This window comes from Pseudomonas rhizozeae (assembly GCF_031583775.1).
GTDB lineage: Bacteria > Pseudomonadota > Gammaproteobacteria > Pseudomonadales > Pseudomonadaceae > Aquipseudomonas.
In genome coordinates, this window is sequence record NZ_JAVLSB010000043.1 from 171372 (window position 1) to 227290 (window position 55919).

A 55919-nucleotide genomic window follows, 5' to 3' on the forward strand; every position below is an offset into this window, starting at 1 on the left:
TCCAGTTGCCCGAAAGACGCCGTCGCGCGCAAGACGATGTCATCGAAGGCAGCGCGGTGCAGGCCCTCGAGGTATTCGGTCCAGGACTGCTGCTGAGTGATCCAGTGCGCGAGCGCCTGGGTATGCTCCAGCTTGACCACCTCGGCGTAGACCCAATCGAGGGTCTGTGGCAGCACCTCCACGCCTAACTGAAAATTCACGTCCCGCGGCTGCGCGGGCAGATTCAGCCGTTCCGCCAGCCCGACTCGGTAGGCCAGGCTGATTTCCATCGCCTGTTCCAGGGTGACGGGGCCCGTCCGCGCGCGGGTGATGATGTTGGCCAGGGCCAGGCGCTCCACTTCCTGCAACCGGAATAGGCCTCGCAACAATTGCGTCAACTCGCCCTCTTGGCTCACCGTCGCGGCCCTGGCCACCGTCATCGCCCGATAACAAAGCACCCGGACATGCAGATCGCTGAACAACAGCGATGAACCGTCGGCGCTGACCTGGCCTATATTGGCCATGCGGAACAGGGTGGCGCGCAACGCGCTGTTTTCCGCTGCCGCTTCGATCACGTCCCACACGCGCCGACTGAGCGAGCGGTACACCAGGCGAAAATCCGCGGTGTAGCGCAGACGGGCGAGCAACAGAAAAAACGGCCGCGAGTCGGGGTACGCGTACAACGCGCTCCACAGCGTTCGCTTGACCATCATGTCGATATCGCTGGCACCGGTCAGCCAGGTCGAACTCATGGCCGTGTCCATTAGCACGTCCTGCACGACGTCTATTCGCCCCAGCACGCTCAACCCCAGGCTGATATCACTGAGTTGCTGGTAATCGGCAACCCGACGCTGGGCGTTGGCGGACAGCGGATTGCCGAACAGGTCCGTGCCTTTGTTCAACAGGAGGGCGGCGGAGAAAACGTCCTCCGGAATGTCGGTGATGCGGTTATCGCGCAAATCCAGCACGCGCAAGCGAGGCAGACCACTTGCGCCTTTGGGCCACTCACTGATTGCAGTGCCCCGCAGTTCCAGGCGTTCCAATAGCTGCATCTGCGCTACATCGGGCGTGCGGCCCAAGGATGGATTGGCACTTAAATTGATCTGTTTCAATCGAGTCAGCCCCGCCAGCTCGACAACGGCTGCCGCGCTCAGTTGAATCTGGTTTTCGCTCAGGTCCAGTACTTCCAGACGCGACATCGCACCGATGGCATGTTGCAGGCGGGTCAGCCGGTTGCCCACCAGGGACAGGCGGCGCAGAAACTTGAAGTTGTGCAGGAAGGTATTCAGACCGGCGCTGGCGCCCACCCGGTCCATGACCAGCGTTCCGACGTGGCTGAAATCACCGGTGATCATCGGCAAATCGCCAAGTTGTAGCGGCGGCAACGCCAGCTCGTACAAGCGGCCATCGAGGGTCAGGGTGCTGGCCGTTTCACGACGCCAGCAGCGAATGATTTCCTGTGCCGCACGGGTCTTCGCCAGTACGGAGACTTTGAGCCGTGGTCCGTCCTCCGTTTGCGTCCAGGTGTCGCGGTTGATCCAGTTCTGCAGCACTTGCCTGATCGTCAGGAATTCAAGGCGCATGGCTTCGAGCTTACGCAGGGCCAGCACGTCCACCGGGTCGAGACTGGCCAGAAACAGGTCGATCTGTTGCAGCGAATGGGTGGGAAACAACTCCTGGGCGCGCCGGACCAGCGCCGCAGGCCGGACCACGGGTGTCGACGGCTGTGAGGGCATATTGCCGGAAGCGGTGCCCAACAGCACATCCGCCAGGCGCATGGGTGACACGTAGCCGGGGTGAACGCTGTGCATGCCGAGGATCTGTTCCGCGTGCGGCCGACGCGCCAGGGCCAACGCGGTGATCTTCTCTCGCAGGGCCGCCCCTTGATCCTCGACCGCCACCTCGAGCGCCTCGCGACGGGCAAGCGACAGGCCTTCCCACAGCGCCTGGAAATAATGAGCGCGAGTGCGCCCCGGCAAATAGCTCAATAAATTGGACTCGGCGTCGCGGGCTTCATAGCGGTCAGGATGGGCGCTGACGCGCAAATGTTGCGAGTAGCTTTCCAGGCCGATACTCGCCAGTTCGTCGCTGTAAAACGCGAATTCGAGCATTTGCACATAGAGGTCGCCTTTCCAGCCCGGCAGGTGTTTGAGGGCGCTGAACACCAGGCGATCGGTGTCGATCCCGCCCACTGCGTCCAGGTAGAGGCCTTCATAGGCTCTGCTGACCTGAACCACTTGCTCGAAGCGCCGCGCTTCTTCCGCGAGGCGCAACGGCACATTGCCCGCATCCAGTTCCGCCAGCTCGCTGCCGTCGGCGTAGTGGATCAGTTCGTCGATGACGCTGATCGGCAGTTGCGCGAAGCGGTCGCGCAAAGGCGTCGCCCTCGCTTCGTCGAGCGGGGTGTTACGCTGGTAGATCCACTGGAATAACTTACCCCGTTGGCGATCGGCCTGCTCCGCCAGTTTCGCGACCAGGGCGCTGGCCTGCTCGCTGGCGACCTTGCTGGTTATATCCAGCAAGCGTTCACGCTCCCGGTCGTCCAGGCCAGACAGTGCATCCGCGTACCACTGCCCGCTCAGCAACCGATCTTGCGTCAGCTTTAGAGTTTTCGCGGACCCAGGGTCGGCATCCTCCGCCAGGTAACGATTGATTTGCCCGCCAACGGGGTCGGTGACCTGAATCGCCGTTTGCGGCGGCCAGGCAGTCAGGCTCGTCAGCAAGCGCAGTTGCAGATCAGCGTCAGCTGTCGCGGCGGATGACGGCGCCTGCAACTGCGCGATGAAGTCAGTCACGCTCTGGTCGGTGTCGAACCGGCGCACGGTATCGAGCAGCAGAGCAGGCGGGGCCGTGCGATCGATCAGCACGCGGCGCATCAGATCCTCGTTGATGCCGGTTACGGAGAGAATCTGCATAGCCCTGGCATCCGGGATGTCCCGCTCGGCGTAGCCCAACCGCCGGAACAGCTGCAGCCGAGTCCATTCGCCGGGCAACTCGGAATCATGCCGCCAGGCGCCGAGGTTGTTGGTTTCAAGTCGCGGCGAATAGCTATCGGTGAGCTTCGAACCTTCGATCTCCCACACACCGGTATCCGCTACCGGCCGCACCGCGTAGAGGTCTTTATCCAGAGCCAGGTAAGCCTGATCTTCAAACCAGTGCAGGCCCTTCTCGTCTGCCTTGAGCCAAGTAGGTAGCGTCACGCTCTGCCGATACGGCGCCAGATCGGGTTTCCACAAACGCTGCGTGTCGCTCGACCATTGGACCTGGCGCAGGCTTTCGACGAATGTACTGGTGCGGACGGTCTTGAACGCCGCCCTGGCGGCGCTTACACCAGCGGACAACGCTGCCATGGTGATGAGGTTTTCCACGGTATCGAAGAAATAATCCGTCGCTTGCTCCTGCTCACCCGCCGACCAACTCTCCAGGCCGTGGTAGACGCCCAGCAACAATTCGCCGGCGGCCACCGCCATCAGCACCTCCCCCACCACCGGAATGAAGGACACGCCGAACAGCACCAGATCCAGGCCCATGGTTTTGTAGGTTTCCATCCGGGCCAAGCGGCTTTTCTCGTCCTCGTCGTCGGTGGGCACCACCAGCAGACGCGCATCCGCCATGACCTGCGCGACACGTTGCCGGTACAGTTCGACAAAGGGATCGCCCGCCACCGCGCGCGCAGTGACGGGCAACAGCGTCGCTTGCGATGGCAGCAACCAGCCGGTGGGCGGCCGGACCCCGCGGGTCGCGAGCGCCGAGTGAAATCCGGCGCGATTGCTTAGCAAAACAAAGCGCAGCAAAAAGATCTCGAAGGTTTTGTCATCCAGGCGCGTGTACAAATCGAACTGCAATGCCGTCAGGTTTGGATAGGCCTTGAGGGGCTGCTCCGGCGCTCCGGGCAGGTAAAGCACGCAAGGGTTATCGGTGAATTCATCGTTACTTACCGCGACGATCAGCAGCGCACCGTGCAAGCTGTGACCGAACACATCGATCTGTTTGCAGGCGATCGGTTTGTTGTCGAGTTTGATCGACGACCCATTGCCGACCAGCTCGCCGAGCATGCGAAATACATCCGCATTAATGTCGTTCTTCATCAGTGCCAAATGCCGGTCGACGTCCAGGCAACTGCGCGTATGCGCGGTAGTCTTCAAAAGCAATTGCCCGGTGGGAACGTTCGGCTCGAAGACGCTGTTGAGATGAGTCTGATAGTGCTTGCCCAAATCCAGCGTGCGGCACAAGTGCGCAAACTCGTGGGGTTGAATGGCCAAGATTTTATTGGCCTTGCCATTCATTCGTTCAGGCTGATAGATGATCGATTGTTCATGATAATTACCGGGCAGCGTTTCACTGGCTTCGAAGTTATCGCAGGCCGCAATCAATAAGTCCCGATCAATCGGCAATACCAGTTTTTTGCGCAAACCGAACAGGCTGGACGTAGAACGAATATGCTGAAACACCACGCCGCGGATATCCAAGGACTCGCCGAGTTTTTTCGCCAGCGCTTCGGACAATAACGGAGTGCAGAATTGCTGTGGGCTTTTGAGTGCGGACAGCGCCTTCGACGCGGCCACGCGGGTGACCTGACTGGCGACAATGCGTGCATGCAGCGCGGTGCGCAGGCTGGTACTGGCTTGGCTGAGCCAGGCTGGTAGGAGCCTGGCCTTGAAGAATTCAAAGAACACACCCTGTTGTTCCGGGGTCATGCTGATGGTGGCTTGATCCGACGCAGTGACTGATGAAGTTGCAGTTGACCTTATTGTTAAATCTGCAGACATAAGTGAATTAACTCTATTAACGATTCGAACTTAAAGCCTAGCGTCGCCCCTTAAAAATTAAAGTCCGAAAACTGAATGGGTATTCCGGACAAATGATTAATTATTCAAACTTAAGATATACATATATACCGCACAGCGCACTCAGCAATCGGGTAAGCGGAGTTTCCAACAAACAGTTGCCCACAAAAAAAGCCCGGTCACTTAACGTGGCCGGGCCTTGATGCAAAGAGGAAAATTTTTACCAGAAGCGTTGCTGGGTCAACCGGCTCCACCAACTCAGCAGCACGCGATCCACCGAGCCACTGGCGGCCATGCCGATACGTTCTTGCAAGCTTTTGCGTTCGGCGTAGTGCAAGTGATACAGCTCAGCGCCCTTGGCGCGTTCGGCGAGGTATTCATCACTGGTCTTGAGTTCGTCCACCAGTTGCTTGTCCAGCGCCGCCAGGCCCAGCCAGATCTCACCGGTGGCTACTTCGTCGATGGCCAGTTGCGGCCGGTAGCGGGCGACGAAGTTCTTGAACAGCTCGTGGGTGATGTCCAGGTCTTCCTGGAATTTCTCCCGGCCCTTCTCGGTGTTTTCGCCAAACACCGTCAAGGTGCGTTTGTACTCGCCTGCGGTCAGCACTTCGAAGTCGATGTCGTGCTTTTTCAGCAGGCGATTGACGTTCGGCAGTTGAGCCACAACGCCGATTGAGCCGAGGATGGCGAACGGCGCGCTGATAATCTTTTCACCGATGCACGCCATCATGTAGCCGCCACTGGCCGCCACTTTATCGATGCACACGGTCAACGGCACGCCAGCCTGGCGAATCCGCGCCAATTGCGACGAGGCCAGGCCATAGCTGTGAACCATGCCGCCGCCACTTTCGAGGCGCAGCACCACTTCGTCCTTGGGCGTGGCCAGGGTCAGCAGCGCGGTGATTTCGTGGCGCAGGCTCTCAGTGGCCGAGGCTTTGATATCACCGTCGAAATCCAGCACGAACACCCGGGATTTGCTCGGCGGCTGCTTCTTCTGTTTTTTCTCGGCCTTGGCCGTGGATTTGCGCAAGGCCTTGAGCTGATCCTTGTCGAGCAAGGTTTGTTCGAGGCGCTCGCGCAGGCCTTTGTAGAAATCATTGAGTTTGCTGACTTGCAGTTGACCGGCCGACTTGCGCCGACCTTTGCTGCGCAGCGCCGCGAAACTGGCGAGCACCACCAGGATGGCGACCACCAGCGTGACGGTCTTGGCCAGGAAGCTGGCATATTCGGACAGAAACTCCACAGGGACTCCTTACGTGCAGTGCGCCCGTTATAGCCCGGGCGCGGAATGCCTCCAGCATACCCATGCGCCCGCCTCGGGGCCAGCCGTGAAACCTGCGGCAACGACTGCGTATCGGACGGTTCAAACAAGCGTATGTTTTTTCATTGACAGCTAACCGGCATCCTCATAACCTCGCCGAACCTTCAACGTACCGGGATGACGCGGACGTGGGCAGCATTTATCTGATTCGACATGGCCAGGCCTCCTTCGGTGCAGACGACTATGACGTCCTGTCGACCACCGGCGTGCGTCAGGCGCAAGTGCTCGGCCAGCACCTTGCCGAGCTGGGTCTGAGTTTCGATCGCTGCCTCTCCGGGGACCTGCGCCGTCAGCAGGACACCGCGAGCAACGCGCTGGCGCAGTTCGCCCGCGTGGGCTTGCCGAGCCCTGTTGTTGAAACCGACGCAGCCTTCAACGAATTCGATGCCGACGCGGTGATCCGCGCGCTGTTGCCCGACCTGCTGCCGGAAGAACCCCAAGCGCTGCACATCCTGCGCAATGCGGCGCAGAATCGCGGCGAGTTCCAGCGCATTTTCGTGCTGATCATCGACCGCTGGCTGAGCGGCCACTACGATCCGCCGGGCCTGGAAAGCTGGCTGGGTTTTGTCGAGCGCGTCCAGGGTGGCTTGCAGCGCATCCTCGAACAGGCTGATAACACTCAGAAAATCGCCGTGTTCACCTCCGGCGGCACCATCACCGCCCTGCTCCACCTGATTACCCAGATGCCTGCGCGACAGGCCTTTGAACTGAACTGGCAAATCGTCAACACCTCGCTCAACCAATTCAAGTTCCGTGGTCGCGAGGTGGCCCTGGCTTCCTTCAACAGTCATGCACACCTGCAACTGCTGAAAGACCCGGACCTCATCACTTTCCGCTGAGTCCGGTCGCTGTGACCCTTGTTGTATCAACCCCGAAAAGGATCGAACCATGACCTCCGTAGCCGACGCCGTACAAGCAATGAAAGCCAAGTTCAACCCAGCCGCCGCTGCCGGCCTGGACCTGGTTTTCGGTTTCCGCATCGACGAGACCAAGAATTTCTCGCTGATCGTCAAGGACAGCACCTGCGAGCTGCAAGAAGGCGAGAACCCGGACGCCCAGGTGACCCTGGTGATGGACGGCGAAACCCTGGAAGGCATCGTCAGCGGCGAGACCGACGGCATGCAGGCGTTCATGGGAGGCAAACTGCGCGCTGAAGGCGACATGATGCTGGCGATGAAACTGTCCGAGCTGTTCCCGAGCTGATAGGCGGCTCCCAAGCCGGGAGCTTGTTCAGCCCTTAGCGAAACCCGCCCTCGTGGCGGGTTTTGTGTTTTAGCCTGCTGGCTAGGCCACGCCAATCACGCCCTGGCCATGCAACTGCTGCAACAGCGCCAGGCCGTTGTCGATAAAATCGCCGACATCCGCCATCCCCGCCTCTACCGCCAATGCCTGCAATTGTTGCAGACCTGTCAGCTGTGGCGCCTCTTCGAGACGCTGCAGCAGGCGCCAGGCCAGCGGGCTGAGTTCCGAGAAGCGCACCTCGAAATCCGCCGAGCGCCGCACCAGCAACAGGGTTGGCTGCGCCGGTGGTGTGTCGGCCTGGTAATCCGGGCCAACGTGTTGCACCGGCCAGCTGTACGCCAACGGCCAGGCCAGGGGCGAAACCCGCAAGGGACGGTCAGGCAGCAGCGTGGCATCGCTGTGGGGCAGCGGTTCGGCGCTGGATTGCTGCAAGGCCATCTCCACCCACTCGTAGTGCGCCAGTTCGACCATGAACGCCGGCCACTGGCCCTCGCTCAAGGCTGCGGGCTCGCTGGCAAGGAAGCCGACAAACTCTTCGGCAATCTCCCCAAACTTGGGCGTCTGCGCCCGATGGTCACGCAGAAATATCCGTAGCAGGGTGCGCCAGCGCTGATCGCCCAAGGTTCGTACCAACACCGGAAACGTGCCACTGAGCAAGGTCAGCAAGTTGTTGAACACCAGGTCGCGGTAGACCTTGACCCGCGCCGCGTTCATCGACTCGGGCGGTGCGCAGTGTTCGGGGTCACGCAGATAGCGGGTCAGTTCGTGCTGCTGTTGTTGCAGGCTCAGTTCGGGCTTAGCCATGGGCCACCGCCTCGCGCACGATCGACGCCTCGTGTTGCAGACGACGGATGGTGTTGAGCTCCGCCACCAGTTCCGAGAACGCCGGGAAATTGAAGTCGCGTTCCAGCAGGGTCGGCTGCGCGCCAAAGCGGTCGTAAGCGTCCGCCAGCAGCGCCCACACCGCCGGTTTGACCGAGGCACCGTGGGTGTCGATTTTCAGGTTGTCGGATTCGTCGAAGTGCCCGGCAATGTGCATCTGCACCACCCGCCCCGGCACAATGCCAGCGAGGAAACGGTGCGGATCGAAGCCATGGTTGATCGAGTTGACGTACACATTGTTGACGTCCAGCAGCAAGTCGCAATCGGCCTCGGCGAGCACCGCGTTGGTGAAGGCCAACTCGTCCATGTCCTGGCGCGGGGCGGCGTAATAAGAGACGTTTTCCACCGCCATGCGCCGGCCGAGGATGTCCTGGGCCTGGCGAATCCGTGCGGCAACGTGATGCACCGCTTCTTCGGTGAATGGCAACGGCAGCAAGTCGTAGAGGTGGCCGTCGTCGCTGCAATAGCTCAAGTGCTCGCTGTACAGCGGCACCTGGTGGTGATCGAGAAACCCTCGCACTTCCTGCAGGAACGCCGTGTCCAGCGGCGCCGAACCACCGAGCGACAGTGACAGGCCGTGGCACGACAAGGGATAGCGCTCGGCCAGTTCAGCCAGGGCCGCGCCATGGGCGCCGCCGATGTTGATCCAGTTTTCCGGGGCAACTTCAAGGAAATCGAACTGGCCCGGCGGCGCGGCGCGCAGGGCGGCGAGCAGGCCGCGACGCAGGCCAATCCCGGCGGCCATGGCAACTGAAACGTGGGAAGTGTTCATCATCGGTGTCCTCATCCAGGGTTTGCGCGGGTTCATATCGATGAGCCCAGTTAACCGGACGGCTGTATCGCGGATGTGTGCGGTATTGCGCTGAATGACAGCGGGTTGTATCGCCAACGGGCCTGTACACATTCCGGTACAAACCCGCCGTCCCAAGGCTTACAAGTCGTATTGCTCTCGCACCAGTTGGCCGATGCCCATGCGGTCGAGCACGTCCATCGGGCACAGGAAAGTCACGCGAATGGTGCCCGGCAAGCGGCTGATGTCGATCGAGCCGTTGATGGTCGCGCGGTTCAGCACCTCGTCGTAGGGCAAACCGGTGACTGCAGCGGCGCGTTGCAAGCCGTTCTCCACCGCGACGTTGAGGTTTTCACCGCTGCCGATGAAAGTAATCGGCCCGGTCTCCTCGACCTCATGCTGGCCCCAGCGTGCTCCCAGCGCCTTTACCTGCTGGCGTTGCTCGGCGTTCATCGGCCGCGCCATCGGTGGCAGGTCGTCGAGATTTTGCAGGAGGATCGGGCCTTCGATGGTCAGGTGTTTGATCACCTGCACCGTGACTTCGGTTTCCCCGGAACAATCGGTGGCATGCCCGGCGATTTCACCGTTGCCCTGCTGAGCGTGCATGTCGCCCATGTAGACCCCGGCGCCCGGTACTTTGACCGGACAGATCAACACGCAGCCCTCGCGGATAGAATTGGTGTCCATGTGGCCGTCGGTCTTGGCGGCGTGCAGTTCTTCACGGCTCATGCCGAAACGGTGCGGCGCGTCGATCAGGTATTGGCCGAAGTCGGCGCAGTTGTGCGAGTCCGGCAAGTCGCGGGACGGCGTGGTGCCGATGTTGCCGAGGAACGGTCGCATATGCGCGGCGACGCCCGGTATGTCGGCGCGGGCCAGGGACAGGATCGAGTGTTGAGCGGCGAATTCTGGCAACGCGGACATTTCCGGAGCCTGGCCGGCCAAGCGATTGGCGACATCCTGATTGACGGTGAGGCTGACCTGATTTTCGGCGTCGAACACGATCACGTAGCCGTGGCTGAAGCGAAACGCGCTGACTTCGGCGCCGCAGTGGTTGCAGCGGATAGCGTCTTCGCCGATGCCTTCGACGTGACTGGCAGGGTGTTCAGTGCCGCATTTGCCGCAGAACTTGGCGACAAACGGATCGCCGTGATAACGCCCTTCAACGAAGCTCATCACCCCCGACGACGTGGCCTGGGACGTCACACGCATGCGCTGGATCTTGATCGCCACGGCGTCGCCAACCTCCGCCCCGGCAATCGCCACCGGTTGCGTTACTTCATGGCCGCCCTCGAACGCCGGCGTAATCATCGGCCCCCAGCAGCCCGGCGGCGTGCCGGTGATCAGGGTGCCGCCGTCGGCCAGCGGGCCAAGCATCGCCTGGCTCGGGCCGATCAGGCCGTTGGTGTATTGGTTGACGCGCAGGCGTTCGACGGGCGTGGTCTCGAGGTTCGATTCAGGCAGAAGCGTGCTCATGGTGTCCCCTTTGTCCGCATCAGGTACGGACCGTTGTCAGGCGTGAACCAGCCGCCTGGTGCGACGGCCGAAAAATGGGCCGCCGGTACGGCGTTTGGTTGGCAGTCCGGCGGTGCTCACAGTGGAGCGCAGCTTTGTATCTGCTCTGTGTACGGCGATGCCCGGAATGCGAGGCACTGTATCGGCGGGAGGGCTTGATACATTGCGATACACGGCAGGACTTCCCTGCTACACCGGCCCAGCGTTAAACGCACTGCGACAAGTGCTAACCTGCGTCACTCCTGATCCGTGAGGCGGTGCCCTATGCTCGACAGCCTGATAGCCGAACACCTCGACCGTCTCGTGCAGACCATGGCCGAACGCAACTTCGCCGTATTGACCGGTGCCGGCATCAGTACACCGTCGGGCATTCCGGATTACCGCGACAATGAGGGCGTGCGTCGAGGTCGGCAGCCGATGATGTATCAGGAGTTCCTCGCCGCGCCCGAAGCCCGGCGCCGTTACTGGGCGCGGGCGATGCTCGGCTGGCCGCGAGTGCGCCAGGCGCGGCCGAATGTGGCGCATGAGGCCTTGGCGCACTTGCAGGGCCAACAGCGGATCAGCGCGCTGCTGACCCAGAACGTCGACACCTTGCACGACCAGGCCGGCAGCCACGGGGTGATCGAATTGCACGGCAGCCTGCACCGCGTACTGTGCCTGGACTGCGGCCGCAACAGCGAGCGCGACCGGATTCAGCAGTTGATGGAGGCGCAGAATCCCGACTTGGCGGGTGTGGATGCGGTGCAGGCGCCGGACGGCGATACCCTGCTCGATCCGGCGTTCGAAGCGCGTTTCCAGGTGCCGCACTGCCCGTATTGCGACGGTGAGCGGCTGAAACCGGACGTGGTGTTCTTCGGCGAAAACGTTGCACCGGCTACCGCCGTCCAGGCCATGACCGCGGTTGAACAGGCGGATGGCTTGCTGGTGGTGGGATCGTCGCTGATGGCCTACTCGGCGTTTCGTCTGTGCCGGGCGACCGTGGATCAGGGCAAACCGCTGATCGCCATCAACCTCGGCAAGACCCGGGCGGATGAGATTCTGGATCTGAAGATCGAGGGGTCGTGCGAGCAGTTACTGCCGCTGCTGGCGCGGCGATTGATGAACTAAGGCACAACCCCACCCCACTGTGGCGAGCGAGCTTGCTCGCGCAGCGCTGCGAAGCAGCCCCAATCCCGGCCAACCCGGTTCGACTGACAGAGCGCAAGGGGGGGTGTTAAGGCTGACGGATGGGTCGGACGAGTTCAGGACAACCGTGCGCCGTAGTTTTCAGCCTTGAGAATATCGAACAACGCCTGCGCCGCCGCCGACAGTTCGTGGCCGGGTTTGGTCAACACGCCGATGGCCCGCTCCACCACCGGTTCGTTCAAGGTCAGGCAGCGGGCGCCGAGTTCGCGCATTTGCCCGGCGCACAGGGCCGGCACCGCGCTAACGCCCAGGCCGCTGGCGACCATGCGTCCCACCGTGGCCAACTGATGGCTTTCGAAGGCCACCGGCAGTTCCATCTGCCGTGCCTGCAAATGTTCTTCGAGCATCACCCGCACGGTCGAGGGCCGTTGCAGGGTGATAAACGGCTCGGCCAGCAGGGTTTTCCAGTCGATCGACGGCCGATCGATCCACGGCGAATCCATCGGCACCACCGCAACGAATCGGTCCTTATAAAGCGGGGCAAAGTGCAGCGATGAACTTTGCATCGGCTCGAACGCCACCCCCAGCTCCACTTGATTGTCGCGGACCATTTCCAGCACCTGTTCGTTGATCACGTCGTTCACCGTGACGTTGACTTTGGGGTAACGAGCGCGGAAAGTTTTCAGGATCGGCGGCAGCAGATTGCCGGCAAACGAGGGCATCGCGGCCAGGGTCACGCGACCGCGCTGCAGGGTGAATCGCTGGCGCATCTCATCTTCGGCGTTGTCCCAGTCGGCAATCAGCCGCCGGGCCAGGGGCAGCAGCGTTTCGCCTTCCGGGGTCAGCGCGACGTTGCGAGTATTGCGGCTGAACAAGCGCCCGCCCAGGCCTTCTTCCAGGGCCTTGATGGTCAGGCTCAGGGCCGATTGCGACAGATGCAAACGCTCGCACGCCACGGCAAAACTCAGGCTCTGTGCCACGGCGAGAAAAGCGCGGATCTGTTTGATCGTCATGTCGCTAGGCTCCAGGGATGGCCGGTAAACGTACGTGGCACACTGCAAAGCGCAATGCATTGGTGAGTTTTATCAATTAATACTGAGCAAAAATCAACTTAACAAATCAATCTTGCGGCGAGACACTCCAGACATACGGCTAGCCAGCCGCCCACAAAGAATAAAAGAGGTGCACATGGCAGGTTTCGATAAGCGCGTGAGCTCCTACGAGGAAGCTCTCGCAGGTCTGACAGACGGCATGACGGTCATCGCAGGCGGTTTCGGCCTGTGCGGCATTCCCGAGAACCTGATCGCCGAGATCAAGCGCAAGGGCACCCGTGACCTGACCGTGGTCTCGAACAATTGCGGCGTCGACGGTTTCGGCCTCGGCGTGTTGCTGGTCGATCGGCAGATCAGCAAAGTGGTGGCGTCCTACGTCGGCGAGAACAAGCTGTTCGAAGAGCAACTGCTCAAAGGTGAAATCGAAGTCGTCCTCACGCCGCAAGGCACCCTGGCCGAGAAAATGCGTGCCGGCGGCGCGGGCATCCCGGCATTCTTCACCGCGACCGGTGTCGGCACCCCGGTTGCCGACGGCAAGGAAGTGCGTGAATTCAATGGTCGCAAGTACCTGATGGAAGAGTCCATCACCGGTGACTTCGCCATCGTCAAAGGCTGGAAAGCCGATCATTTCGGCAACGTCATCTACCGCCACACCGCCCAGAACTTCAATCCGCTGGCCGCCACCGCTGGCAAGATCACCGTGGTCGAAGTCGAAGAAATTGTCGAACCCGGCGAGCTGGACCCGGCGCAGATCCACACCCCTGGCATCTACGTCGACCGGATCATCTGCGGCACGTTCGAGAAGCGCATCGAACAGCGCACCGTGCGTAAGTGATCCCCTGCCCTCGGCCCGAATAAAAAGGAACAACGACAATGGCACTTTCCCGCGAACAAATGGCTCAGCGCGTCGCCCGCGAAATGCAAGACGGCTTTTATGTGAACCTGGGCATCGGCATTCCGACCCTGGTCGCCAACTACATCCCCGAAGGCATGGAAGTCATGCTGCAGTCGGAAAACGGCTTGCTCGGCATGGGGCCGTTCCCCACGGAAGAAACCATCGACGCCGACATGATCAACGCCGGCAAGCAAACCGTCACCGCGCGCATCGGCGCCTCGATCTTTCACTCCGCTGAATCCTTCGCCATGATCCGTGGCGGCCATGTTGACCTGACTGTGCTCGGCGCCTTCGAGGTGGACGTGCAAGGCAACATCGCCTCGTGGATGATCCCCGGCAAACTGGTCAAGGGCATGGGCGGCGCGATGGACCTGGTGGCCGGCGCGGACAACATCATCGTGATCATGACCCATGCGTCCAAGGACGGTGAGTCCAAGTTGCTGTCGCAGTGCAGCCTGCCGCTGACCGGCGCGGGTTGCATCAAGCGGGTGCTGACAGACCTCGCCTACCTGGAAATCGAAAACGGCGCCTTCGTCCTCAAAGAACGCGCGCCGGGCGTGAGCGTCGAGGAAATCGTCGCCAAGACCGCCGGCAAACTGATCGTGCCCGAGCACGTCCCTGAAATGCAGTTCGCTGCTCAGTGAGGAATCATTCCATGCAAGAAGTCGTCATTGTTGCCGCCACCCGCACCGCCATCGGCAGTTTCCAGGGTGCGCTGGCCAGTGTGTCCGCCGTCGACCTGGGCGCTGCGGTGATCCGCCAGTTGCTGGCGCAAACCGGTCTCGACCCGGCCGAAGTCGATGAAGTGATCATGGGCCAGGTGCTGACCGCCGGCGCCGGCCAGAACCCGGCGCGCCAGGCCTCGATCAAGGCTGGCCTGCCGTTCGCCGTACCGGCCATGACCCTGAACAAGGTCTGCGGCTCGGGCCTCAAGGCTTTGCACCTGGGCGCCCAGGCGATCCGCTGCGGCGATGCCGAAGTGATCATCGCCGGCGGCCAGGAAAACATGAGCCTGGCCAACTACGTCATGCCCGGTGCGCGTACCGGCCTGCGCATGGGGCACGCACAAATCGTCGACACCATGATCAGCGATGGCCTGTGGGATGCGTTCAACGATTACCACATGGGCATCACCGCAGAAAACCTGGCAGAGAAGTACAGCATCAGCCGTGAACAGCAAGACGCGTTCGCCGCCGCTTCGCAACAGAAAGCCAGCGCCGCCATCGAAGCCGGACGGTTTGTCGACGAAATCACGCCGATCCTTATTCCGCAACGCAAGGGCGACCCGCTGTCCTTCGCCACCGACGAGCAACCACGGGCCGGCACCACCGCCGAATCTCTGGGCAAGCTCAAACCGGCCTTCAAGAAGGACGGTTCGGTGACCGCCGGTAACGCGTCTTCGCTGAACGACGGTGCCGCCGCTGTGATCCTGATGAGCGCCGACAAAGCCAAGGCGCTCGGCCTGCCGGTGCTGGCGAAAATCGCTGCCTACTCCAACGCGGGCGTTGACCCGGCGATCATGGGCATTGGCCCGGTATCGGCCACTCGTCGCTGCCTGAGCAAGGCCGGTTGGACCATCGACCAACTCGACCTGATCGAAGCCAACGAAGCCTTCGCCGCGCAATCCCTGGCGGTGGCCAAGGACCTGGAATGGGACTTGGACAAGGTCAACGTCAACGGCGGTGCCATCGCCTTGGGCCACCCGATCGGTGCATCGGGCTGCCGGGTGCTGGTGACCTTGCTGCACGAGATGATCAAGCGCGATGCCAAAAAAGGCCTGGCGACGCTGTGCATCGGCGGCGGCCAGGGCGTCGCACTGGCGCTGGAACGGGCCTGAGGTTAGACGTCTCCCACAGGTTTGATTTGTAGTGGACACAGGATCTGTTTACGCCGCAGTTCCAATGTGCGAGCGAGCCTGCTCGCGAATGCGGTTGTTCATGCGCCATTGATGGTGAATGTACTGGCCCCTTCGCGAGCAGGCTCGCTCCCACAGGGCTTGGGGGCGGATGCAATCACCATCAACACCGTAAATCCCTGTGGGAGCTGGCTCGCCAGCGATGGCGTCCTGTCGGGCGCCAGCGCTTTACCGCGCCAGGCTGACGATCGGCGCGGCCTGGCCGTGGCGTCGTAGCCAGTGCTCCAGCGCGGCGCGGTACGGACAGCCCGGGGGCCACATCAACACCACGTAGTGCTGAACCTCGGCCAGCAAGGGGTGAGTGCCGGGGTGTCCAGTGTGCTGGCCCAGACCACGCCGTTGTTCACTGCGGTGCTAGCGCGGTGTCTGTTCAAGGATCAGATCAGTGCCTGGCGCTGGGGCTGCATTGTGGTTGGCTTGCTCGGCGTGGCGATTGTGGTGGTCGGCGCGACGGTGGTGCTGGTCAGCGTACTGGCGCTGAACCTGGAGCGCCGGCGCGTGCTGAATGCGCCGCCCCTTCGGATGTGATGAGCAGTAGCGCCGGGCCACAGGATGGAATAAAACAGCCCCGTCACGTGTTGTATCGATTCTGACCCTGATGTTTGCCCGGAGCCGTCGCGCATGTCTGCCGTCCCCCATCTGTTTTCCCTGGTCGCCTCCACCGTCGGGCAACCGGCCGCCGAATGGTTGCAACGCCATGTTGACGTGCCGCGAGGCCTCGATGATTTTGCCTGGAGCGACACCGCGATCCACCGCGCCTGGCTCGCCGAAGCCTTGGGCCTGTGCCTGTTCCACAGCCTGGTGCGAGCAGTGCCGGATGGCCGGCGTTATGTCGAGGAGCAAGCTGCCGCAGGTCGTAAGGTGGTGTTCGATCACGGCGCGTTTCGCACCGTCGACTGGCACGAAACCGGCGAGTTGCCGCGCGGCCGCCAGGCCTTCACGCGAATCCTGGAACCCTTGGGTTTCAGCGACGTGCGCACCTATGCGCTGACCAAATTGCACGTCACCGGCTGGGCGTTCCGCCAGATGGATCTACCGGAGGACATCGCGCAATTCTTCGTCGCCGAATTTCATCCGGGGCGGCTCAGCGAAACCTTTCAAGTCACCGTCAGCCGCGTACTGGCGTCGAGTCGCGATCCGCTGGACAGCACGCATTTGAGCATCCTCAGACGCCTGCGCAGCACCCGCCATTGCAGCCTCGAAGAAGCCACTCAGTTGCTGCCCGTTCTATGCCGCGCCTTCGCCCGCCAGCATGGCGTCGTCAGCGAGGCTGACTACCGACAGTTGTTGAGTGAAAGTGAATCGATGGCGTGGATCGCCACGGAAGGCAACAGCTTCAATCACCTCACCGATCGGGTGGATGATTTGCAGGCGGTGGTCGAGGAACAGATCCGCCTGGAGCGGCCGATCAAGGACAGCATCGAAGTGTCGACTTCGGGCCGGGTCATGCAGACAGCCTACCGTTCCTGCACCGTTACTCGGGATCTGCTCGATGATCAGGGCAAACTGCGACCGCACCAAGTGCCCGGTTCATTCGTTGAGTTCATTACCCGTAAGGTCGATCCGGAAACAGGCACGCTGGACCTGAATTTCGACAGCAATAATGCCCAGGGGATTATCAGGATGACGGAGACCAAGGGCTGAGTTTTCTGAGCCCGAAGTCTTTCGGTGGATGAGCCATTGTTTTCGCGAGCAGGCTCGCTGCCACGAGGATTCGCAAATACTGAGTACTCCTTCGAAACCTGTGGGAGCGAGCAGTGAGGGCCTGACAGTCGACACCTTCGTCAACTGCCAAGCCCTCATCAGAAACAAACCGCCCCACATTTTTTAACGCATATCATCAGACAGGGGCGTTTCCTCATCCGCCGTCGGCACGTCCTCGTCCGCCGCCGGATCCTTCCAGTCTTCCGGACGATCATCATCAGCCTCGGCATTCGCCGGGTCGCGCGACGGATCCATGCCCGGTGGTGCATCGTGGTTCAGGCTGGGTTCGTCCGTGCCAGGCATCGGCCGGGTTGGATCGAGTTGTTCGTTTCCGCCCTGGAATTGTGTGTCATTAGCCATGATGCACCTCGGTGGGTAAGGTCCAGATTATCTGGTCCGTATACCTTGGAAGCTGGGGTGCGGTGGGCGTGCTGTCGATTGGACGGACGGTCGCGCTTAGTGATCAGCGGCGAGAAAGCGGTCGCGGCTGTTGGTCAGGTGCAGCCACATGGCGGCGCGAGCGGCGTCCGGGTCCTGACGCTTGATGGCGTTGAGGATCGCTTCATGTTCCAGATTGGCCAGTTGCCCGAGCTTGCTCAAATCGGCTGCTCCGCGCTCGGCAGCGTTAAGACGAGTGCGCGGAATCATGGCATTGCCCAAGTGCTGCATGATCTCGGTGAAGCAGACATTGCCGGTGGCTTCGGCAATTAACAGATGGAAGCGCCGATCGGCCTCGACGCAACTGTCGTTGTTAGCCAGCAGCCGTTGGTAGTCATCCAGTGCTTCGCGCATCTGCGTCACTTGCTCTTCGCTGCGACGGCTGGCGGCGAGCGCGGCGGCCTGGGTTTCCAGGCCCAGGCGCAACTCCAGAATACTGCGCACCCCCAGCGCGGTATCGACATTCAACCGCAGGCCGTTCTCCGGGCCGCGCTCCAATACGAAAGTGCCGATGCCATGCCGGGTTTCTACCAGGCCGGACGCTTGCAACTTCGACAGTGCCTCCCGCACCACGGTGCGACTGACCCCGTGCTCCTGAACGATGGCGTTCTCGGACGGCAGTTTTTCTCCCGGCATCATCTGCCCGAGCAGGATGCTCTGGGTCAGCTTCTCCACCAGATCATGGGCCAGGCTGTGGGTGCGCTTGCGAGCGGGGGCGTCGAGGTCGTCTTGCATGGTGTCTTCCGTCACGGGGGCTTGCGGATCGTAGCACTGCGCTGGCGCAACACGTGATCAGAAATGAGACGTCTGTTCCGCTTAGCTTGTATTACAACCTTTCAACTTTAACGTCTGAACCCACATCTACAAACGCTCAGCATGCAGCTTCATTCGCATTTTTTACCGGGTCATCACTCACACTGAAAAACAAGAAATCCCTGTTTTTACTGGATTTTTATTCTGATACGGCCTTGTGAACTCAGAGCAAAATCAAATCCCATCAAATCAAACCACTTGTACGACGAAAAAATCTAGTTGTATGATGTCTATCAACATCGGAATACAAAGTTACACCCCGCATAAAAATAACGAGTGGGAGAAAACCAAGTGAAGACGTCCGTATCCGGAATAACCGAGGGTGCCGATCCGGCACTGCAATCGGCGATATCCAAAGTAAAACGCCATGTCCTGCCGCTGTTCGTCATCATGTTCATCGTCAATTACATTGACCGGGTCAACATCGGCTTCGTGCGTTCGCACATGGAGCACGACCTGGGCATCGGTGCCGCCGCCTACGGCCTCGGGGCCGGGCTGTTTTTCATCGGTTATGCGCTGTTCGAAGTCCCGTCCAACATCCTTCTGCAAAAAGTCGGCGCACGCATCTGGCTGACCCGCATCATGCTGACCTGGGGCCTGGTTGCTGCCGGCATGGCCTTCATCCAGAACGAAACCCACTTCTACATCCTGCGTTTTCTGCTGGGCGTGGCGGAGGCCGGATTCTTCCCTGGGGTGATTTATTACTTCACCCGTTGGCTGCCGGGCGTCGAGCGCGGCAAGGCGATCGCGATTTTCCTCAGCGGTTCAGCGATCGCTTCGCTGATCTCCGGTCCGTTGTCCGGCCTGCTCCTGCAAATCGAAGGCTTGGGCATGCACGGCTGGCAGTGGATGTACTTTATCGAAGGGATGTTTTCCGTCGGGCTGTGTGCGTTCGTTTGGTTCTGGCTGGACTCCAAACCTCACGACGCCAAATGGCTGAGCCGCGCCGAGCAAGATGCGTTGGTCAACGCCATCGACGACGAACAGCGGGCCCGCGAAGCGGCGACGCCGATCAAGCCGTCGCTGGGCAAACTGCTCAAGGACCGGCAGATCATTCTGTTCTGCCTGATCTATTTCTTCATTCAGCTGACCATCTACGCCGCGACCTTCTGGCTGCCGAGCATCATCAAGAAGATGGGCGACCTCAGCGACGTTCAGGTCGGTCTGTTCAATTCGATTCCGTGGTTGCTGTCGATCGTGGGCATGTACGCCTTCGCTTCGTTGTCGGCCAAGTGGAAGCACCAACAAGCCTGGGTTGCGACGGCGTTGCTGATTGCCGCGGCCGGGATGTTCATGTCCACCACTGGCGGGCCGATCTTCGCCTTCGTCGCGATCTGCTTTGCGGCGTTGGGATTCAAATCGGCGTCCTCGCTGTTCTGGCCGATTCCGCAGGCTTACCTGGACGCGCGGATCGCCGCCGGCGTGATTGCCCTGATCAACTCGGTCGGCAACCTCGGCGGCTTCGTGGCGCCAACCACGTTCGGTTTGCTGGAGCAAAACACCGGCTCGATCCAGGGCGGCCTGTATGGCCTGGCCGCGACATCGATCATTGCCGCAATCATTGTCTTTGCCGCCCGCAACACGCCGAAACCCGCCGCCGTCGCCGAACTCGGCAAACCGGTTTCCAGCCCTGTTTGAACATCGCTCTGAAAGGATAAGCACATGCACTCACAAGACACTGCCAAAGCCCCGATCATCACCAGCATGCAGGTCGTTCCCGTGGCGGGCCACGACGGTATGCTGCTCAACCTGAGCGGCGCCCACGGGCCGTTTTTCACCCGCAATATCGTGATTCTCAAAGACAACGCCGGCCACACCGGAGTGGGTGAAGTACCGGGCGGCGAACGCATCCGCCAGACCCTCGAAGATGCCCGCTCTCTGGTGGTCGGCAGCCCGATTGGCAGTTACCAGAAGATCCTCAACCAGGTACGAAAGACCTTCGCCGACCGCGACGCCGGTGGCCGTGGCCTGCAGACGTTTGATCTGCGGATCACCATTCACGCGGTCACCGGGCTGGAGGCGGCACTGCTTGATTTGCTCGGCCAGCACCTCGACGTGCCGGTTGCGGCGTTACTCGGCGAAGGCCAGCAGCGCGACGAAGTGAAGATGCTCGGCTATCTGTTTTACCTTGGCGACCGCCAAAAGACCGACCTCGCCTACCGCAGCGAACCGGACGCCGACAATGACTGGTTCCGCGTGCGCCACGAGCCGGCCCTGGATGCTGACGCGGTGGTGCGCCTGGCCGAAGCGGCACAGGCGCGCTATGGCTTCCAGGACTTCAAACTCAAGGGCGGCGTGCTCAGCGGCGACGCCGAAATCGAAGCCGTCACCGCCCTCGCCGAACGCTTTCCGGACGCGCGCATCACCCTTGATCCGAACGGTGCCTGGTCACTCAAAGAAGCTGTGCGTCTGTGCCGCGATCAGCATGATGTGCTGGCCTACGCGGAAGACCCATGCGGCGCCGAGAATGGTTATTCGGGACGCGAGGTGATGGCTGAGTTCCGCCGCGCCACCGGGCTGAAAACCGCCACCAATATGATCGCCACCGACTGGCGGGAAATGGGCCACGCGATCCAGTTGCAATCGGTCGACATTCCCCTCGCCGATCCGCATTTCTGGACCATGCAGGGTTCGGTACGCGTGGCGCAGATGTGCCACGAATGGGGCCTGACCTGGGGCTCGCATTCCAACAACCACTTCGACATTTCCCTGGCCATGTTCACCCACGTCGCCGCCGCTGCGCCGGGCGACATCACCGCCATCGACACCCACTGGATCTGGCAGGACGGCCAGCGCCTGACCAAAGCCCCGCTGCAAATCGTCGGCGGCTGCGTGCAGGTCCCGAACAAACCGGGCCTGGGGGTAGAACTGGACGAAGATCAACTGGCCAAGGCTCACGAACTCTACAAAGGCATGGGCCTCGGGGCACGGGACGATAGCGTGGCGATGCAGTTTCTGATTCCGGGCTGGACGTTCGATAACAAGCGGCCGTGTCTGGTGCGGTGAGTTTGCTGATCTTCGTTGCCTGCGCCGGCCTCATCGCTGGCAAAGTCGAATCGTCGCACCGCAGTTCCCACAGGTCATGCGAACACTCGCAAAAAATTCGTCAGCAGGCACACCGCTTTCGCGAGCGGGCTCGCTCCCACGGGTATTGCGGGTGTATGCAGGTCATCAGGAACGCTGAAGATCCCTGTGGGAGCTTGGCTTGCCAGCGATGAGGGCCTTGCAGGCAATAGAAATCTATCGCCAGATACATGCCTTCGCGAGCAGGCTCGCTCCCACGGTTTCAGGTTGCGATGAAATCGGTTGCAGCCGCCCCACGCCGGGGCGGCGGCGATCAATCGTCGGGCATTTGCGCGGGTTTAGCCGGTTTCGCCGGTTTGCTTGGATGGGAGCCCTTGGCGTCTTTGCCCCCCTTGGCCGGTGCGGCTTCGGGGGTGGGCTCTGGCGCTGCCGCTGCGGCGGCTTCTTTCTCGGCCATTGGCATGGCGTCGATGGTGCTAAAGACTTCCTGAAGTTCCACCGCGCCGATTTTCTCGAGTTTTTTCTCGCCATCCTTGCCCACCAGAATGACTTTGGCCTCTTCGCTGACCGCCGGTTTAAGCTGGCGAATCATCGCCATAGTGGCCTGTGTGTCCATGTCCTTACCGTCGCGCTGCCCGGTCAGGCCCACGACAGTGTAAAGGACCATGTTGCGCTGCTTGAAGCCGTCGCGGTTGGCCGGTTCGTCGAGGTCTTTTTTCAGTTTGATCAGGGTCGGGTCGACCGGGGTGCGGGCAATGACGATCAGGGGCCGGGTCTTGCCCACTTCCGCCACCAGCGGGGAGTCGCCGTCGGCAGCGAACAGAGGGCTGGCCACGGCCAGCAGAGTTGTCAGGGTCAGTGACCGGATGAGCATGCGCATCTCCTTTTAATCGTTACGCTACTGATTGCGCATCACGGCGATTGTTCCGGACAGCGGCCGGTAAATGTTCTCGCCTTGTCTCCAAGCTTAGGACAGGCCGCCCATTGCGCAACCGCCCGGCGTGGCATCCCGCGATGCCGATGGCGCAACGCCTGTCAGCTCGCTACTGGTAGCGAAAGGGGAATTTACTGCGCGCCCGCGTCACCTCAAGCGGCTGCTCGTCGAAGCGAATCATTGCAGCACGCCGCAGGTGTCTAGCCATTCTTCGAAGGCGCTGAAGGTGGTTTTGGCAGCCAGCACCGAGCTCGCCCGTTGCGCTGGGTCGCGCACTTCGTACAAACAGCTGAGGAAGCCCCGCCACATCACCTGCGTCGAGGTGCCGTACACCGAAAAAAACCGGCAGCCACTGTACTCATCGATGCCCAGCCGCGCATGCAGGCCATTGCGCAGCGATTGCCCGCCGAGCGTGGCCCCTTCGAGCACATACAACACGCCCAATACTTGGGCAGCGGTGCCGGTGGCCAGGGGCGCGCGGCACATCGGGATGGCTTCGATCATCGCCGCGTCGAGTCCCAGGGCATACAGGTCGGCCTCGAGCGACGGGATCTTGCCGCGAACCAGCCAGTCCAGTTTGGGAATGGTCATGGCCACGGGAGCGAGCTGGCTCTCCAGCTGTCGATAAAAGCCGTAATACGCCTGGATCAATCGGCTGTAGAGCAAGCGGTCAGTGGTAAAAAACGGAATCCGTTTCTCCAGCGCCTGGTGCTGCCCCGTGGTGGCATGGCGCAGCTCGCTGAGGATCAGCGGCAGACTCTTGGGCGGGGCGCTCACGACAAAGCGTCGAGGCGATACCCGGTGGGTCGGTTCAGGTTCTTGGGCAGGTCAAGGGGCACATGTCACCTCTGGCAGATCGAGCGGGAAATGCCGACGGCTCACTCGCGGGCGAATGAAAGGTGGCTTTCCACCGTAGCACCTAACGCATGACAGCAGTGGTTTGTTTCTGATTTCAGCGGCCGGCTGTCCTTATTGCACCGGCAAAAAATTCAGGAACAACAGACTCTGCGCATAGTTGAGGCCGATGCGCCGGTAGCGCTCGTCGAGCATCTGGGTCAGCAGGTCGAGCCGGGCGACGATCTTGCCAAACTCAGTGGCGAAACTCAGGTTGCTGCCCTCCTCCGAGATTTCGTTGGAAAACAGCAGCGGTTCACCGTTCTTGTTTTGCCGTTGGCTGAGGATCCAGGTGGCTTTCTCGATGTTGCGCGCGGCATTGCTGACGAAGGTCGGGTTGATCGCGTCGGTCATGTAGAACTCCAGGCGATTGCCGTGCGCGGTCACCAGCATGCTGCCAATCGCGTAGATGAACGCGCCAACCCGGTCGCCGAGGAACTCCGGGCTCATGGCGAAGCGCAGCGCGGCCAGGTCCTTCTTGTTGCCCAACGCCGGCAACGGCTGTTGCTGTTCGATGGCCAGGCGTACCTGCTTTTCCGCGGTGCCGATGTCGAGGAAGCCGGATTTACGCAGTTCTTCCGGGTTGCGCAGGTACAGCTTGTTCATCAGCAAGTACAGGCTTTCAAGGTTGTCGCGCATCGCCAGGGTGGCCATGCGATCGACGCTGGTCTGCAAGAACTCCTGTGGTTTGCCTTTGCGAAACTGGCTGAGCAGATCGTTGCCGTCCTGATGGCTGCAACCGCTGGCCACCAACAGAGACACGCCCACCAGCAACATCGACAGGCGGCGCAAACAGAGTGAGACAAGCAGTGACGCTAAAACCATAGGTGTGGACTTGGACATGGGCCGACGGTGGGGATCGCCATCGGCTGGCCAAAGATAGAGCCGGTATTCGCGAAAAAGTGCAGTGCAGCGGGCGGCGAGCGATCTGTGGTCTCGACAGTTTCATCATTTAGTCGGACTTTTTTAATTGCAAAACCGATTCACTGCGCTATAAATCCTCTGGATAGTCCTATTTAGTAGGACTATATCCCACTATGTGGGCACCTCGAAAAACAACAACAAAATGGAAGGTTAACCATGCTTCAATCCCGTTTCCTGCTCTCCGGCCTCGGACTGTCCCTGATGATCGCCACCCTTTCCGCTCAAGCCGCTGGACTGACCAGCGAACACAAGGCCTTCGGCAAGACCAATGACGGTACACCCGTCGAGCAATACATCCTGCGCAATAGCCACGGCGTGCAAGCCACGGTCATCACCTACGGCGCCACCCTGCAATCGCTGCAAATCCCGGATAAAAACGGCAAGGTCGCCGACGTGGTTCTGGGTTTCGACGACGTGCAGGGCTATCAAAGCGGCACCGCGTATTTCGGCGCGACCATCGGCCGCTTCGGCAACCGCTTGGCCAATGGCGCTTTCGAACTCGACGGCAAGCGTTACCAGGTGCCGCAGAACGACAAGACCAACTCGCTGCATGGCGGCACCCAAGGCTTCGACAAACGCGTCTGGAGCGCCGAACCAACCAAGGCCAAGGATTCGGTCGGCGTAACCCTGACGTACCTGTCGGCGGACGGCGAAATGGGTTTCCCCGGCAATCTGAAAACCGAGGTCACTTACAGCCTCAATGAAAACAATGAGCTGCGCATCGAATACAAGGCCAGCACCGACAAACCGACCGTGCTCAACCTGACCAACCACAGCTACTTCAACCTCGCGGGCGCCGGCAATGGCGATGTGCTGAAACAGGTCGCGACCCTGCACGCCAGCCACTACACACCGGTCGACGTCAAATTGATCCCCACCGGCGAACTGCCCGCCGTCGCCGGGACGCCGATGGATTTCACTAAACCGACCGCCATCGGCAAGAACATCAAGGCTGATCACCAGCAGTTGAAGTACGCCGAAGAGAAACAGGGCGGGTTTGACTTCAACTGGGTGCTCGACGCCAAGGGTGACGTGAGCAAACTGGCCGCCGATGTCAGCGATCCGCAGTCGGGCCGCCGCTTGCAGCTCTACACCAGCGAACCGGGCGTGCAGTTCTATACCGGTAACTTCCTCGATGGCACAGTCAAGGGCAAGGGTGGCAAGGTCTACCCGCACTGGGGCGCGTTCACCCTGGAAACCCAGCACTATCCGGACTCGCCGAACCAGAAGAACTTCCCGTCGACGCGCCTGGACCCGGGCCAGACCTATACCCAGACCGCGCTGTTCAAGTTCTCGGCCAAATGACCCGCTGACCCGCCGCCGCCTTCTGGAGCTCGACGGAACCCTTGGGCTATTCTGCTGCCCACCGTGGTATCGATCGAGTTTCAGAATGGAGGTTTGGATGCGCACCCTCGAAATGGCCGGCGTCAACGTTCCGGTGATTGGCCAAGGCACCTGGCGCATGGGCGAAGACCGCTCGGCGCACAAACGGGAAGTCGCCGCCCTTCGCCAAGGCATTGACCTGGGCATGACCCTGATCGACACCGCTGAAATGTACGCCGAAGGTGGCGCCGAGAGCGTGGTCGGCGAAGCCATCCAAGGGCAGCGCGACAGCGTATTCCTGGTCAGCAAGGTCTACCCGCACAACGCCAGCCGCAAAGGCATCCCGCAAGCCTGCGAGCGCAGCCTGCGCCGGCTCGACACCGATCACATTGACCTCTACTTACTGCATTGGCGCGGCCAGTATCCTCTGGCAGAAACCGTCGAAGCCTTCGAACGCCTGCGCGAAGAAGGCAAGATCGGCCGCTGGGGCGTGTCCAATTTCGACGTCGACGATTTGCAGGAACTGGCGGCACCGGCCTGCGCCACCAACCAGGTGCTCTACAATCTGGAAGAGCGCGGCATCGAGTTCGATCTGCTGCCCTGGTGCCAGTCGCAACAGCTGCCGGTCATGGCCTACTGCCCGATTGGCCAGGGCGCCGGGATGCTGGTGGAGCCGGCGCTCAAGCAAGTCGCTGCGCGCCACGGGGTCACGCCCGCGCAAGTGGCACTGGCCTGGTTGCTGCGTCAGGACGGGGTGATCGCCATTCCCAAAGCCGTGCGCCCCGAGCACGTGCGGCTCAATGCCGAAGCGGCGCAATTGCGCCTCGATCCGGCTGATCTGGAGGCGCTGGACCAAGGGTTTCGCGCGCCACAACGCAAGCAGCGGCTGGCCATGGTCTGAGGTCGCGGCAGTCTTTGAGGAGCATCGGCATGCGAAGTACCGATCCGCTCGACTCGTTCAATTTGCAGCGCTTCGTCCTGGCTCAGGACCCAGTATTTGACGCCGTGCAAGAGGAATTGCAGGCCGGACAAAAGCGCCGGCACTGGATGTGGTTTATCTTCCCGCAGATCGCCGGGCTGGGTAGCAGCAAGATGTCCCGCCACTTTGCCATCGGCTCTGCGCAGGAGGCTGCGGCCTATCTTGAGCACAACCTGCTGGGCCCGCGTTTACGCGCCTGCACGCAACTGGTGCTGAACGTGAGCGAGCGTTCGATCGCACAGATTTTCGGCCATCCAGACGACCTGAAATTCCACTCATCGATGACCCTGTTCAAGCAAGTTACCCCGCCGGACAGCCTGTTCAGCGAAGCGCTGCAACAGTATTTCCACGGCATCGAAGACGAATGGACCCTGCAGTTGCTGGACTCAAAACAGCCCTAACTGGCCGCCGATCAGCGTCGCGAAGTCGTCATCGACAAACGGCAGGATCGCGTCGGCCACCGGCTGAAGTTGCTTGGTCACGTAGTGGTCGTAATCGATCGGCGCACTGCGGATCTCCAGCGGTTCCGGTCCGGCAACGGTGATCACGTAGCTGATCCAGCCGCCATTCTGGTATTGCCGTGGCCGGCCTTGCTGGTCGTTGTAGTCATCGGCCAACCGCGCCGCGCGCACGTGCGGCGGGACGTTGCGCTGGTAATCGTCGAGGGTGCGGCGCAGGCGCTTGCGATAGATCAGGCGTTCGTCGAACGCGCCAGCCAGGGTCTGGCTGACGTACTCGCGCACGTAATGCTGATACGGCTGGCGGTGGAAAATCCGCCCGTACAGTTCCTGCTGAAACTGCCGGGCCAGCGGCGACCAGTCGGTGCGCACGCTTTCCAGGCCTTTGTAGACGATTTCGTCACTGCCGTCGGCGCGCGTCACCAGGCCGGCGTAGCGTTTTTTGCTGCCCTCCTCTGCACCGCGAATGGTTGGCATCAGAAACCGCGTGAAATGAGTCTCGAATTGCAACTCCAGAGCGCTGTCGAGGCCGTATTCTTCGCGGATGTGCTCACGCCACCAGTCATTGACCGACGCCACCAGCGCCCGGCCAATCTGCGCGGCTTCTTCCTGGCCGTGGGCGCGGCGCAGCCAGACGAACGTGGAGTCGGTGTCGCCATAGATCACCGCGTGGCCCTGAGCTTCGATCAGTTGCCGGGTGCGCAGCATGATCTCGTGACCACGCAAGGTGATCGACGACGCCAGCCGTGTGTCGAAGAACCGGCAACCGCTGGAACCGAGCACCCCGTAGAACGAGTTCATGATGATCTTCAAGGCCTGGGACAGCGGCGCGTTGTGCTCACGCTTGGCCAACTCCCGACCTTCGGCAATCCGCCCGACAATCGCCGGCAAGCTGTGCCGCGTGCGGGAAAACCGCGCGCCGCGAAAGCCAGGCACCGAGTGCTGGTCGTCGGGGTGCTTGAGGCCTTCGATCAGGCCCACCGGGTCGACCAGAAAGGTGCGAATAATCGACGGGTACAGGCTTTTGTAATCCAGCACCAGCACCGACTCGTAAAGCCCTGGTTGCGAGTCCATGACAAAACCGCCCGGGCTGGCCTGCGCTGGCTGATCGCCGAGGTTCGGTGCAACGAAGCCCTGGCGGTGCATCAGCGGCATGTACAAATGGGTGAACGCCGCCACCGAACCGCCGCTGCGATCCGCCGGCAGGCCAGTGACGCTGGCGCGTTCGAGCAGGAAGGTCAGCAGCTCAGTCTTGGCGAAAATCCGCGTGACCAGTTCACAGTCCTTGAGGTTGTAGGTGGCGAGGGCCGGTTTGTCCTCGGCGAACATCCGGTTGATCTCGTCCATGCGCTGGTACGGCGTGCTGATCGCCTTGCCCTCGCCGAGCAACGTTTGCGCGACGTTTTCCAGGCTGAACGACGGAAAGCTCCAGGTCGCCGAGCGCAGTGACTCGATGCCATCAATGATCAAACGCCCCGCCGCCGACGCGAAGTAATGGGTACGGCTGCCGTGCTCGCGCCACTGCATCTCCTCGCCATCGCGGCCCAGGCGCAGCGGCACCGCGAGTTTGCGCGCGTGCTGGTGCAGCACCCGCAGGTCGAATTGCACCAGGTTCCAGCCGATGATCGCGTCCGGGTCAAACCGCGCGAACCACTCGTTGAGCCGCTTGAGCAATGTCGCCCGCGAGTCGCAATATTCGAGCTGGAAATCCACCTGGCTGTCATCGCCATTGGGCGGGCCGAGCATGTACACCTGGCGCTGGCCGCAGCCTTCCAGGGCAATCGAGTACAACTCGCCCTGCTCGGTGGTTTCGATGTCCAGCGACACCAGTTTCAACGCTGGCCGATACCCCGGCGCCGGCTTCATCTGCGCCTCGGCCAGCGTGCCGTCGGCCTGCAAGGTGCCGCCAAACCAGACCGGCGCGGTGATGAAACGCTCCATCAGGTAACGTTCCGGCGGCCGCACATCCGCCTCATACACCTCGACCCCGGCGCGGCGCAGCGCGGTCTCTAGCCGCATCAACTGGTTGTGTTGCTGGCAATACAGGCCGAGCACCGGGCGATGCTGGAAATCCTGCAGGTCGAGGGGCCGCAGTTCGACATCTTTCTCCCCCTGCAGCAACGCCTCGGCCGCCCCGCGCTGGATCGCCGGAATAAATGCCACCGATGGCTGATGCGGTAACCGCACCTTGCGCGGCCCGGCGTCAGTCGCCAGCCAAAACTCGACAAAGGTCCCGCTCGGGGTATCGCGCCAATGCCGGGTCAGGACAAAGCCCTGCTGTAAATCCACCGCTGCAACCTCAAGTACCGATCGAGGGGTGATTCTACGCGTCACATAGATTCTGTGGTGGGCTTGTCTCTGAGAGGTATCGCGGCCAGGGTATTTCTTCAGTGAGCCCATCGACGCCTAAGCCACCGACTTCGCGAGCAGGCTCGCTCCCACTGATTTCTGATTCGGGCTGAACATAATCGTCGGCCCCACCATGAATCCCTGTGTGCGAGCCTGCTCGCGAAGACGACGGGCTGCACGGCAGTCCCATTCGTCGCACACCGCCGATCCCGTAGTTGACACGCCCTCCCTTTCCCCTCACTCTTATTTGCATCGTATGCGACCTAATCGCATACGAGCACGAAACGCACGACCAAAACCCAACCCTTTAAAGGGCTATTTAAAAAGGAATCACCATGATCCACCTAACCCGAGCCACCCGCGAATTCCAAGACACCGACATCCCCGGCGTGCGTTTTTCCAGCGCCTGGGGCGAGAACGGGGATGGTTCTGACTTTGTCGCGTTCACCGCCGGCGCGCGTTTTCCATTGCATGACCATGAAGGTCGCGAAGAGATTTTGATGATGTCCGGGCGCATTCGCTTTGGCGATCTGGAGCTGTCGGCCGGTGATTACTTGAAGATCGGGCCGGGTGAAGAGCACGACGCGGTGGCGCTGGAAGACTCGACGTTTTTCCTGTCGCACATCGGCGGTTCCGTGATCAAGGAATGATGTCCCGAGGACGAGCAGCCCGTCCGACTTGTCGGGCTTTTTTTTAGGCGTTATATATCGCATGCGATACAAGCGCACACGTACAGCTGAATGATTGTATGCGGGCCGGCTCGGTTGATCGAGCCGGTTCACGCCGGGGCTTCTTCGCGAGCAGGCTCGCACATAGGAGCACCGCCCTTCCGATTGCATCGCACACGCCGTATAGTTTCCGCCATGCGCTTTATCAGCTGTTCGACGCGAAAGGATGCCCCATGAAGCCGACCGAAACCCCCACCGACACCGCGCAAAAGCTCGCCGACTTCCTGTGTTTCGCCGTGTATTCCAGCAACCTGGCGTTCGGCAAGGCGTATAAGCCGATCCTCGAAAAGCTCGGTCTGACGTACACGCAATACATCACCATCGTCGCGCTCTGGGAGGAAGACAACCAGACCGTCGGTAGCCTCGGTGAGAAGCTGTTTCTCGAATCCAACACCCTGACGCCGATCCTGAAAAAGCTCGAGGCGATGGGCTATTTGCACCGCCAGCGCGACCCGGCGGACGAACGTCAAGTGCGCATCAGCCTGAGCAAAACCGGGCGCGACTTGCGTGAAGGTCGGCCGGAGCTCTGCCTGACCGACGCCACTGGCCTGACGCCGGACGAATTCAAGCAAATGCAGCAGGCAATCGTTAAATTGCGCGGCAATCTGATTCGCGCCACCAAGGACAGCGAATAAGCCTAATCCCGCGCATCCGTTACCCAAAACGCCCTCGATCGCCGACTTTCCGGAACACCGCCCATGCTTAAACACACACTGTTATCCGTCCTGCTCAGCGCCTCTGCCCTGCTCGCCACGAACACCACGTGGGCCGCCAGTTTCGACTGCGAACGCGCCAGCAGCGCCGACGAAAAAACCGTGTGCGCCAACCGGAATCTGAATGACATGGACGTGTCGATGGCGTTGCTGTTCAGCCTCGACAAACGCTTCCTGCCCATGGGCGGTCGCGATGCCTTGATCGGCCAGCAACAGGCCTGGATCAAAACCCGTGCGGCCTGCGGCACCAACGTCAGTTGCTTGAAGGATGTGTATCAGCGGCGGATCGACACGTTGCGGCAGATTATCGATACCCGCGTGGTCACTCAGGGCCCGTTTTAGCTGTACTCAGAACGGGCCGTGATGGATCAGTTAGCCGATGGTTTGAACTGTTTGTCGAGGAAGCCCGACACCAGCGCGGCGATCTGCGCCGGCTGCTCATCGAGGGCGAAGTGCCCGGCTTCCAGCACATGAATCTCGGCATTTGGCAGATCCTGGCGATAAGCCGCGACCTCGGCTACGTCGAAGGACGGATCAAACTGGCCCCACACCACCAGCGTCGGCGGCTGATGCGCCCTTAGCCAGGCTTGCCACTTCGGATAACTGGCAACGTTGTTGCGATAATCGTAGAACAGATCGCTCTGGATATCGGCTTGCCCCGGCTGGTTGAGGAAGTTGAACTCATCGGTCCACAGGTCCGGGTTAAACAACTCGACATTCGGGTTCTTGCCGACGTGCCGTTGCCGAGTGGTCGCCAGTGAGAAGAAACTCGCACGCAGGCTGGCCTCGTTTGTCGCGCGATCAGCCCAGAATTCACGACGTTTTTGCCACAAAGGTCCAAGCCCGGCTTCGTGGGACACCGCGTTCTGGACGATCAACGCCTGCAAGCGCTCCGGGTGCGCCAGGGCCATGCGCATGCCCACCGGGCCACCGTAATCCTGCACGTACAGGGCGTACCGGGTCAGGCCCAGAGTTTCGGTGAAATGCTCCATCACACTGGCCAGGTGATCGAACGTATAGGCAAATGTCTTGGGTTCCGGCGCGTCGCTGTGGCCGAAGCCGGGATAGTCCGGCGCGACCAAATGATAGCGCTGCGCCAGGCGCGCCAGCAGGGGGTCGAACATCCGCGAAGAGCTGGGAAAACCATGTAAGAGTAACAAGGTCGGTGCCTCGGGCCGCCCCGCTTCGCGGTAGAAAATCGTCAGGTCATCGACCTTGACGCTGCGGTAGGCCACCGCCGAGGGTTGGCTGGACGGGTCTGCAGGCACAGCGGCCTGGGCCGTATTGGCCAAGGTCAGCCCCAAGGCGCAGCCAAGGGCCAAAGTAGACAGCAGTTTGAACATCGAAGCACTCCGCTCGAAAGGTGATAAAAACAGTCGCGGTCAACGGCCTGCCGCGCTGGCAGGCCGGGCTTCGGTCATTCTTCGATCTTCAGCAGCGGCTCGCCCTTCTGCACGATGTAGGTCGCCAGTTCCGAGGCTTTTTCTGAGCCGACGTTCTTGGCGATGTGCGCCACGCCCGGCGGAATGTACAGCGAGTCGCCCGCTTTGAGCGTGATCGGTGCGCGCCCCTGCAGTTGATATTCGAAAGTGCCGCTGATCACGTAAGCCACTTCAGCGCCCGGATGCGAGTGCCGTGGCGAGGCCACGCCGGCATCAAAATCAACCCGCGCCTGGATCACTTCAGGATGGGAAATATCCAGTGTCTCGCGCTGCAGGTCGGTGCGTTGCAAACCCTTCTGCCAGTTCTTCGCCGGTTGCGCTTGCTCGGTGGCAGCAGCGGCTGGCTTGACCTCCGCGGCTTGAGCAAAACCGCTCAGGGTGGCGAGTACTGCTGCGGTGGCCAGGAACAGATTGCGTTTCATCGTGGTGCCCTCTTAACCAGTAGTGGAGTGGCTACTGTGGGCGTCGGGTGTACTGGCGATGTGTCGGGAATTCGCCGTTTGTTGTGTGCGTGTGTCTGCGGCGGCCGCTGATACACGGCCATACAAAGGCACCGGCCAAACCTAAGTATAAAAACCGCACACCTTGATCTGAGGGTTCAGCGAAAAAGCTTCAACGATAATCGGCCGCTGCTGTCCGCGCTCAGGCCTTGCACTGAAGCCACTCTCGTTAGAACAAAAGGCAACCGCATGTTTTCGAACCCTCTGTTGCAGCGCTTTTTCGAGTCCGACCGGATTGCACTTTCAGCGTCCATCGTCGCGGCCATCGTGATTTCCACCATCAACTTCATGATCGACCGCGACTTCGCCCATACCGCGATGTACGTGACGTTGCTGTTGATGTCAGCGAGCGTGGTGTCGATCAGGGTGGTGGCGCTCGCCAGCCTGAGTTCGTTCGTGATCATCTCCGGTAACTTCCTCGTGATTGCCGGCTACGACCACCCGCATGAGATTGCCGCGTATATCCGCTGCATCATTTCGCTGGTCACGGTCACGCTCCTGACGATTCGCAGCAAGCGCCTGGCCAACAACCTGCGGCGCAATGAAGTGTTTCTCAAAGGCGCGCAACGTTTGAGCCGCACCGGCAGCATTGGGTTGCGGTTCAACAAGGCCCGCTGCGAGAAGGTCGATTGGTCGGAGGAAACCCACCGGATTTATGACTACGCCGTGGGCATCCCGCCCTCCTGGGAGTCGATGACCGCGCGGGTGCACGCCGACGACGCGCCCCTGATCGAACGGCTCTTCGCCCAACTGGCCAGCGGCGCCGATCGGGCGGACCTGGAGCATCGCCTGGTGATGGCGGACGGCGCGATCAAACATGTGCACATGGTGGTCAATGCCCTGCACCGCGGTTGCGATCAGTTTGAATACGTGGCGGCGTTGATGGACGTCAGCAGCGCGAAACAAGCCGAGGAGACGCTGTTCCAGACCCAGGCGCAACTGGCCCATGTCACCCGCGTCACCGCCCTCGGCGAACTGGCCTCCTCGATCGCCCACGAGGTCAACCAACCGTTGGCGGCAATCATTGCCAGCGGCGAATCGTGCAAGCGCTGGATCAAGTGCGACCAGCCGGATTTGCATGAGGCGCTGCAATCCCTGGACCGCATCATCCTCTGCTCGCTGCGGGCCAACGACGTGATCAAGGGTATCCGCGCGCTGTCGCGCAAATGCGATCCGCAGCGGCAATGCCAGCGCTTCGATGAAGTGGTCAGCGACGCGCTGATGTTGGTCCAGCACGAAATGAGCCATCGCAAGATTCGCTACCAGCTGGCACTCGAAGCCGCGGGTGTCGCCGTCAGCGCTGACCGGATCCAGCTGCAACAAGTGATCATTAACCTGATCATCAATGCCTGCCAGGCCATGGCCCAAGTCGCCGAAGATGCACGGATGCTGCAGGTGCGGACTTGGGTCCAGGGTCAGGAAGTGGTGCTGGAAGTCCGCGATTCGGGAACGGGTATCGAGGAAACGCTGCTGAGTTCGCTGTTCAACCCGTTCTTCACCACCAAGGACGAAGGCCTGGGCATGGGCCTGTCGATTTGCCGCTCGATCATCGAGTTCCACGGCGGGCGGATCTGGGCCACGCGCAACGCCTGCCAAGGCGCCGCGTTCCTGTTTGCGATCCCGATGCTGGAGCAGCAGCAAGTGGCGTGAAGCCGAGACACACCACAAAACCCTGTGGGAGCGAGCCTGCTCGCGAAGGTGGAGTGTCAGCCAGATCATCTCTGGATGGACCGCCGTTTTCGCGAGCAGGCTCGCTCCCACAAGGGTTTTACCGATCGTTCATCAGCCATAAAAAAACCCACTGACCGTCGCCGGTGCAGTGGGTTTTTCATCCAGCGAGCTTTAATTACAAAGCCATGTCCGTCGCGCCGTTGCTTGCTTTCGGCGTTTCAGCCTTGGCGGGCGTGGGTGCCGGCGCAGCCATGTCACCGATCACCGGAGGGGTGGTCAGTTGCAGCACTTTGGCGGTGTAGTCCCATTCCTGCTGGACGCGGGCCGGGTCGTCGTTCAGCTTGGTGCCGTAGCTCGGCACGATCTGATGCAGCTTGGCCTGCCAGGCCGGGCTGGCGACTTTGTCCTTGAAGACCTTTTCCAGCACGCTGAGCATGATCGGCGCGGCGGTCGACGCGCCCGGCGATGCACCCAGCAGGCCGGCGATGCTGCCGTCTTGCGACGCAACAATCTCGGTACCCAGTTTCAGCACGCCACCGGCGGCCTCATCACGCTTGATGATCTGCACACGCTGGCCGGCCTGCCACAGACGCCAGTCTTCAGCCTTGGCGTTGGGGAAGTATTCTTTCAGCGCGTTCAAACGGTCTTCGTCCGACAACATCAGTTGACCGGCCAGGTACTCGACCAGCGGGTATTCCTTGATGCCCACTTTGGTCATCGGCCAGATGTTGTGAGTGGTGGTGCTGGTCAGCAGGTCGAAGTACGAACCTTCCTTGAGGAACTTGGTGCTGAAAGTCGCGAACGGGCCAAACAGGATCACGCGCTTGCCGTCTAGCACGCGGGTGTCCAGGTGTGGCACCGACATCGGCGGTGCGCCGACCGACGCTTTACCGTAGGCCTTGGCCAGGTGCTGTTGGGCAATGGTCGGGTTTTCGGTGACGAGGAACGAACCACCCACCGGGAAACCGGCGTACTCTTTCGCTTCCGGAATACCGGACTTCTGCAGCAAGTGCAGGGCACCGCCACCAGCACCGATGAACACGAACTTGGCGTCGGTTTCGGTTTTAGTGCCGTCTTTCAGGTTCTTGTAGCTGACGCGCCAGGTGCCATCGTCATTCTTGGTGATGTCCTGCACTTCGCTCGACAACTTCAGGCTGAAGTTAGGCTTGGTTTGCAGGTAACCGGCGAACTGACGGGTGATCTCACCGAAGTTGACGTCGGTGCCGATCGGCGTCCAGGTGGCGGCGATCTTCTGTTTCGGATCACGGCCTTCCATCATCAGCGGGACCCACTTGGCGATTTGCGCCGGGTCTTCGGAATACTGCATGCCGGCGAACAGCGGGCTCGCCTTCAGCGCTTCGTAGCGTTTTTTCAGGAACTGGATATTGTCGTCGCCCCACACAAAGCTCATGTGTGGCGTGGAATTGATGAACGAACGCGGGTCTTTCAACACGCCGTTCTGCACTTGCCATGACCAGAACTGACGGGAAATCTGGAACGCCTCGTTGATCTCGATGGCTTTCGGGATTTCGACTTTACCGTCTTTGTTTTCCGGGGTGTAGTTCAACTCGGCGAGTGCGGAGTGACCGGTGCCGGCGTTGTTCCAGCCATTGGAGCTTTCTTCGGCGACGCCATCGAGGCGCTCGACCATTTCCAGGGTCCAGTTCGGCTCGAGTTCATTGAGCCAGACGCCCAGGGTCGAACTCATGATGCCCCCGCCGATGAGCAATACATCGACTTTCTTGGCCTCGGCCGCGTGCGCCGAGGTCAGCCCCATGGACAACGCAAGGCCCAGTAATGCGGTGTTCACTTTCTTCAACATGCAGTTAATACCTAGGATAGAACGCCGTCCACCTGTCATTCCTCTGCCTGAAGCGCGACCCGCCATGGGCAACGTCGCTACCGCCGAACCGCACTCAGAAAGGACTGATGGTGGACATACAAGACCGATAAACATGATCGGCCTCACGTATATGCCCCTCCTGTGCTGACTTTTTATTAGTCATTGGCTCAGCTACTTGGGTGACACTGATTACATTTTTGTACCGCTCGATCGCGCGCGACCGGCACTTCCCCGCCCTAGCGTGACGTGAAGGTGCGGCATTCTACCTCAGGTCAGCAAAACGACGAAGAAGCAAGTGACTGGCATTTCCAGCGTGTTGTTTGGCAGAACTTCCATTGAGCACTTCGTCTGGCTGATAAACGCTCATGCCGTTCTATCATCGCTCGGCGCATCATTACTTCAGCGCTTGGGTCCAGCGCACGGAATGCGGTAACTTCGCGCTTCACTCGACGGCTGCGAATGTCAAAAGGACCTGTATGTCGACCTTGGAAAAAATCCATATTCATAACGACGAAGCACTATTGCATACGTTGTTGGCTGCCTGGATAAAAGCAATCGAGCGTTACTTGGTGATCTACGATAGGGACAACTGCTGGTGGTACAACGAGCGCGCCACCCTGAGTACATTGGCCGGCGCCGCCTGGAGCCTCAAAGACTGGGTTGCGATTGAAGAATTCAGTACCGCAAAACATGCCAAGGCAGAAGCTGGCGTGGAAGCAGGGGTGCTAAAAAACGGCCGTTGCGATCTCGTACTCTCAACCAAAGACGTGTCTTTCGCCATCGAGTCCAAGCAAGCCTGGCAACCCATTGGCAGCCGCGCTCGCACTAACTACATGCAGAAAGCCCAGGAAGCAGCGTGGGGTGATTGCTGGCACCTCACTAAGAACGAGGGTGATCGACGATTTGCGGTGACGTTCGTGGTGCCCACCCTGCCTATGAGCGAAGTTTCGACAAAAGGAGTCAGTGGGCTAGATAAAAATAAAATCCGAGAACGCCTTGATGCCTGGCTGGCGAAAAGTGATCACTTCCGAAGCGCCCCACGCCGGAAGACCTCATACGCTTATCTGTTTCCTGACATTGGCAACAAAAATTTCTGTAATGACACCCACCACTACCCTGGTGTAGTGGTCATCTTTGAAGAAATGCCTCCCGGCACCAAACGCCCAGCCGGGGCTTAGTTCTAGCTGGTTTCTCACGAGTCTGTGCCGACGCCGACCTGGCGGCCTGTGCATCACCGGTTATAGTTCAAGCAACGCCACTCACCCGGAGGTGTCATGCGACAAGTCCTCAGCAAAGAACCCTGGTGGGCCGCGCCGCCACGGCCTGGGCAGGATGAAAGCGAGCTGGAATGGGGCTGGCTGGTGACCTACAGCGAAGGCGAGCCGCGGTTTGAGTTTGTCAAAGAGCGGCCCTCGGACACCGAGATCCGCCAGCGCAAGAGTTGTCGCATCACCCCGGCGGCGGAGTGATATTCATACCTGCACGATGATGTTGAACCCGCCAAATACCATGCGCTGCCCGTCGAACGGCATTGGATTGACGTCCGGCTGCATGCGCGGGTCGTTCATCATCGTCTGCATGCCTGCATCGCGGGTGGCTTTGTCCGGCCAGACGATCCAGGAAAAAATCACTGTCTCATCGGGCTTGAGTTTGACGGCCATCGGGAACGAGGTGACCTTGCCGTCCGGCACGTCATCGCCCCAGCACTCGACGAGGCTCAGGGCCCCGCATTCCTTGAAGATTTTTGCGGTGATCTCGGCGTGTTTTCTGAATTGCTCACGGTTGGCGGTGGGCACCGCGGCGATCATGCCATCGACGTAAGACATGTTGATGCTCCTGCAAGGTTAGGGATGAAGCTGCTGAGTAGTCGCTCCGGACGGCGTCCACTCGACAGCGTCCAGGCCCACGCCGACCGGCGGTTCGACGCTGCTGGCCAGGTGGCTTTCGACCTGCCCGGCCAGGTACAGCGTGCCGGCCATGACGCCGGTGCTGGGGTTGTGCAGCAGTTTTTGCCAGTTCTTGTCGAACGAGCCACCGAGACTGCTGCGGATCAGCGCTTCGCTGTCGGGCCGGTCGTTGGCCTGAATAATCGCGCGGACCCCGGCAACCCCCAGTGAGATCAGGCCTCCGGCGAACTTGCCGGCCGCCGCGGCCACTGCACTGGCGGCACCGCGCGGGGCCATTTCCGCTTCCATGCGTCGGCTGGCGCGCGTGGCCACCGGGGTCATGCCGGCGTCGGTCGAGCCAATGCCCTTGGCGCCGCCGGCGGTGTGGATTTTGTCGATCAAAGCCGCGTAGGCCGGCAAGGTATTCAGCGGCGCGGCCTGCACCACTTGATACAGCGACGCATCCCGCGCCGGCGGAGGCCCGAGGGCAATGGCGGGGATTTTCTGAATGCGCCCGTAGAGTTGCGGCATCGGCACGCCGTGACGCTGGGCAATCACCTGCATCTGCTGATGCAACAGTTGCACGTAATACGCCGTGGTTTCGCCGAGGATCGCGTCCGGATCAATCTCCACCGCCACCGGCGCCAGCACTCGCTCCCGGTATTGTTCCAGCAAGTAATCCGCCAAGCGTCTGGCTGACGCGTCTTGCTCGCCGCCCGCGCTCATGGTGTACCAACTGACCTTCATCGATAGCCATTCCTGGGTCCAGTAACTGCTGAACCAAGGGATGAAATTTTCTTCTGTCTGCTGATACACCCGTGTGCGCCAATGTTCCATGGCGCCGCGGGCGTAGAGCTTGGCCTGCTCGGTGGCGTTCTGCGAGGCGGCGAACACTTCCTGATCGACCTGCCGCCAGGTCATCGGCGAAATCACCACCGCCATTTGCGCCACGGGCGCGCGGGACGGCGTGGCACAACCGGCCACGGCCAACACCAGCATTATGGCGACGATCAGCCCACGCAGGTTCAAGTTCGCAGTCCCTACCCAACAGTCGGCCCGGGGTTGCACGGCTGAATTGAGTATAGGTCTGCCGCGTTAATCCCGAGCCGCGAAAAACCAACGGCGCCGGGCCATTCCCTTAACCATCATCGCTGTCGATATTCACCATCGGCGCTTATGCCTTCCGCAAAAAAATCCACAGCGTAGGATCGGTCCCATGCCCCACACACACCCTGCATAGGAGGGTTGAACCATGTTGATCCACCTGCTGACTTGCCTGGCTGTGACCGCTGTGACCTTGACGCTTTTTTCACAGTACGTGCTGCACCTTCTGGACTCCGAGGAGACAAACTGATGAACCGCCCCGTTACCTTATCTGTAAGTTTTCCGGTGTTCGGCACCAACTACTACTCGCAGCGCTACGTATTCAAGAAGGCCGCGAACCTGGTGTTCAACGAACAATTCGATGAACTGCTGATGCCCGCCGCTGGCAACCATTTCAGCAACGGCGTGATCGGCTTCAACGATCAATTCCGCTTTCTGAACGACATCCTCGAAGCGCACTTGCTGGAAGCTGAAGCCGCGTATTCGTCCTCGCGCGAGCGTCAACGCCAATACGTGTAAATGCAGGATTCAAGCGAGCCGTACACCGGTCAACTGCTCGCTCAACGTCCAGAGCCGATCCGCCAGCGCGATATCGCAAGCCCAGGTCGCGACACCCGGCCGGTCGGGGGAGTCGATCCGCGCAATGTCGGCATCCAGGCAATACACCCCGCCCAAACCCTGTAACTGTGGACTGGTCGCGCACCAGAGTGCGGTTGCCGCGCCTTGCTCGGGGGTTTTGTAATCTCCGCCCTCACCCGCCGCCTGGCCTTCGGGAATGCTGCCGTGGGTGCTGTCCTTCGACACGCCAAAGCGCTGCAACTCTTCATCCGACAGATGCCGCGCCAGGTCCGTGAGTACCGTGCCGGGATGCACCGAGAACCCGCGAATATCCTGTGCCTTGCCGCGCTGATCCAGCCCCAAGGCGAATAACGCATTGGCGGATTTCGACTGACCGTACGCCGTCCACTTTTCATACGGCCTCTGCTGAAAATTCGGGTCCTCGAAATCCATCGCGGCGATCCGGTGCCCACCGGACGACACCGCCACCACCCGCGCCCCCTGCGCCCGTTGCAGCGCCGGCCAAAGCTGTACTGCCAGTTGGAAATGCCCTAAATGATTGGCGGACAACTGCGCTTCATACCCGCGTGCATCCCGCGCCAGCGGCGTGGCCATGATTCCGGCGCTGTTGATCAGCAAGTGCAAGGCCCGTTCGCTGCGCAGGAAGTGCGCGCTAAAACGTTCGATGGATGCGGGATCAAGCAAGTCCAAGGGCTCAACCTCGACATTGGCGACGCCACTCAGCGCCCGTCTTGCCTTGGCCACGTCCCGCGCCGGCACAATGACCGTCGCGCCCGCCTCGGCCAGCGCTTTGCAGGTGACCAAGCCCAAGCCCGACGCGCCGCCAGTGACTATCGCAATTTTCCCTGTCAGATCGATGCCACGCATCACGTCGCAGGCCTCGGTTTTCGGACCGAAGCCGCTGTTCATAGGGATTTGCAGAGGACTCATCAGGATTTCCTTCAATGGGCAAAACAAGCAATAGCCCATCTTCAGTGCAACGCGGCGTTCGACCAATGCTACATTCGGTCTTTTCATTGCTCGATCGTTCGGAAAACCCATGGATCTTCTGTCAGATGTTCTTTCGCTGGTCAAACCGCAGGGCGGCCATTGCGCACAACTGATCGCGGGCGGCGACTGGGCCATCGACTTTCCCGGTTACGACGGGATTAAATTCACCGCCATTCAACGGGGTGTTTGCTGGTTGCAAGTGGCGGGCGACCACACGACCTATCGCTTGCACCCCGGTGATGCCTATTGGCTGACCGACGGCAAACCCTATCGCCTGGCCAGCGACCTGACGCTGGAAGCGGTGGATGCGCGAGAGGTGTTCGCCACCGCCGTGCACGGCTGTGCGCGCTTCGGGGTTGTCGATACGCTGAGCGCCATCGGCGGGCGCTTCACCCTCGATGCGGCCCAGGCGGATTTGCTGCTTGATCACTTGCCCAGCGTCATTCATATCCCCGCGACCTCGCCCCACGCCGCCGCGTTCCCATGGCTGCTGGAACAACTGGCCAGCGAACTCAGCCACGCCGGCGCCGGTTCGCGATTGATGGCCGATCATCTGGCGCAGATGCTGTTGTTACACGCCTTGCGCCATCACCTCGACCACGCGGGCCCGGCGTTTCCCGGTTGGCTGAATGCGTTGACCGACCCGCGCATCGGCCGCGCCATCGCTCACCTGCACCGGCAGCCGGCGCATCCGTGGACGGTCGCTGAACTGGCCAGCGATGTGGGGATGTCGCGCACGGTGTTCAGCCAACGCTTCAAAGCCCTGGCCGGTCGTCCGCCGCTGGATTATTTGCTGCACTGGCGCATGCGCCTCGCCGCCCATGCGCTATGCACCGGCAGCGATTCGGTGGCGAGCATCGGTTATGCGCTGGGGTATGAGTCGGACAGTGCGTTTAATCACGCTTTCAAACGGGTGACGCAGCTCTCGCCACGAGGGTACCGCCTGCGGGCGCGAGGCGACTGAAGCATCGGCATGGGGCCGCTGCGCGCCCCAGCGGGAGCAAGCTCCCTCGCCACAGGGGATTTTTGCCAGCGCTCAGTTGTGGCGAGGAAGCTTGCTCCCGCCGGACTGCGCAGCAGTCCCGTCCGCACGAAGCTATCCCTGCCACTTCGCCTCCTGCGGTACATTTAACCGCAACATTTTTTCCGCAGCGGTCTACGATTTATCTGGGGGATGAACCTTATTCCCCGATAACCGGTCGATAGGTGCAGCCCAGCCAGGTTTGCCGGTGACCCCGTCGGTGGTAGCAACTGGCCCGTTTCACTTGCTGGAGAACACTCCTTTGATCTCGACTCAACGCATCGCCACGCTCAAAGCCTGGGGCGCCCATGGCTTCACCGCCACCGGCGTGGTGCTGGCTTTCCTGGCCACCCTGGCCCTGTTCGAAAACCAACCCACCGCGTGCCTGCTGTGGCTGGGCGTGGCGCTGATCGTCGATGGCGTCGACGGAGCCCTGGCGCGCAAGGTCAATGTGCAATCGGTGTTGCCGCACTTCGACGGCTCGGTGCTGGACCTGGTGATCGACTACCTGACCTACGTGTTCATCCCGGCACTGTTCATCTATCGCTACATCCCGCTTCCGGACTACACGCCGCTGCTGGTTACCACGGTGATCCTGGTGTCGTCACTGTTCTGCTTCTGCAACGTCGACATGAAAAGCAAAGACAACTACTTCCAGGGCTTCCCCGCCGCGTGGAACGTAGTCGCGCTGTGCCTGTTCATCATCGGCCCGCCGTCCTGGGTGACCTTGCTCACCGTGATTGGCCTGGCCCTGCTGACCGTCACCCGCATGAAATTTCTCCACCCGTTCCGCGTGAAGCGCTTCATGCCGATCAACATTGCCGTGACCTCGATCTGGTTGCTGTGCAGCCTCTCACTGGTACTCAACCATCCGACCCTCAATCACCTGGTGATGGGTTTGTGGCTGCTGGCCTCGGCGTATTTCCTGGGGATTTGCATCTGGCGCACAGCGATGGAGTGGTTTGACGTTAATCACGGCAAGCACTCCTGAACCATCGCCGTGCTGACTTACCGCGCGAGGTGAGTCAGCCCAGAGCGATGTTGGATGTGCTGACGTCATCGCGGGCAAGCCCGCTCCCACAGGGATGGGCGGTGTTTGCTCGGTACTCGGCACACCTCAGATCCAAAGTGGGAGCGAGCCTGCTCGCGATGGCGGTGGTGCATTCAGTAAGCAGCTGTCTGACACACCGCGATCAGCGCCGCGTCATCACCACTTCCAGGTATTCACTCGGCACCACCAGCGAGTCTGGCCCGGCGCGGTTGAGTTTTTCCAGCAGTGTGGTCAGGTCAGCCTCGAGCGCCTGAGCGGCGTCGGCCGAGAGTGTGCCGAACGCTTTGTGCACCGGGCCGTACCAGCGGCGGAAGGTGTCGATGAAGTGGGCGGCGGAGCGGTAGCGGAAGTTGAACGAGCGGCGGGTGACTTCCACCTGGCAGGTCTCGGCGAACTGCTCGTGCAGCCAGGTTTCGGTACCCCAGCGCGACGGCGGAAACGCACCGGGTGGTGGCGGCACGTGCTTGCCGAGGACCTTGAACATCTGCCCGACAAAACCGTCCGGCGTCCAGTTGGCCAGGCCGATCCGTCCACCGGGCCGGCACACCCGCACCAGCTCAGAGGCGGCTTTCGGCTGGTCCGGGGCGAACATCACGCCGAAAGTCGACAGCACCACGTCATAGCTGGCGTCGCCGAACGGCAAGTCCTCGGCATCTGCCACTTGAAACGTCACCGCCAAATGCTCGGCGCGGGCGCGGTCCTCGCCCCGTTCGAGCAGCGCCGCGACATAGTCGGTGGACGTGACTACGCCACCTCGACGGGCGGCGGCCAGGGTCGCGTTGCCATTGCCGGCGGCGACGTCCAGCACCTGTTCATCACAGCGCAAGTCGCAGGCTTCGACCAATAGCTCGCCGACCAACTGCAGCGTAGTGCCAACCACGGCGTAATCGCCGCTGGCCCACGCGGCCATTTGCCGACCTTTGAGGGCTTGGAGATCAATGGGAGTGCTCATGGGGCAACCTCTTTTATGGTTATCGAGGGTAAAAATGACGCCGCAGTACGGCTGCAGCCCCGCTCTAAAACTATCGCTCCCGGTACCGCCGGCGTCGCGCCCGGTCGTCGGCCAACGGGCCCGGTCGTCCGGTGGCGGCAGGCAAATCCGGCGAAGTGTTTCAGGCGCCTGACACTGGGCTGCACGCGCGGTGAAGTCAGGGCTTGGCCAACATCAGGCCGATCACAATCGCCCAGCACAGACTGCTGATGTACAGCACGATCAACGGCACCGAACCCAGGCGAAATTCAGCGATTTGCCGGTCGCCAGCGACGGCGGCCACCAGCAAACGCTTGCGGATCGGGTCCAGTACGACGGCGCCGAGGAACATCGAGAGCGCCATCAGCACATAGGAGCCCACCAGCCAGGTCGCGCCGTAGCCGAACTTGCCGGCCAGGTGCACGCCGGCCAGCAGCCCGATGATCACCAGAATCTTGCCGGCCAGTCCGGCCGGTGCGGTGCTGTTCAAAGCTTGCTGGATAAACTCGGCGCTTTTGGACTTCGCCGCCACGATCAGCACCGCGTCGTAGGCCACCAGGGCCGCAAAACCGAGCACCATCGAAACCACGTGCAACCAGACAATCGCCATCATGTTCTTCTCGTTTTTGGACTTCACGGTGTGGCGCCGATGGGCGCAATCAAGTGTTCCTAGAGGTGAACACTTAGCGCGGCGGAATATTCCCTCACCAGTAAAAACGACCAGAGCCCATCATGCGATGAGCCCTGGTCGTGCGGTATTGCGCGGCGGATCAGGCTGCCGGCGCAGTGGTCTTGGCGTCGGCCTTGGCCTCTTCCAGCAATTGCTGAATGACCTTTTCCTGCGCTTCGTAACGGCCTTCACCGAAGTGGGTGTAACGGATCTGGCCCTTGGCGTCGACCAGGTAATGCGCCGGCCAATATTGGTTATCGAAGGCACGCCAGATGGTGTAATCGTTGTCGATCGCCACCGGGTAGGTGATGCCCAGGTCTTTCACCTGCTTCTTCACATTGCCGATGATGCGCTCGAAACCGTACTCCGGCGTGTGCACGCCAATCACCACCAGGCCGTCCTTCTCGTACTTCTTCGCCCAATCCTTCACATGCGGCAAGGTGTTCAGGCAGTTGATGCAGTCGAAGGTCCAGAAGTCCACCAGCACCACTTTTCCGCGCAGCGACTGATTGCTCAGGGCCGGCGAGTTGAGCCATTCCACTGCGCCGTTGAGCGACGGCATCTCACCCTGGCTTTCGTCGGCGGAAGCAGTGGTGGCGGCGTTGACCTTGCTGACCAGGTAGTCGACGATTTTCGGCACGGTTTGCAGCACGCCCTGCTCGACACTCGCCACCCCTTCAGACGAAGCACCGGCCGACAACACCTTGCTGTTGCCCGTGCCGATCACGGCGGCGGCAGCCAGCACCGCGACCCCGGCGCCGCGACGCAACCAACCGGTGACCGGGATCGAAGGCTTCAAGCGGTTGACCAGGCCACGGCCGGCAAAGATCAGCGTGCCCAGCGACAAGGCACTGCCCAGACCGTAGGCCACCAGCAGCAGACTGGTCCCGGCATTGGCGCCTTGCAGCATGGCGCTGGTCAGGATCACCCCGAGGATCGGCCCGGCACACGGCGCCCACAACAGCCCGGTGGCGACGCCTACCAACACCGAACCCAGGGGGCCGGACATATTGCGGGTGGCCGGGTCAATGCGATTGCCCAGGGCCACGAACGGCCGGGTCAGCCACTCGCCAACGCGAGCGGAAATCAGCGACAGGGCAAACGCCACCATCACCACCAGGGCCACATGACGCCCGGTGTTGCTGGCCTGAATCACCCACTCACTGCTGACCACCGCCAGGCTGGAGACCACGGCGAAGGTCACGGCCATACCGCCGAGGGTCAGCACGATGGAACGGGTCGAGCGGTCGGCACGGGCAAACAGAAACGGCACCACCGGCAGGATACAAGGGCTGAGGACGGTCAAAATCCCGCCCAGAAAGGCAATGAGTAACATAAGGGTCACCTGATAATTGGCTGGGATATACAAATGTTGTGTTCAACGCAAAAACCTGTGGGAGCGGGCTTGCCCGCGATGGCGTCCGGTCAGTCACCATCACTGAACATGACACTCCGCCTTCGCGAGCAGGCTCGCTCCCCCAGGGGGTCGGCGGTGCTTCACGCGGTCTGGTTATCCACCTGCATCCCCTGCGGGGTGCGGCTGTAACCGTTCTCCGCTACAGCCGGGCTTTCACCCTCTTTCGCCAGCGGAGTCAACTGGAAGCAAACGCCACTACCGCAGTGTTCTTTTTCAGCGGCGGCATTGGCGTGCACGGCGCTGCCGGCCAGGGCGAAGGCAACGGCGGTCAGGTAGCTTTTCAACGGGATCATAAGGTTCACCTTTTAGTCAGAAGTGGCGGTTGGAAACACGCGATCAGTTGTTCTCGTTGCAGCCATCAGCGAATTTGCGGTAGTCCAGCACGTTGGTTTTGCCGTGGGAGTCGAGGTAGGTCATTTGCGCATCGACCGGGCCGCAGACGATGCGGTTGTCCTCTTTGATCGAGACCACTTTCTGGATATCCAGATGCGTGCCGTAGCTGTAAGTCTTGGGCGTGACATCGGCTTCGGCACGAGCCGAGAAGGTGCAGATATTCAGGGTGGCGAACAGGCAAGCGGCGAAAACGGACTGGCGATTCATGATGGTTTCCTCGGGTTGCAATGAATGAGTTCGTGGTGTCTGAGCAGCGGCATCTGGCCGTGCTTCGATGGGGCTCATTTAAAGCGCTTGAGGTATCCCGTATGTGTCGGGAAGCGGCGGGTATAAATCGGTAAGTATCAGAGCCGGGGCGGGATACACGGCGATACAAAAGCCGCGCAAACAGGCTTTTTTGCGTTGAAACGTATCCCTCTGCAAGCCAGATACACTGCAATACAAAGGGTGGCAGGCGCGCGCCGGAAGGCTCGGTAGACTGCGGACATTCCCCTTTACAGAGGCTTGGCCCGATGGAGCACGTCGATCACATTCTCGTCGTTGACGATGACCGCGAGATCCGCGAACTGGTGGGCAACTACCTCAAGAAAAACGGTCTGCGCACCACCGTGGTCGCCGACGGTCGGCAGATGCGCACCTTCCTCGAATCAACGCCCGTGGACTTGATCGTGCTCGACATCATGATGCCCGGTGACGATGGCCTGATGCTGTGCCGCGAGCTGCGGGCCGGCAAACACAAAACCACGCCGATCCTGATGCTCACCGCGCGCAATGACGAAACCGACCGCATCATCGGCCTGGAAATGGGCGCCGACGATTACCTGACCAAACCCTTCGCCGCCCGCGAATTGTTGGCACGCATCAACGCCGTGCTGCGCCGCACGCGCATGCTGCCGCCGAACCTGGCGGTCACTGAGAGCGGCCGTTTGATCGCCTTCGGCCGCTGGCGCCTGGACACTTCGGCCCGGCACCTGCTCGACAAGGACGGCACCATGGTCACCCTCAGCGGCGCCGAATACCGTTTGCTGCGGGTGTTCCTCGACCACCCGCAGCGGGTGCTCAACCGCGACCAGTTACTGAACCTGACTCAGGGCCGCGACGCCGATCTGTTCGACCGTTCCATCGACCTGTTGGTCAGCCGTTTGCGTCAGCGCTTGCTCGACGACGCCCGCGAACCGGCCTACATCAAAACCGTGCGCAGCGAGGGCTACGTGTTTTCGCTGCCGGTGGAAATCCTTGGGGCGCACGCATGAACCTGTCCTTTCGCTGGCCACGCACCCTCGCCTCGCGGCTGTCGCTGATTTTCCTGATCGGCCTGGTCCTGGCCCAGGCCCTGTCGTTCGGCGCGCAGTTCTACGAGCGCTACGAGTCGGCGAAAAACACCATGCTCGGCAACCTGGAAACGGACGTTTCGACCTCGATCGCCATTCTCGATCGCCTGCCCGCCGAGGAACGCGCCAGTTGGTTGCAGCGCCTGGAGCGCACCAACTACGGCTGGATCCTCGGCGAAGGCGAGCGCGGCACGCCGATGGACATGCAGGATCCACCGATGGCCGTGACCTCGATCAATGAAGCGATGAACCCGGCCTACAAGCTGACCTACACCGACGTGCCCGGGGAGAAAAAGCGCTTCCAGGGCCACTTGCGCCTGAGCGACGGCAACCCGTTGACCCTCGATGTACGCCCGACCATGCCAGCGGTCTCGCCGTGGTTACCGGCAGTGTTGCTCGCGCAACTGGCGCTGTTGATCGGCTGCACCTGGGCCGCGGTGCGCATCGCCATTCGCCCGTTGACCCGCCTGGCGCAAGCCGCGGAAACCCTCGATCCCAACGCCCATGCCGTGCATCTGGATGAGCAGGGGCCGACCGAAGTCGCCTACGCGGCCAAGGCGTTCAATGCCATGCAGGCGCGCATCAGTGCGTATCTGAAGGAACGCATGCAACTGCTGGCGGCGATCTCCCACGACTTGCAAACCCCGATCACCCGGATGAAGCTGCGGGCCGAGTTCATGGACGATTGCATCGAGAAAGAAAAACTGTGGAGCGACCTCAGCGAGATCGAGCACCTGGTACTGGAAGGCGTGGCCTACGCCCGCAGCGTGCACGGCGCCACCGAAGCCAGTTGCCGCACCGACCTGGATTCGTTCCTTGATAGCCTGATGTTCGACTATCAGGACATGGACAAGAATGTGCAGTTGCACGGCAAGAGCGGCATGGTCATCGAAACCCGCCCGCACGCCCTGCGCCGGGTGCTGGTGAACCTGACCGACAACGCCCTGAAATTCGCCGGCGCCGCCGAGTTGCAGGTGCAGGCACTGGCCAGCGGTAAGTTATCGATCAAGGTCATGGACCGCGGACCGGGTATCGCCGAAGAAGAACTGACGCACGTGATGGAGCCGTTCTACCGCGTGGAAAGTTCGCGCAACCGTAGCACCGGCGGCACCGGCCTGGGCCTGGCGATCGCCCAACAACTGGCGATGGCCATTGGCGGTTCGCTGGTGTTGAGTAACCGTGAAGGCGGCGGCCTGTGTGCGGAGTTGATCCTGCCCAAGGGGATTGCCACGCCCTGAGCCCCCAAGCAGCGGTCGCGCAAATAACTTCCTGACGCAGCCCCGGCCCTTCTACAATCGACGCTTCGTCACGCAACGGTTGCCCCATGGACATCGACCTCGCCCGCACTTTCCTGGAAATCGTCCGTCACGGCAGCCTGGTGGCGGCCGCCGACAAGTTGCACGTTACCCAGACCGCGATCACCGCGCGGGTACAGAAACTCGAAAGCCAACTCGACTGCACCTTGTTCGTGCGCAACCGCGCCGGCGCACGCCTGACACCCAACGGCGAAGCCTTCGTGGTGTACGCCAATCAACTGGTGCAAACCTGGGAAGCCGCGCGGCGAGACTTGCCGTTACCCGAGGGCTATCGCAACGTGCTGCACATCGGTGGCGAAGTCAGCCTGTGCAGCCCGCTGCTGTTGAGTTGGGCGAAGGCCTTGCGTACGCAAATCCCGGCCTACGCCCTGCGCATGGAAATCGGCAACGGCGCCGACCTGCTGCGACAACTGGAGATCGGCGTGCTCGACGCCACGCTGGTGTTTCAACCGGAATACTGGCCAGGGCTGCAAGTGGAACAGTTACTGGAAGAGAAGCTCATTCAGGTGCGCCTGCCCACCCAGCCGACGCCCTACGTCTACATCGATTGGGGCGCTGATTTCCGCCGCCAACACGACGCCGCCTTGCCGGACAAAGCCAAAGCGGCGGTCAGCTTCAACCTCGGCCCCGTGGCCCTGCAATACATCTTGGAAAACGGCGGAAGCGGCTATTTCCGTACCCGCGTCGTGCAGAGCTACCTCGACAGCGGTGTTCTCGAACGGGTGCCCAGAGCCCCGGAATTCAATTACCCGACCTACTTGGTCTACTCTCGCGACCGCGAAAGCAGCATCCTGCAACAGGCGTTCGACGTGCTGCGGCAAGTGGTCAAGGACGACGGGGACTGGTCGCAGCGCTGGGACCCGATGATCTAGGCCCCGAACCACCCTCGCCACACCCGGCGGTTATGCAGCGGATCCTGGCCAATGCGCCCTGTGTCAAGCTCAGGCAACCGCTCAAGGTTCGTCTACGCTGGTGATACTCAACTACCAGGGACTGCTCCGTGAGGCCAACCACCGCCGCCTTCCGCCTGCGCTACCGTGCCGCCATACATCCGCGCTACAACCCGTGGCTGCACGGCGGGTTTGTGTTGCTGTTCGGCGTGCTAGCGATGTTCGGCTTCTGGAGCACGGTGCATCAAGTACAACCCTGGCAATGGCTGACGCTGCCGCTGACCTTGCTGCTGGCGAACCTGGTGATTTATCTGGTGCATCGGCATCTGGGCCATCACAAACGGCGTCTGGCGCAGCTGTTTTACGCGCGGCATGCCGGGGATCACCACAGTTTTTTCACGCCCGGTTTCATGACCTTCGAGCGCGCCCAGGACTGGCAGGTGATTCTGTTTCCCGCCTGGCTGATTGTGGTGCACAGTGTCGCGTTGACACTGCCCGCCTGGTGGCTGCTCAAACAATGGGACGCAAACGTCGCCGGGCTGTTCGCCGGCTGCATGATCCTCGGTTACCTGCTGTACGAAGTGTTTCACGCCTGCGAGCATTTGCCGCCGAGCCATCCCTTGGCGCGGCTGCCGTGGATCCGCCAGATGCGCCGGCTGCATGAGGTTCATCACCGCCGGGAAATGATGCAGCAGCGCAACTTCAATATTGTCCTGCCGCTGATGGATTACCTGTTCGGCACCCTCCACTGGGAACCGGAAACCGATCAACACCTTGTGCCGAGAACCGCCATGACGCGCATGCAGCACCGCATCGAGATCCTGCGAGACCCGCTCGCCGTGCTGGCCTACGCCAGCAGCGTCAGCCGCTGGCCGGAATGGCATCCGTCGTCATTGCGGATTCAGGGGCCGGACGGGCCGCTGCATGCCGGGGCGCGGTTCGAAGAGGACATCCGCGCCGGTGGCCGCGACGGGCATCTGATCTGGCGCGTCGACGAATACTTGCCGGGCCGGCGCTGGAGCGCGCGGGCGCGGGGCGAGAACGGGCTGGAACTGACCGTGACCTATGAGTGCGAAGCCACGGCCAACGGCACGCAATTCGTGCGCACCCTGGACTACGCCTTCAGCGGCTGGGCGCTGCGCCTGGCCAATCAATTGCTACTCAAGCGGCGCATCGATCATGAGTCGGCAGCTTCGTTGCTGGCCCTGCGTGACAGAGTTCACGCCCTTCTCCCCGGCCAGTCCGGGGCCGCCGCTTGAGCCGCGTCCGGTGGTATCACGCGCTGTTGACCTTGTTGCTGTTGATCGTCGCCTTTCTCTTGCTGATGCCGACCAAAGTGCGGCCCGTGGCCTGGTCACCGCCCAGTGCTCCGTCGCTGCACAGCGGCCCGTTCGCGGCCAACCAGTTACTCAACGCCGTCCGCCCGGTCGGGGCGCTGGAGATCGACGGCCCCGAGGCGCTGCTGCTGGAAGAGGATGCACTGATCACCGGGCTGCACGACGGCCGCATCCTGCACAGCAGTCTCGACGGCAAAATCATCAAAGTGCTGGCCGATACGGGTGGCCGACCGTTGGGCCTGGCGCGCCATCCCAATGGTTTGCTGGTGATCGCTGACGGGGTCAAGGGTTTGCTGGCACTCGACGCCCTCGGCCAGTTGATTCCCTTGAGCACCTCGGCGGGAGGTGTGGATTACGGATTTACCGACGATGTGGCGATCGATCAGTCCGGGCATTACGCCTACTTCAGCGATGCCTCGAGCCGTTTCGGCTATGGCTCGGACGGCGATGCAATCATTGAGCATGGCGGCGACGGTCGCCTGCTGCGCTATGACTTCCAGACCGGCAAGACCGAACAACTGCTGGATAAACTGGAATTCGCCAATGGCGTGACGCTGGGCCCTGAGGACAGCTACGTGCTGGTCAACGAAACCGGCGCTTACCGCATCACTCGCTACTGGATCAGCGGACCGAAAGCCGGGACTTCGGACGTGTTCATCGACAACTTGCCTGGGCTGCCGGATAACCTTGCGTTCAATGGCGGCACGCGATTCTGGGTAGCGCTTTACGCCCCGCGAAATGCCCTGCTGGACGGTACGGCAGGCCATCCATTCGTGCGCAAGATGATCGCCCGTGCCTTGAAGGTCTTGCCGGCGCCGGTGGAAAAACGCGGGTTTGCCCTAGGCCTGGATCTAGAGGGCAAGGTCATTGCCAATCTGCAAGCCACCGGCAGCGAGAGCTACTCGCCGATCACGACCGTGCGCGAGTATGGCGAGTGGCTTTATTTTGGCTCGTTGAAAGCCAGGCATATGGTGCGGATGCCGTTGGAAGTGGCGTTGGGTAAGAACTGAGATTTGCGGGGGGTATGGAAAAATAATCTTCAGCGAATGGTCAGGCCTGATCGCTGGCAAGCCAGCTCCCACAGGGGTTTGCGCAGGGCTGCAATGACTCCGCGGCAGGTCGATTGCATTCGCGAGCAGGCTCCCTCCCACTGGTCTGAGTAGTGAATGCATTTGCCTGCACACCGAAGATTACTGTGGGAGCTGGCTTGCCAGCGATGGCGTGCGGATCCATCTCTCCATCGCGCAGTAATCGGTGGCGTGCAGGGTCAATGCGTGCACCACCCAACACTGTGGGAGCTGGCTTGCCAGCGATGGCGTCAGTTCAGTCATACCAGCAACCGAGGTTCAACGCGGATCCATCTCTCCATCGCGCACTGCATTATCAGTCTCTTCTCGCACTTTTTCCGGGTCGATATCAGTGCCATCGTCCTGGTCCATTGGCCGTGCACCTTCGTTATTAGGCAGTTCATCGATCCCCGGCTCATCCTCGGGATTGACCGTGGTGCGCCCGGGGCTGAGGGGTTCGGGATGGGTGGGGATCGGGTCGAAAGCGCCCTGTTCTTCGCTGGGAAATCGGGGAGTGTTCATACGGCACCTCGTTAAATGTCCAGACACTGGACTCTATTCATTCGAGGTGCCGTGGGTCAGGGCTGTTCCAAATTTCTACTGACCTTTGGTCGCGGCTTGCAACTGCTCGACGATTTTGTCCTTGTACCCCAGACGCTTCTCCTTGAGCTTTTTCAGGTCGTCGTCGCTGGGTGCGTCAGACGTCGCGGTTTCAGCTTTCACCACATCGGCGTCAGCCTCGGAATACTTGGCGAGCAGCGAACTGAGAAGAGGATCGTTGGCGCTGATTTTCTGAATCTCTTCCTTGGTGCGGCTCAAATCCTGGTACAGATCATGTTTCACCGGCATGGAACACCTCCGTTGGTTGATCGGCGGCAAACCCGTTTCTGTGGGGTTGCTGTCGATCAGCATGGCCTCGCTTGACGGGTTCTGTCGACCGCCAATCAGACCAGCGGTGCCCGTTCGTCGTCCTGTCGCAATTGCGATAAAACCTTTTTTCGCGCTGAAGCCTCCATTGATTAGCGACGACATGTTCGCCTCATCGAACCTTGTGTGGAGACTCATTTATGGACGGATTCAACTTGCGCCACCTCGCCCTCGCGATTGCCTTGAGCAGCAGCCTGGGCACCGCGTTTGCTGCCACTAACAGCGACTTCGTCGATAGTGCGGCTGCCGGTGGCATCGCCGAGATCGAGACCAGTCGCCTGGCCCTGGAAAAAAGTCAGTCTGCAGATATCAAAGCGTTTGCCAACATGATGATCACCGATCATGGCAAGGCTAACGACGAACTGGCGACCATCGCCAAAAAACACGACATTGAAGTGCCGGACACCACCACCCTGGTGAAACAGGCCAAAGAAAAAATTCTCGACCTGCGCGATGAATCCTTCGACGCCGCCTACGCCAATAACCAGGTGAAGGCCCACGAAGAAACCATCGCCCTGTTCAAGAAAGAAGCCGAGACCGTCACCGACGATAAAAAACCGGGCGCGGTGGAGCTCAAGGGCTTTGCGCAGAAGATGCTGCCGGGCCTGGAAAAACATCTGGACATGGCGAAAAAACTGCAAGCGGCTCACCCAAGCAAGTAAATCGCGTGTGCTGCAACAACAAACCGCCGCCACAAAAAGAGGCCGCATCCCAGGATGCGGCCTCTTTTTGTGTGCCGGAGAACCTAGCCGCCATCAGTATCAATGTCGGCATCGGTGTCTTCACCGGGTTGAGGCCGATCAGGCTTGGGCTCGAAGCCTGGGCTGAACTCGTTGTTGTTGTCATCATGCTTGGCTTTCTGGTCAACCTCGGCGTCGCCCGCCGATGGCGTCGAATCTGGTTGCTGCTGCGTCTGGCCGGGCACTTCCGGGTCGATGGCCGGGTCGTTGCGATCAATCGGCGCACCGCTTTGATCCTGCGCCTGCGTCCAAGTGGTTGAGTTGCTCATAAACACCTCGTTTCGATGGCCGCGAGCTGGAAATACGCCGCGGTATGCCAATTCGAAACGCCGGGAGCACGCGCGGTTCCATAAAGTGGATGAAGGGCAGCAAACATCGCTACTATCGCTGGCGCCGACTAAAGTCAGAACGTCATGCAAAAGAAGCACAAAACCTATGCAGCGCTAACAACTATTGCGCGGCACAATGGTCACTGCTTCGCACTTATCATTTTTGAAAACGGGCACAGACCCTTTCAGGAGCTTATGGACATGGCAACACTGCAAACCAGCACCCTCAGCGCGATCCGCTCGCAACAAAACCAATTGCTGAACGACTGGATCGACGGCCTCGAAGCCAGCGGTGCCACGCGTAACCTCAAGGAGCAAGACCTCAAACAACAGACCAGCGAATTCCTCAGCCTGATCGTCAACGGGCTGGAACGCGACAGCGGTCAGAACATCGCCGCCGCCGGTTGGGACGAGATTCGCCAGTTCCTGGAAAAGCTCTCGCACAGTCGCGCCCTGCTCGGCCAGGACTCGCACCAGACCGCCAATTTCATCTTTGCCCTCAAAGGCCCGCTGTTCAACTTGCTGCAGCGTGAATACAAAGACAATCCGGCGACCCTCGCCGAGCAACTGTGGGAAATCTCCGAGCTGCTCGACGCGCTGGGCATGCACACCATCCGCACCTTCCAGAAATCCCGCGAATCGGTGATCAAGCGTCAGCAGGAAGAACTGCTGGAACTGTCGACCCCAGTGGTCAAGTTGTGGGACGGCGTACTGGCCCTGCCGATGATCGGCACCCTCGATTCGCAACGCACCCAAGTGGTGATGGAGTCGTTGTTGCAGCGCATCGTCGACACCGGTTCGGAAATCGCCATCATCGACATCACCGGCGTGCCGACCGTCGATACCCTGGTCGCCCAGCACTTGCTGAAAACCGTGACCGCGATCCGCCTGATGGGCGCCGACTGCATCATCAGCGGTGTGCGTCCGCAAATCGCCCAGACCATTGTGCACCTGGGCCTCGACCTGCAAGGCGTGGTGACCAAAGCCAACCTGGCTGACGCGCTGAAACTGGCCCTGACCCGTCTGGGTTTGAACGTCACCAAGGCGGTATAAGCCGATGGACCGCATCCCTATTTTGCAGATGGGCGATCTTCTGCTCGTCACCATCCAGGTCGACATGTATGACCAGCTCGCGCTGACCTTGCAGGACGACCTGTCCGAACGCATCAGCCGCACTTCGGCCCGTGGCGTGCTGATCGATATCTCGGCGCTGGACATGGTCGACTCGTTCATCGGGCGGATGATCGACACCATTTCCGGCCTGTCGAAAATCATGGACGCACAAACCGTGCTGGTCGGCATGCAGCCGGCCGTGGCCATTACCCTGGTGGAACTGGGCCTGACCTTGCCTGGCGTGAGCACGGCGTTGAACGTCGAGCGTGGGATGAAACTGCTGCAGGACCGAGTACGTGAACAATGAACGTGCGCAGCAGCGGCAGCCAACCCATCGCGATTGAGCAGGACGTGGTCCTGGCGCGCCAGACCGCGCGCAAACTGGCCACCGAGTGCGGCATGCGCCTGATCGACCTGACGAAAATGGTCACCGCGGTCAGCGAGCTGGCGCGCAATACCATGGTCTATGGCGGTGGCGGCGACATGGACTGGCAGATCCTCGAAGACGGCGGCCGGGTCGGCCTGCGCCTGACCTTCCGCGACGAAGGCCC

General features: G+C 61.0%; 56 protein-coding genes and 2 pseudogenes (2 of these 58 cut by a window edge). 31 read left to right on the forward strand and 27 right to left on the reverse strand.

From position 1 onward, the window contains the following. Positions 1 to 4676 carry the 5' portion of a dermonecrotic toxin domain-containing protein gene (locus RG836_RS14085; protein WP_310846397.1) on the reverse strand. The gene continues 214 nt to the left of window position 1, outside the view, so the window shows 4676 of its 4890 coding nt (coding positions 1-4676); its start codon is at positions 4674 to 4676; its stop codon lies beyond the left edge, outside the window. 310 nt (positions 4677 to 4986) lie between these two features. Continuing rightward, a complete protein-coding gene (sohB, locus tag RG836_RS14090) occupies positions 4987 to 6009 on the reverse strand; it encodes a protease SohB (protein ID WP_310846399.1) in 1023 nt (340 codons plus the stop codon). A 206-nt stretch (positions 6010 to 6215) separates the two neighbouring features. On the opposite strand from sohB, the gene RG836_RS14095 reads away from it, so the two are divergent. Together RG836_RS14095 and RG836_RS14100 are read left to right on the forward strand one after the other, a co-directional pair. Next, positions 6216 to 6926, forward strand: coding sequence for a histidine phosphatase family protein (locus tag RG836_RS14095; protein ID WP_310846402.1), 711 nt, complete (start codon positions 6216 to 6218; stop codon positions 6924 to 6926). Positions 6927 to 6975: 49 nt separating this feature from the next. Further along, positions 6976 to 7290, forward strand: a complete 315-nt coding sequence (locus RG836_RS14100; RefSeq protein ID WP_310846405.1) for an SCP2 sterol-binding domain-containing protein — start codon at positions 6976 to 6978, stop codon at positions 7288 to 7290. Positions 7291 to 7371: 81 nt separating this feature from the next. Here the strand turns inward: RG836_RS14100 and RG836_RS14105 are convergent, their stop codons facing one another. The 3 genes from RG836_RS14105 to RG836_RS14115 form a co-directional block, all read right to left on the reverse strand. Further along, a complete protein-coding gene (locus RG836_RS14105; protein ID WP_310846408.1) occupies positions 7372 to 8133 on the reverse strand; it encodes an HvfC family RiPP maturation protein in 762 nt (253 codons plus the stop codon). Then, the gene (locus RG836_RS14110; protein ID WP_310846411.1) at positions 8126 to 8983 is read right to left on the reverse strand and encodes an HvfB family MNIO-type RiPP peptide maturase; all 858 of its coding nucleotides are present in this window, start codon (positions 8981 to 8983) and stop codon (positions 8126 to 8128) included. Before RG836_RS14110 ends, RG836_RS14105 begins: the two co-directional genes overlap by 8 nt. Before the next feature lie 159 nt (positions 8984 to 9142). Further along, a complete protein-coding gene (locus tag RG836_RS14115; protein ID WP_310846414.1) occupies positions 9143 to 10474 on the reverse strand; it encodes an acetamidase/formamidase family protein in 1332 nt (443 codons plus the stop codon). Between the two features lie 303 nt (positions 10475 to 10777). Between RG836_RS14115 and RG836_RS14120 the strand changes: the two genes are divergently transcribed. Then, complete coding sequence (locus RG836_RS14120) at positions 10778 to 11620, forward strand: NAD-dependent protein deacetylase (protein WP_310846417.1); 843 nt, start codon at positions 10778 to 10780, stop codon at positions 11618 to 11620. Positions 11621 to 11754: 134 nt separating this feature from the next. Here the strand turns inward: RG836_RS14120 and RG836_RS14125 are convergent, their stop codons facing one another. Next, a complete protein-coding gene (locus RG836_RS14125) occupies positions 11755 to 12651 on the reverse strand; it encodes a LysR family transcriptional regulator (RefSeq protein ID WP_310846420.1) in 897 nt (298 codons plus the stop codon). A 175-nt stretch (positions 12652 to 12826) separates the two neighbouring features. Here RG836_RS14125 and RG836_RS14130 point away from each other — a divergent pair, with 175 nt between their 5' ends. From RG836_RS14130 to RG836_RS14140, 3 genes are read left to right on the forward strand one after another with little or no spacing between them, the layout of a single operon-like run. Further along, positions 12827 to 13525: a CoA transferase subunit A gene (locus RG836_RS14130; RefSeq protein WP_310846423.1), complete on the forward strand. Its 699-nt coding sequence runs from the start codon at positions 12827 to 12829 to the stop codon at positions 13523 to 13525. Positions 13526 to 13563: 38 nt separating this feature from the next. Then, positions 13564 to 14229: a CoA transferase subunit B gene (locus tag RG836_RS14135; RefSeq protein WP_310846426.1), complete on the forward strand. Its 666-nt coding sequence runs from the start codon at positions 13564 to 13566 to the stop codon at positions 14227 to 14229. Between the two features lie 11 nt (positions 14230 to 14240). Next, entirely contained in the window at positions 14241 to 15422 is a 1182-nt protein-coding gene (locus RG836_RS14140) for an acetyl-CoA C-acetyltransferase (protein ID WP_310846428.1), read from the forward strand. A 252-nt stretch (positions 15423 to 15674) separates the two neighbouring features. On the opposite strand, the pseudogene RG836_RS14145 reads toward RG836_RS14140, so the two are convergent. Continuing rightward, positions 15675 to 15770, reverse strand: a pseudogene (locus RG836_RS14145) (LysR family transcriptional regulator); the annotation flags it as partial. Here RG836_RS14145 and RG836_RS14150 point away from each other — a divergent pair. Further along, positions 15765 to 15947, forward strand: a pseudogene (locus RG836_RS14150) (EamA family transporter); the annotation flags it as partial. The pseudogenes RG836_RS14145 and RG836_RS14150 sit on opposite strands and share 6 nt — an antisense overlap. Before the next feature lie 174 nt (positions 15948 to 16121). After that, on the forward strand, positions 16122 to 17144 hold the full coding sequence (locus RG836_RS14155) for a 2-oxoadipate dioxygenase/decarboxylase family protein (protein WP_310846431.1): 1023 nt from the start codon (positions 16122 to 16124) through the stop codon (positions 17142 to 17144). Between the two features lie 183 nt (positions 17145 to 17327). Here RG836_RS14155 and RG836_RS14160 read toward each other — a convergent pair whose 3' ends face one another. Next, positions 17328 to 17564, reverse strand: a complete 237-nt coding sequence (locus RG836_RS14160) for a hypothetical protein (protein ID WP_310846434.1) — start codon at positions 17562 to 17564, stop codon at positions 17328 to 17330. A 96-nt stretch (positions 17565 to 17660) separates the two neighbouring features. Next, a complete protein-coding gene (locus RG836_RS14165; RefSeq protein ID WP_310846437.1) occupies positions 17661 to 18377 on the reverse strand; it encodes a FadR/GntR family transcriptional regulator in 717 nt (238 codons plus the stop codon). Between the two features lie 369 nt (positions 18378 to 18746). On the opposite strand from RG836_RS14165, the gene RG836_RS14170 reads away from it, so the two are divergent. Further along, the gene (locus RG836_RS14170) at positions 18747 to 20093 is read left to right on the forward strand and encodes an MFS transporter (protein ID WP_310846440.1); all 1347 of its coding nucleotides are present in this window, start codon (positions 18747 to 18749) and stop codon (positions 20091 to 20093) included. A 24-nt stretch (positions 20094 to 20117) separates the two neighbouring features. After that, positions 20118 to 21461 carry a glucarate dehydratase gene (gudD, locus tag RG836_RS14175; RefSeq protein ID WP_310846444.1) on the forward strand — a complete coding sequence of 448 codons (1344 nt, stop codon included), beginning with the start codon at positions 20118 to 20120 and terminating at the stop codon, positions 21459 to 21461. Between the two features lie 331 nt (positions 21462 to 21792). On the opposite strand, the gene RG836_RS14180 is transcribed toward gudD, so the two are convergent. The 3 genes from RG836_RS14180 to RG836_RS14190 all read right to left on the reverse strand — a co-directional run bounded on the left by RG836_RS14180 (position 21793) and on the right by RG836_RS14190 (position 24084). After that, positions 21793 to 22353 (reverse strand): DUF4174 domain-containing protein, encoded by a 561-nt coding sequence (locus tag RG836_RS14180; RefSeq protein ID WP_310846446.1) that lies wholly within the window; start codon positions 22351 to 22353, stop codon positions 21793 to 21795. A 237-nt stretch (positions 22354 to 22590) separates the two neighbouring features. Then, positions 22591 to 23190, reverse strand: a complete 600-nt coding sequence (locus RG836_RS14185; RefSeq protein ID WP_310846448.1) for a biliverdin-producing heme oxygenase — start codon at positions 23188 to 23190, stop codon at positions 22591 to 22593. Between the two features lie 192 nt (positions 23191 to 23382). Further along, on the reverse strand, positions 23383 to 24084 hold the full coding sequence (locus tag RG836_RS14190) for a hypothetical protein (RefSeq protein WP_310846547.1): 702 nt from the start codon (positions 24082 to 24084) through the stop codon (positions 23383 to 23385). Between the two features lie 303 nt (positions 24085 to 24387). On the opposite strand from RG836_RS14190, the gene RG836_RS14195 reads away from it, so the two are divergent. From RG836_RS14195 to RG836_RS14205, 3 genes are all read left to right on the forward strand, one after another. Continuing rightward, positions 24388 to 25536, forward strand: a complete 1149-nt coding sequence (locus RG836_RS14195) for an aldose epimerase family protein (protein ID WP_310846450.1) — start codon at positions 24388 to 24390, stop codon at positions 25534 to 25536. 97 nt (positions 25537 to 25633) lie between these two features. Continuing rightward, positions 25634 to 26455 carry an aldo/keto reductase gene (locus tag RG836_RS14200; protein WP_310846454.1) on the forward strand — a complete coding sequence of 274 codons (822 nt, stop codon included), beginning with the start codon at positions 25634 to 25636 and terminating at the stop codon, positions 26453 to 26455. Between the two features lie 29 nt (positions 26456 to 26484). Next, complete coding sequence (locus RG836_RS14205; RefSeq protein ID WP_310846457.1) at positions 26485 to 26934, forward strand: DUF1810 domain-containing protein; 450 nt, start codon at positions 26485 to 26487, stop codon at positions 26932 to 26934. Here the strand turns inward: RG836_RS14205 and RG836_RS14210 are convergent. Then, the gene (locus RG836_RS14210) at positions 26920 to 29280 is read right to left on the reverse strand and encodes a DNA polymerase II (protein WP_310846459.1); all 2361 of its coding nucleotides are present in this window, start codon (positions 29278 to 29280) and stop codon (positions 26920 to 26922) included. The genes RG836_RS14205 and RG836_RS14210 overlap by 15 nt on opposite strands. A 395-nt stretch (positions 29281 to 29675) precedes the next feature. Between RG836_RS14210 and RG836_RS14215 the strand changes: the two genes are divergently transcribed. From RG836_RS14215 to RG836_RS14225, 3 genes are all read left to right on the forward strand, one after another. Then, positions 29676 to 29990, forward strand: coding sequence for a cupin domain-containing protein (locus tag RG836_RS14215; protein ID WP_310846461.1), 315 nt, complete (start codon positions 29676 to 29678; stop codon positions 29988 to 29990). A gap of 251 nt (positions 29991 to 30241) precedes the next feature. Then, positions 30242 to 30703 (forward strand): MarR family winged helix-turn-helix transcriptional regulator, encoded by a 462-nt coding sequence (locus RG836_RS14220; RefSeq protein ID WP_310846462.1) that lies wholly within the window; start codon positions 30242 to 30244, stop codon positions 30701 to 30703. Between the two features lie 63 nt (positions 30704 to 30766). Next, positions 30767 to 31123, forward strand: a complete 357-nt coding sequence (locus RG836_RS14225) for a lysozyme inhibitor LprI family protein (protein WP_310846464.1) — start codon at positions 30767 to 30769, stop codon at positions 31121 to 31123. Between the two features lie 26 nt (positions 31124 to 31149). Here the strand turns inward: RG836_RS14225 and RG836_RS14230 are convergent, their stop codons facing one another. Next, positions 31150 to 32124: an alpha/beta fold hydrolase gene (locus RG836_RS14230; RefSeq protein ID WP_310846467.1), complete on the reverse strand. Its 975-nt coding sequence runs from the start codon at positions 32122 to 32124 to the stop codon at positions 31150 to 31152. A 74-nt stretch (positions 32125 to 32198) separates the two neighbouring features. Continuing rightward, positions 32199 to 32645, reverse strand: a complete 447-nt coding sequence (locus RG836_RS14235; RefSeq protein ID WP_310846469.1) for a cupin domain-containing protein — start codon at positions 32643 to 32645, stop codon at positions 32199 to 32201. A gap of 267 nt (positions 32646 to 32912) precedes the next feature. Here RG836_RS14235 and RG836_RS14240 point away from each other — a divergent pair, with 267 nt between their 5' ends. After that, positions 32913 to 34373 (forward strand): sensor histidine kinase, encoded by a 1461-nt coding sequence (locus RG836_RS14240; RefSeq protein WP_310846472.1) that lies wholly within the window; start codon positions 32913 to 32915, stop codon positions 34371 to 34373. A 196-nt stretch (positions 34374 to 34569) separates the two neighbouring features. Here RG836_RS14240 and mqo read toward each other — a convergent pair whose 3' ends face one another. Continuing rightward, positions 34570 to 36216, reverse strand: a complete 1647-nt coding sequence (mqo, locus tag RG836_RS14245) for a malate dehydrogenase (quinone) (RefSeq protein ID WP_310846475.1) — start codon at positions 36214 to 36216, stop codon at positions 34570 to 34572. A gap of 497 nt (positions 36217 to 36713) precedes the next feature. Here mqo and RG836_RS14250 point away from each other — a divergent pair, with 497 nt between their 5' ends. Next, positions 36714 to 37415: a hypothetical protein gene (locus RG836_RS14250; RefSeq protein ID WP_310846477.1), complete on the forward strand. Its 702-nt coding sequence runs from the start codon at positions 36714 to 36716 to the stop codon at positions 37413 to 37415. A 96-nt stretch (positions 37416 to 37511) separates the two neighbouring features. Further along, positions 37512 to 37706, forward strand: a complete 195-nt coding sequence (locus RG836_RS14255; protein WP_310846478.1) for a hypothetical protein — start codon at positions 37512 to 37514, stop codon at positions 37704 to 37706. Positions 37707 to 37709: 3 nt separating this feature from the next. On the opposite strand, the gene RG836_RS14260 is transcribed toward RG836_RS14255, so the two are convergent. Further along, complete coding sequence (locus RG836_RS14260; RefSeq protein WP_310846480.1) at positions 37710 to 38063, reverse strand: DUF1428 domain-containing protein; 354 nt, start codon at positions 38061 to 38063, stop codon at positions 37710 to 37712. An 18-nt stretch (positions 38064 to 38081) separates the two neighbouring features. Continuing rightward, on the reverse strand, positions 38082 to 39152 hold the full coding sequence (locus tag RG836_RS14265; protein WP_310846482.1) for a hypothetical protein: 1071 nt from the start codon (positions 39150 to 39152) through the stop codon (positions 38082 to 38084). Positions 39153 to 39476: 324 nt separating this feature from the next. On the opposite strand from RG836_RS14265, the gene RG836_RS14270 reads away from it, so the two are divergent. Further along, a complete protein-coding gene (locus RG836_RS14270; RefSeq protein ID WP_310846483.1) occupies positions 39477 to 39746 on the forward strand; it encodes a hypothetical protein in 270 nt (89 codons plus the stop codon). Positions 39747 to 39755: 9 nt separating this feature from the next. Here RG836_RS14270 and RG836_RS14275 read toward each other — a convergent pair whose 3' ends face one another. Then, positions 39756 to 40736 carry an oxidoreductase gene (locus RG836_RS14275; protein WP_310846484.1) on the reverse strand — a complete coding sequence of 327 codons (981 nt, stop codon included), beginning with the start codon at positions 40734 to 40736 and terminating at the stop codon, positions 39756 to 39758. A 109-nt stretch (positions 40737 to 40845) separates the two neighbouring features. Here RG836_RS14275 and RG836_RS14280 point away from each other — a divergent pair, with 109 nt between their 5' ends. Together RG836_RS14280 and pcsA are read left to right on the forward strand one after the other, a co-directional pair. Further along, a complete protein-coding gene (locus tag RG836_RS14280) occupies positions 40846 to 41760 on the forward strand; it encodes an AraC family transcriptional regulator (RefSeq protein ID WP_310846489.1) in 915 nt (304 codons plus the stop codon). A gap of 319 nt (positions 41761 to 42079) precedes the next feature. Then, positions 42080 to 42808 carry a phosphatidylcholine synthase gene (gene pcsA / locus RG836_RS14285; protein WP_310846491.1) on the forward strand — a complete coding sequence of 243 codons (729 nt, stop codon included), beginning with the start codon at positions 42080 to 42082 and terminating at the stop codon, positions 42806 to 42808. Between the two features lie 202 nt (positions 42809 to 43010). On the opposite strand, the gene RG836_RS14290 is transcribed toward pcsA, so the two are convergent. The 5 genes from RG836_RS14290 to RG836_RS14310 all read right to left on the reverse strand — a co-directional run bounded on the left by RG836_RS14290 (position 43011) and on the right by RG836_RS14310 (position 46525). Next, entirely contained in the window at positions 43011 to 43820 is an 810-nt protein-coding gene (locus tag RG836_RS14290; protein ID WP_310846492.1) for a class I SAM-dependent methyltransferase, read from the reverse strand. A gap of 196 nt (positions 43821 to 44016) precedes the next feature. After that, positions 44017 to 44475 (reverse strand): DUF2269 family protein, encoded by a 459-nt coding sequence (locus RG836_RS14295; RefSeq protein ID WP_310846494.1) that lies wholly within the window; start codon positions 44473 to 44475, stop codon positions 44017 to 44019. 133 nt (positions 44476 to 44608) lie between these two features. Beyond that, the gene (locus RG836_RS14300; RefSeq protein ID WP_310846497.1) at positions 44609 to 45844 is read right to left on the reverse strand and encodes a cytochrome c biogenesis protein DipZ; all 1236 of its coding nucleotides are present in this window, start codon (positions 45842 to 45844) and stop codon (positions 44609 to 44611) included. A 161-nt stretch (positions 45845 to 46005) separates the two neighbouring features. Continuing rightward, positions 46006 to 46218 carry a hypothetical protein gene (locus tag RG836_RS14305; RefSeq protein ID WP_310846499.1) on the reverse strand — a complete coding sequence of 71 codons (213 nt, stop codon included), beginning with the start codon at positions 46216 to 46218 and terminating at the stop codon, positions 46006 to 46008. 43 nt (positions 46219 to 46261) lie between these two features. Further along, positions 46262 to 46525: a DUF2790 domain-containing protein gene (locus RG836_RS14310; protein WP_310846501.1), complete on the reverse strand. Its 264-nt coding sequence runs from the start codon at positions 46523 to 46525 to the stop codon at positions 46262 to 46264. Positions 46526 to 46830: 305 nt separating this feature from the next. Between RG836_RS14310 and RG836_RS14315 the strand changes: the two genes are divergently transcribed. The 5 genes from RG836_RS14315 to RG836_RS14335 all read left to right on the forward strand — a co-directional run bounded on the left by RG836_RS14315 (position 46831) and on the right by RG836_RS14335 (position 52202). Then, positions 46831 to 47571: a response regulator gene (locus RG836_RS14315; protein ID WP_310846503.1), complete on the forward strand. Its 741-nt coding sequence runs from the start codon at positions 46831 to 46833 to the stop codon at positions 47569 to 47571. Further along, on the forward strand, positions 47568 to 48887 hold the full coding sequence (locus RG836_RS14320; protein ID WP_310846505.1) for an ATP-binding protein: 1320 nt from the start codon (positions 47568 to 47570) through the stop codon (positions 48885 to 48887). The genes RG836_RS14315 and RG836_RS14320 overlap by 4 nt, the downstream gene beginning before the upstream one ends. A gap of 86 nt (positions 48888 to 48973) precedes the next feature. Further along, entirely contained in the window at positions 48974 to 49837 is an 864-nt protein-coding gene (locus RG836_RS14325) for a LysR family transcriptional regulator (RefSeq protein ID WP_310846507.1), read from the forward strand. Between the two features lie 128 nt (positions 49838 to 49965). Continuing rightward, positions 49966 to 51114, forward strand: coding sequence for a sterol desaturase/SRPBCC family protein (locus RG836_RS14330; RefSeq protein ID WP_310846509.1), 1149 nt, complete (start codon positions 49966 to 49968; stop codon positions 51112 to 51114). 65 nt (positions 51115 to 51179) lie between these two features. After that, positions 51180 to 52202 (forward strand): SMP-30/gluconolactonase/LRE family protein, encoded by a 1023-nt coding sequence (locus RG836_RS14335; RefSeq protein WP_310846550.1) that lies wholly within the window; start codon positions 51180 to 51182, stop codon positions 52200 to 52202. A gap of 336 nt (positions 52203 to 52538) precedes the next feature. Here the strand turns inward: RG836_RS14335 and RG836_RS14340 are convergent, their stop codons facing one another. Then, positions 52539 to 52781, reverse strand: coding sequence for a hypothetical protein (locus RG836_RS14340; RefSeq protein WP_310846511.1), 243 nt, complete (start codon positions 52779 to 52781; stop codon positions 52539 to 52541). A 75-nt stretch (positions 52782 to 52856) separates the two neighbouring features. Further along, complete coding sequence (locus tag RG836_RS14345; RefSeq protein WP_310846513.1) at positions 52857 to 53108, reverse strand: hypothetical protein; 252 nt, start codon at positions 53106 to 53108, stop codon at positions 52857 to 52859. Between the two features lie 218 nt (positions 53109 to 53326). On the opposite strand from RG836_RS14345, the gene RG836_RS14350 reads away from it, so the two are divergent. Then, positions 53327 to 53848, forward strand: a complete 522-nt coding sequence (locus RG836_RS14350) for a DUF4142 domain-containing protein (protein ID WP_310846515.1) — start codon at positions 53327 to 53329, stop codon at positions 53846 to 53848. A gap of 83 nt (positions 53849 to 53931) precedes the next feature. Here RG836_RS14350 and RG836_RS14355 read toward each other — a convergent pair whose 3' ends face one another. Beyond that, a complete protein-coding gene (locus tag RG836_RS14355) occupies positions 53932 to 54195 on the reverse strand; it encodes a hypothetical protein (RefSeq protein ID WP_310846518.1) in 264 nt (87 codons plus the stop codon). Positions 54196 to 54456: 261 nt separating this feature from the next. Between RG836_RS14355 and RG836_RS14360 the strand changes: the two genes are divergently transcribed. The 3 genes in view from RG836_RS14360 to RG836_RS14370 are tightly spaced (at most 4 nt apart) and all read left to right on the forward strand, a layout consistent with a single transcriptional unit that may run on beyond the window. After that, positions 54457 to 55308 carry an STAS domain-containing protein gene (locus RG836_RS14360; RefSeq protein ID WP_310846520.1) on the forward strand — a complete coding sequence of 284 codons (852 nt, stop codon included), beginning with the start codon at positions 54457 to 54459 and terminating at the stop codon, positions 55306 to 55308. Between the two features lie 4 nt (positions 55309 to 55312). After that, complete coding sequence (locus RG836_RS14365; protein ID WP_310846522.1) at positions 55313 to 55675, forward strand: STAS domain-containing protein; 363 nt, start codon at positions 55313 to 55315, stop codon at positions 55673 to 55675. Continuing rightward, positions 55672 to 55919: the 5' portion of an anti-sigma regulatory factor gene (locus RG836_RS14370; protein WP_310846525.1), read on the forward strand. It continues 157 nt past the right edge of the window; the window shows 248 of its 405 coding nt (coding positions 1-248); it begins with the start codon at positions 55672 to 55674; its stop codon lies off the right edge, out of view. The genes RG836_RS14365 and RG836_RS14370 overlap by 4 nt, the downstream gene beginning before the upstream one ends.

Coding starts and splice junctions, on each gene's coding strand:
- RG836_RS14125 (WP_310846420.1), bottom strand. CDS start 12,651: ATGACGATCAAACAGATCCGCGCTTTTCTCGCCGTGGCACAGAGCCTG.
- RG836_RS14215 (WP_310846461.1), top strand. CDS start 29,676: ATGATCCACCTAACCCGAGCCACCCGCGAATTCCAAGACACCGACATC.
- RG836_RS14355 (WP_310846518.1), bottom strand. CDS start 54,195: ATGAGCAACTCAACCACTTGGACGCAGGCGCAGGATCAAAGCGGTGCG.
- RG836_RS14135 (WP_310846426.1), top strand. CDS start 13,564: ATGGCACTTTCCCGCGAACAAATGGCTCAGCGCGTCGCCCGCGAAATG.
- RG836_RS14230 (WP_310846467.1), bottom strand. CDS start 32,124: ATGTTCAAACTGCTGTCTACTTTGGCCCTTGGCTGCGCCTTGGGGCTG.
- RG836_RS14200 (WP_310846454.1), top strand. CDS start 25,634: ATGCGCACCCTCGAAATGGCCGGCGTCAACGTTCCGGTGATTGGCCAA.
- RG836_RS14315 (WP_310846503.1), top strand. CDS start 46,831: ATGGAGCACGTCGATCACATTCTCGTCGTTGACGATGACCGCGAGATC.
- RG836_RS14235 (WP_310846469.1), bottom strand. CDS start 32,645: ATGAAACGCAATCTGTTCCTGGCCACCGCAGCAGTACTCGCCACCCTG.
- RG836_RS14130 (WP_310846423.1), top strand. CDS start 12,827: ATGGCAGGTTTCGATAAGCGCGTGAGCTCCTACGAGGAAGCTCTCGCA.
- RG836_RS14280 (WP_310846489.1), top strand. CDS start 40,846: ATGGATCTTCTGTCAGATGTTCTTTCGCTGGTCAAACCGCAGGGCGGC.
- RG836_RS14270 (WP_310846483.1), top strand. CDS start 39,477: ATGAACCGCCCCGTTACCTTATCTGTAAGTTTTCCGGTGTTCGGCACC.
- RG836_RS14115 (WP_310846414.1), bottom strand. CDS start 10,474: ATGAGCACGCTTCTGCCTGAATCGAACCTCGAGACCACGCCCGTCGAA.
- RG836_RS14365 (WP_310846522.1), top strand. CDS start 55,313: ATGGACCGCATCCCTATTTTGCAGATGGGCGATCTTCTGCTCGTCACC.
- RG836_RS14290 (WP_310846492.1), bottom strand. CDS start 43,820: ATGAGCACTCCCATTGATCTCCAAGCCCTCAAAGGTCGGCAAATGGCC.
- RG836_RS14275 (WP_310846484.1), bottom strand. CDS start 40,736: ATGAGTCCTCTGCAAATCCCTATGAACAGCGGCTTCGGTCCGAAAACC.
- RG836_RS14335 (WP_310846550.1), top strand. CDS start 51,180: ATGCCGACCAAAGTGCGGCCCGTGGCCTGGTCACCGCCCAGTGCTCCG.
- RG836_RS14205 (WP_310846457.1), top strand. CDS start 26,485: ATGCGAAGTACCGATCCGCTCGACTCGTTCAATTTGCAGCGCTTCGTC.
- RG836_RS14140 (WP_310846428.1), top strand. CDS start 14,241: ATGCAAGAAGTCGTCATTGTTGCCGCCACCCGCACCGCCATCGGCAGT.
- mqo (WP_310846475.1), bottom strand. CDS start 36,216: ATGTTGAAGAAAGTGAACACCGCATTACTGGGCCTTGCGTTGTCCATG.
- RG836_RS14105 (WP_310846408.1), bottom strand. CDS start 8,133: ATGGCTAAGCCCGAACTGAGCCTGCAACAACAGCAGCACGAACTGACC.
- RG836_RS14160 (WP_310846434.1), bottom strand. CDS start 17,564: ATGGCTAATGACACACAATTCCAGGGCGGAAACGAACAACTCGATCCA.
- RG836_RS14220 (WP_310846462.1), top strand. CDS start 30,242: ATGAAGCCGACCGAAACCCCCACCGACACCGCGCAAAAGCTCGCCGAC.
- RG836_RS14260 (WP_310846480.1), bottom strand. CDS start 38,063: ATGTCTTACGTCGATGGCATGATCGCCGCGGTGCCCACCGCCAACCGT.
- RG836_RS14155 (WP_310846431.1), top strand. CDS start 16,122: ATGTCTGCCGTCCCCCATCTGTTTTCCCTGGTCGCCTCCACCGTCGGG.
- RG836_RS14195 (WP_310846450.1), top strand. CDS start 24,388: ATGCTTCAATCCCGTTTCCTGCTCTCCGGCCTCGGACTGTCCCTGATG.
- gudD (WP_310846444.1), top strand. CDS start 20,118: ATGCACTCACAAGACACTGCCAAAGCCCCGATCATCACCAGCATGCAG.
- RG836_RS14240 (WP_310846472.1), top strand. CDS start 32,913: ATGTTTTCGAACCCTCTGTTGCAGCGCTTTTTCGAGTCCGACCGGATT.
- RG836_RS14165 (WP_310846437.1), bottom strand. CDS start 18,377: ATGCAAGACGACCTCGACGCCCCCGCTCGCAAGCGCACCCACAGCCTG.
- RG836_RS14110 (WP_310846411.1), bottom strand. CDS start 8,983: ATGAACACTTCCCACGTTTCAGTTGCCATGGCCGCCGGGATTGGCCTG.
- RG836_RS14345 (WP_310846513.1), bottom strand. CDS start 53,108: ATGCCGGTGAAACATGATCTGTACCAGGATTTGAGCCGCACCAAGGAA.
- RG836_RS14320 (WP_310846505.1), top strand. CDS start 47,568: ATGAACCTGTCCTTTCGCTGGCCACGCACCCTCGCCTCGCGGCTGTCG.
- RG836_RS14305 (WP_310846499.1), bottom strand. CDS start 46,218: ATGATCCCGTTGAAAAGCTACCTGACCGCCGTTGCCTTCGCCCTGGCC.
- RG836_RS14300 (WP_310846497.1), bottom strand. CDS start 45,844: ATGTTACTCATTGCCTTTCTGGGCGGGATTTTGACCGTCCTCAGCCCT.
- RG836_RS14180 (WP_310846446.1), bottom strand. CDS start 22,353: ATGCTCATCCGGTCACTGACCCTGACAACTCTGCTGGCCGTGGCCAGC.
- RG836_RS14120 (WP_310846417.1), top strand. CDS start 10,778: ATGCTCGACAGCCTGATAGCCGAACACCTCGACCGTCTCGTGCAGACC.
- RG836_RS14310 (WP_310846501.1), bottom strand. CDS start 46,525: ATGAATCGCCAGTCCGTTTTCGCCGCTTGCCTGTTCGCCACCCTGAAT.
- RG836_RS14100 (WP_310846405.1), top strand. CDS start 6,976: ATGACCTCCGTAGCCGACGCCGTACAAGCAATGAAAGCCAAGTTCAAC.
- RG836_RS14325 (WP_310846507.1), top strand. CDS start 48,974: ATGGACATCGACCTCGCCCGCACTTTCCTGGAAATCGTCCGTCACGGC.
- RG836_RS14360 (WP_310846520.1), top strand. CDS start 54,457: ATGGCAACACTGCAAACCAGCACCCTCAGCGCGATCCGCTCGCAACAA.
- RG836_RS14190 (WP_310846547.1), bottom strand. CDS start 24,084: ATGTTGCTGGTGGGCGTGTCTCTGTTGGTGGCCAGCGGTTGCAGCCAT.
- RG836_RS14250 (WP_310846477.1), top strand. CDS start 36,714: ATGTCGACCTTGGAAAAAATCCATATTCATAACGACGAAGCACTATTG.
- RG836_RS14255 (WP_310846478.1), top strand. CDS start 37,512: ATGCGACAAGTCCTCAGCAAAGAACCCTGGTGGGCCGCGCCGCCACGG.
- RG836_RS14340 (WP_310846511.1), bottom strand. CDS start 52,781: ATGAACACTCCCCGATTTCCCAGCGAAGAACAGGGCGCTTTCGACCCG.
- RG836_RS14350 (WP_310846515.1), top strand. CDS start 53,327: ATGGACGGATTCAACTTGCGCCACCTCGCCCTCGCGATTGCCTTGAGC.
- RG836_RS14225 (WP_310846464.1), top strand. CDS start 30,767: ATGCTTAAACACACACTGTTATCCGTCCTGCTCAGCGCCTCTGCCCTG.